This is a genomic window from Opitutus sp. sgz309028, from assembly GCF_059821195.1.
On sequence record NZ_JCAMRR010000002.1, the window covers coordinates 574,375 to 632,045 of the forward strand.

The following is a 57,671-nucleotide window of genomic DNA, read 5'->3' on the forward strand; positions in this document are numbered from 1 at the left end:
ACGGCGCTCGCGGAATTGAGCGGGCTTTATCACGCCAACGGGTTTCTCGCGGAGGCGCTGCAGTGTTATGCGATGCTGCGCGAGATCGAACCGCGCGAAGCCCGTTGGGCGCATCTGGCCGGATCCTTGCTCGCGTCCGCCGGTCGTCTCGACGAGGCGGAGCCGATGTATCGGCGCGCGACCGAACTCGCGCCCGATTATCTGCCGGCGTGGCTGCGGCTCGGCGACGTGCTGTTGAAAGGCAATCGGACGACGGACGCGGCGCAGGTTTACACCGATGTGCTCGCGCGCTGGCCGGAGCAGCCGTATGCGCTGCTGGGTCTGGCGCGCGCCGCGATCGCCGGACAGAACTGGACGGAAGCGCGCGCGTGGTTGCGGCGCTCGATCGCCGCGGATCCGGAGTTTGTCGGCGGCCTGTCGCTGCTTGTGACCGTGGATGAACGTCTCGGAGAAAACGCCGAGGCGGCGGCTTTGCGCGAACGGATCAATCATCGCGAATTCGTCGATCTCGAGGATCCATGGGCGGAGGCGCTGCTCGATGACTGCTACGATCCGTATTATCTCAGTGTGGCGGCTGCGGTGGCGGTTTTCCGCGGTCAGGCCTCCGTCGCCGAACGCTGGTTGCAGCGCGCGATCGCGCTATCGGATTCGCCGGCGCCGTATCACCGGCAGCTCGGCAAACTTTACTTCACGGACAAAAGTTATCCCGCCGCCCGCCGGAGCTTCGAGGAGGCGACGCGCCTCGCGCCGACCGACAGCGACGCGTGGGCGATGCTCGTGAACCTGCTGCTCGCGATGAGTGAACGCGCCCAAGCTTACCAAACCGTCGCGCGAGCGCTCGCGCATTGTCCGGAATCGCGCGCGCTGCATTTCGCCTACGGGCGCATGCTCAACGAGGATGGACGTTTTGCGCAGGCAATCGGCGAGCTGCAGGAGGCGAAACGTCTTGGCCCCGGCGAGTCGAACGCTTACGTGGAACTTGCACAGGTGTATTTTCGGCGGGGCGAAATCGAAGCGGGCCTCACGGAAATGAAGGCAGCCCTGGGGGTGCAACCGGATCATCCGCTCGCGCTGGTCGTGCTCGCGCGCGATTCGGTTCGTCAGGGCGATCGCACCGCGGCGGAAAGCTGGATCCGGAAAATGCGCGGCGCGGCGCGTGTGCGGCCGGAAGATCTGACGCTCGTGCTGGCGGAGTTTCGCGATCGTTTCGGACGCGAGGCGCCGTGAGCCGTGGAGCGGCGCGCCGTCAGGGAGGCGTGGAAGCAGCGATGACGAGATTCTTCGCGTCTTCGGGGATGGCGTGCTCGGTCGCCGTTCCGTCCGGCCATCGGATGCGAAGTTGACGCGGCCGGTTGGTGTCTTCGTATCCGAAAAATAACTCCGCGCTCGACTGGCTGTAGTAGCCTGAACCCGCGCTCACTTGGGCGACCTGGCGGGCGCCATCGGCGAGGCTGAGCGTCAGCACTGCGCCGATTGCGGTCGGGTTGCCAGTGGGGCCGCGCAGTCGAACTCCAAACATCCGGCCGCCGGGAACGCCACGATTCCGAAACGTGAGCGTCGGTGCCTGGTTGCGGGTGACGAAAAGATCCGGTCGGCCGTCGCGATCGAGGTCGGAGACGACGAGGGCTTTGGCATCGCCGCGGACCACGATGCCGCTGTTCGCCGGCGGCACCGCATCGAAGCCGCCGCGCCCATCGCCGCGGAGCAGTTGCCCAAGTCCGCCGTCGAAGCGACCGATCACGGGTGCGGGCGCGTAGCTGTTCTGCACCGCGCACAGATCGGCGCGTCCATCGCCGTCGAAGTCCCCGGCCACGAGACCTTGCAGCGGCGCGATCTGCGCCACGCGCGGCAGCGGCGCGAAGCGAAAGCGGCCCGGTCCCTCGCTAAGGAATACGCCGCTCCGCAATTCGGTGATCGCGAAGCGATCCGCGGCCGCGAGTTTCTCGCGTCCGACAATCTCCTCCAGCGACGCGCGCGCATAGGCGTCGTTGCGCGGAAACTGTTTCAAGATCGCCGGGAGCGCGGAGCGCAGATCGCGCCGGCTGCGACGCGGAAAGAGTTTCTCGCCTTGGTAATAGCCTTCGATCAACGACGGCGCGCCGCCCTCGGCTGGCGTGAGCGCGAAGAGCAGCGCGGGATGCGTGGCGTCCGCGCGGTAGGGCGTGTTGAGTCCGAGATTGCCGACCGCGTAGTCGAGGTGGCCGTCGCCGTTGAAGTCTGCGCAGGCGAGAGAGGTCCACGCGCCGGTGCCGGCTTCGGCAAAACCGGCGCGGCTCGTCCAATCCTCGAAGCCGCGACCGCCGGCATTGCGGAGACAGGTCACCTGGCCCCACTCGAGCGTGAGCAGCAGGTCGGGCCAGCCGTCTTCATCGATGTCGGTCCACAGCGCACTCGTCACCAGACCGATCGAGCGCAGCCTGGGGGCGAGCGCGTCGGTCACATCTTCGAAACGGCCGCCACGATTAAGCCAGAGCGCACTGGCCGGCGGGAAGGGGTATTCGCCGGGTGAAACGCGTCCGCCGATGAAAACATCGAGTCGTCCATCGCGATCAACATCGGCGATGGCGACGGCACCGGCGCTTTCCCGAAATGACGGCAGCGCGTCGATCGCGGCGCGAAGCCCGCCGGCGCCGTCGCTAAGAAACAGCTGCGGCTGGTATTCCGGGGAGCCGGACGGGTAGGCACTGCCGCCTTTCGTGATCAACACGTCCGGCGCGCCGTCGGCATTCGCGTCGAACATCGCGACCGGTCCGTCGTTCACGGCATTCGGGTGCTCGCTCCCGAAATTGCCAACTGGCGCGAACGCATCGGAATCGCTGGCGATGAGCAAACGCGCGGGATCGCGGGGCGTGCCGCCGAGAAGAAGGTCGTCGCGATCGTCGCCATTCAGATCCGCCACGGCGAGCGCGGGTCCGCGACGATTCTGGCGAAACGGCAGCAGCGGTTGCATCGCGAGTTCGTCGATCGCGTCCTCGCGCGCCGTCAGCGAAAATCCGATCTGCTGGCTGATCTCCTCGAACAGCGTTTCGGCCGCAGCCGGCGCGGACGTTGATGCTGTCAACCCGGCGTTGGTCGGTTCGGTGACGACGTAGCGCGCGCCGGCGGCGAGATTCTCGAACGTTTGCACCGTCCCGTTAGGCCATGTGACGGTCAGGCGTTGCACGACGGTATCGTCGCCCAGACCGAAATGCGCGATCGGCTCGCTGCTGGACATGTAGCCGCGGGCAAGTCCGATGGTGCGCACCTGCGGACCGCGGGCGGTGTCGATCCGGATCGTCGCCCCGACGCCGAAACGATTCGAACGCGTGCCGCGCAGCGCGACGACGAGCCGCTGGCCCGTGGCGCTGTCGTTGCGCAGCACGGTCGCGCCCTGCAGAAAATTGGAGAACACGAGGTCGAGATCGCCGTCGCCGTCGAGATCGCCGAACGCCGAACCGAAGCTGACGCCCTTTTGATTCAGGCCCCAGGCGGCGCTCACGTTTTCGAACTGCAGGTCGCCGAGATTGCGGAAAGCGAGATTCGGCTCCGCGAGAATCGGGCTGTTGCGCGCGATGCGCACGCGATCCAGCGCGCTTTCGGTGCCCATGAGCCGCTGCAGGAGATCGGTGTTGTGGATCTCGCGGTGCATGCCGTTGGTGACGTGGAGGTCGATCCGACCGTCGTTGTCGAGGTCTTCGAACCGCGGGCTCCAGGTCCAGTCCGTCGCCTCGAGTCCGGCCAGGCGCGCGGCTTCCTGGCAGACGCCGAGACCGGTGTTGAGATAGAGGGCGCTCCAGAGGTAGTTGGGCGCCGCCGAGGAGGCGTCGCCCGGCTCGCGGGCGCGGCTGCGACTGTCGGCCATCGTGCGCTGGTCCTTTTCGTGCGAGCTCGCCGCCATGTCGGCGACGAGCAGATCGAGCCGGCCGTCGTTGTTCACGTCGCCGAGATCGGATCCCATCGCGGAGAAAGGCAGGTGCGGCACGGCGGCGTCGATCACGTTCGTAAACGTGCCGTCGCCATTGTTCCGATACAGGAAATCGGGCACCGCGAAATCGTTGGCGACGTAGAGATCGGGCCAGCCGTCGCCGTTATAGTCCCACCAGGTCGCCGAGTTGCCCTGCGTCGGCGCGGTGCTCAGGCCGGCGGCGACGGTGACGTCGGAGAACGTGCCGTTTCCGTTGTTGTGGAAAAGATAGTCGCGCTGCCCGAGCGGGCTCTTCGCGTTGTCGAGCAGGTTGGTTTGAAGGAAAACATCCAGCCAGCCGTCGCGGTCGTAATCGCAGAACGCGGCCATCGTCGACGCATCGGCGACGGCGAGACCGGCGGCGGCCGCTGCCTCGCGGAACGTGCCGTCGCCCTGGTTGAGATAGAGGAGGTTGGGCGCGGCGAAGCGGCAGACGTAAAGATCGAGCCGGCCGTCGTTGTTGACGTCGGCAAACGTGGCGCCCTGTTTCCAGATTCGGGCGGCATCGCCGCGATCCTCGACGCCGGCGCGCGCGGTCACGTCCTCGAATTTCCAGTCGCCGAGATTGCGAAACAGGCGGCAACTCTCGGTCTTGCTGACCACGAAGAGATCCGGCCGTCCATCGTCGTCGTAATCGCCGATCGCGACGCCGGTGCCGATCGGGCCGACTTCAAATTCATGATACAAGTCGCCCCACATCCGCGGATCGGCGTAGCGATTTTCGGTGACGATGCCGGTTTGCTCCGGCGACAACTCGGCAAAAAGCGTGGCGCCGCGCGGAGCGCTCGGGGAAGCGAACGGCTGGCGCACCAGAAGTGGGGCACCGGTTTCCGCCACGGCGTGAGGCTGGAGAAGCGCGATCGCGAACCCCCAAAGGGGAAGACACCGCAAACCGGGGCTTGGCCTGCGGGCGGGGGAAGGGGCGGCCATCGGCAGCGATTGGAGGACCGCGTGCGACCGAGTCAAGGGCACTGCCGCGCTCAGCGCGTTGGAGCCGCGTGGGACTGCAACGCGAGCAGCAGATCGCCGGCGAAACCTTCGGCGGCCGCCCGATATTCGGCAGCCGCGGCTCGCGCGAGCAGGTTGCTCGTGTCGCCGGTGGCGCGATCGAGTGGCGAACTCGAAGCCAAAGCGAGCAGCGCCAGTGCTTCGGCCCGAGGGGATTCGCCGGCCCGCGGCGCGGTGGCATAGACGCGGCCCCACAGGTCGGGACCGGCCTCGGCAGGGACTGCGTAATAGCGGCCGGTTTCGCGATTCAGATAGGCGGCGTTGCCGCGGAGCAGGAGCTTGGTGGCGAGTTCTTCGGCGGTGCGATCGTTCATCGCGGTGGCGTAGGTCACGAGGCCAAGGGCAACGCCGGCGTAGTCCGCGGCACTGGCGCCAAAGCTGCGACCCGCCAGGCGAAGCAGCGCGCCATCCTTATCGAGCAGCCGCTCGCGCAGAAATTGGAACTCGGCTTTCGCGGCGGCGGCGAGCCGGTGGTCGCGCATTTCGGCGCCGGCGCGCGCGAGTGCCGCGAGGAATAAACCGTGGACGCCGCTCGGCGCGGCGTCGTCGAGCAGGGCGGGTGCGCGGCGGTCGCGTTCCTGGACAAGTTTCGCGCGCGCGCCGGCGAGGGCGGCTTCGGCTTTGGCGTCGACGACGGCCCGATAGAGAAGGTTTTTGCCGGCGACCGTGAAACCGGGGAAGGCGTCCGCGTCGATGTTCCCGTTCGCCGTCACGCCGTAAAGCCGCGAAAGCGTCTCCGCGTCATCGGGGGCGAGGCGCTTGATATCGTCGGCGGTCCAGAGCTGCGCCTCGATTTGCTTCTCGTTCGTGAGATCGAGCGCGGCGGCGAGATCGCCGTCGGGGAGTCGCAGGCGGTCGAGCGCAAACGTGAGCGCGTCGCGCGCGGCGTCGGCGAAGGTCGCGTCGCCGGTGAGTTGCGCGGCGTCGAGGCAGGCGAGCGCGAGCCGCGCCTGATCGACGAGCGTTTTCTGGAAATACGGCTGGCGCCAGGCGGCGTCGACGGCGTAGCGGAAAAAGCCGCCGTCGAGCGGATCGCGGACCGCGCTGTTGACGATCGCGCGCAACGTCGTGACGGCCATTTCTCGACCGTTCGGTTCGCGCAAAAGGAAACGCAACAGCTCCGGCTCGGGATGTTTGGGCGGCTCGGAGAATCCGCCGTTCGCGGAATCGAACGTTGCGCTCAGCGATTGAATTGCTTCGTCGATCAGTTCCTTGATTTTCGGATCGTTCGGCGGCGGTGGCAGCGCGGCGGTTTCGCTCTTAATCGTGGCGACGACCTCGGCGGCTTTCGCGCGCTGGGCGGCGGGATCCGTAACCCAGCTCGCGGCGGCGCGACGCGCGACGGTGCTGAAACCTTCCTTGCCCCATTCGTCGGTGGGGGGGAGGTAGTTGGCCCCGTCGAACGGCTGCAGCTCCGGCGTGAGCCAGAGGTTGAGGGGGAGGCCTTTGAGCTGACGCGTCTGCGTGTAACTCTGATAAAGCTCGGCGAGGTCCGGCCGCTCCTTGGCGTCGACGAGCACGCACACGAACGTCTCGTTGAGAAACGCAGCGGTGTCGGCGTTCGCGAACGTCTGCCGGAGGGTGGCGCGGCTCAGCTCGCTCGTTTGCAGGCCGATCGCGAGGAAGATCGGTTTGGCCTCCGCTTGCGCGCGGGAAAACGTGGCGGCGTCCCAGTTCATCCACCGGACTGGAGTCGCGGCGCCGGCGCGCAGGAAGGGGGAGGGCGCGGGCGCGAGATCGGCGGCGGACGCGGCCGCGACGACGGGCAACACGGCGGCGAGGGCGAGAATGCGACGCAGAGGGGCGGTCAGCTTACGCATGTGGTCAGGCTGCCGAACTTCGGCGCACGATAAATAAAAAACTGGCGGCGATGCGGATCAGCGCGGCTGCGACGTGAAAAGCAGCAGCGGGCCTTCGCAACGCGCGACGACGAGCGCGTCGGCCTGCGAGCCGGCGAGGGGCAGCGCGAGCGCGGCGCGCGCTTCGCCGGTGACCACGATGCCGGAATCCGCCGGAGAAACGGCGCGAAAACGGCCGCGCCCGTCGCCCTTCAGCAGCAGGCCGAGGCCGCCGTCGAAACGCCCGGTGTTGGGCTCGGCGCTGAAGTCGTTTTCGGCGCAGAACAAATCGAGGTGGCCGTCACGGTCGAAATCGCGGGCGACGATGGCGTTGATGGGGGCGATCTGCGCGGCGCGTTCGAATGGCCGAAACGCAAACGTGCCGTCCGGCTGCTGGAAGAAGATACCGCTGGCAAGTTCGGTCGCGACGAGCTTCTGCGCGCCGGCGAGACGCTCGGCGTCGAAGATGTCCTCGATCGTCGCCTGGGAGAAGGCCTTGAACGTGCGGAATTTTTTCGTGAGCCAGGGGAACGAATACGCGAGTTTGCTGCGGCCGCGCACGGGATAAAGTTTTCCGTTTTCGTGGTGTGCTTCCACGATCTGCGACTTGCCGCTGCCGTCGAGATCGCCGGCGAAGAGCACCGCGGGTTCTGACGGGGAGGCGCGATATTTCGTATTCAGGCCAACATTACCGGCGACGAGGTCGGTGCGGCCGTCGCCGTCGACGTCGAGCGCCGCGACGGTGCGCCACCAACCGGTGTGCGCGGCGAGCCCGAGCCGGGCCGTGATGTTCTCTAGGCCCGACCCGGTGTTGCGGAAAACCGTGATCGCGCCCCAGTCGAGTGCGAGGACGAGATCGGGCCGGCCATCGCCGTCGAGATCGGACCACGTGGCGCCGGTGACCATGCCGACGTCGCGCAAGCCCGGCGCGAGCTGCTCGGTGGCGTCGATGAAGCGGCCGCCTTCGTTGCGGTAGAGGAAGCTGCGCGGGGTTTCCGGATAGCGGCCCGGAACGAGGCGGCCGCCGACGAAAAGATCGATTTTTCCGTCGCCGTCGAAATCGGCCGCGGCGCTGGCGCAGGTGCTTTCGGCGTCGGCCGGCAGGATGTCGGCCCCGGCGAGCGTGAACGCGCCGCGTCCGTCGTTGAGGTAAAGCCGGTTTTGGAGACGCGCATCGCCGCGCTCGGCCTCGACGCCGCCGGCGGAGATGAAGAGGTCGGGATGGCCGTCGTTGTTGGCGTCGAAAAAGAGCGCGCCGGTGTCGTCGCATTCCGCGGCCGACGCCCAGGGTTGCGAAGGTGCGGGGGCGAACGCGCCATCGGTTTGTGCCAGCCAGAGCTGGCCGGGTTGTCCGGAAGAACCGGATACAAAAAGATCGGCACGGCCGTCGCCGTTGACGTCGGCTGAGGCGAGGGCGGGGGCGAGCCCGTTGAAGCGGCGCGGGAGCAGGCGTTGACGGCCGAACTCGTCGAAACGGCGCAGGGTGGCGGTGCGATTCAATCCGTGCTTGGCGGCGGCTTCGGTGAAGAGAGCGTCGGCGCGCGCGGGCGCGGCGAGCTGTGCGGGCGGCGGTTTCGGCGCGTCGGCGGCGGGATCGGGTTCGCGGATGGTGAGGAGGCGATCGGCGGGAAGCTGTTCGAGCACCTGCGTTTGCCCGGAGGGCCAGCGGACGGTGAGCCGGTCGATGCGTTGGTCGGAGCCGAGTCCGAAATGGATGAGCGAGGGTTCGCTGGAGGTGATGCCGCGCTGAGGATAGAGCTGGCGGATCTGTCGGCCGGACGCGGATTCGATCGCGATCTCCGCGCCTATGCCTTCGGGATTCGCGCCGCGGCCGGCGAGGCGGATCATCACGCGATGGCCGTCCGTGGTGTTGTTGCGAACGATGGTGGGCGGCTCGTTGTAGTTGGAGAACACGAGATCGAGATCGCCGTCGTTATCGAGGTCGACGAGCGCGCAGCCGAAGCTGGCGCGCGGTTGCGTGAAACCCCACTCGGCGGAGACGTCGGCGAACGCGAGCTGGCCGAGGTTGCGATAGGCAAGCGGCGTTTCCACGCGCGGCGGCGCGTTTTTCCAGACGGCGGCGCGCGCGGCGAGCGTGGGGGCGACGTTCTGGCGATCGACGAGGTCGGCGTCGATGAAGTTGCGGATCATGCCGGTGGTGAAAAACGCGTCGACACGGCCGTCGTTGTCGAGGTCGCCCAGTCGCGTGCTGAACGTCCAGCCGGTCGCCTCCATGCCGGTGAGATGCGCGATCTCGGAGTAGCGATCCGTGCCGGTGTTCAGGTAGAGCGCGTTCCACATGTATTGCGGGATGAGCTCGGAGACGCGCTCCATTTCCCAGAGCCCGCGGCCGATCTCTTCCATGCCGGTCATGAACTCGGCGTGATTGCGATCGCGCATGTCGGTGATGAGAAAGTCGACGAGGCCGTCGTTGTTCACGTCGCTCGCGTCGGCGCCCATGGAGAAATACGTGACGTGCGGCAGGCGCGCATCGACGACGTCGACGAAGGTGCCGTCGCCCTTGTTCAGGTAGAAGCGGTCGGGCGTTTCGAAGTCGTTGGCGACGTAGAGATCGGGCCAGCCATCCTGATTGGCGTCGAACCACATTGCGGTGTGGCCTTGCGTGAGGCCCCAGATGCCGGCGGCGGCGGTGACGTCGACGAAGCGGCCGTGTCCGTCGTTGCGAAAGAGGTAATCGCGTCGGCCCTGCGGAGATTTCGAGAAATCGAGGATGTTGGTGACGAGGTAACAATCCAGGAAGCCGTCGCGATCGTAGTCGGCGAACACGGCGTGGACGGACGCGTCGCGGATATCGAGGCCCCAGGCGTGCGCGGATTCGGTGAATGTGCCGTCGCCGTTGTTGATGAAGAGGAGATTCGGCGCGTCGTAGCGGCAGACGTAGAGGTCGGGCAGGCCGTCGCCGTTGATGTCGGCCGCGGTGGCGCCGGTCTTGTTCCCCGGTTCCGCGCAGGCGACGCCGGCGGGGACGGCGACATCGAGGAACTTGAATGGCGCGACTTGGCGGTAGAGCGCGCACGGGCCGTTTTTCGAAACGGCGAAGATGTCCGGTTGTCCGTCGAGATCGAAGTCCGCGGCGACGATGCCGGTCTCGACGGCGCCGAGCGTGAGCTCGCGGAAACGGTCGCCCCACATGCGCGGGTCGTCGAAGACGTTGGGCACGGTAACGTTCGTTTCCTCGGGTGTGAGGCAGGTGAACGCCTTCGCGCCTTCGGGCGCGGTGCGCGGCCGCAGCGGCAGGGCCGTGTAGCCAGCCGAGGCGGCGAAGAGGGCGGGACCGAACAGGGCGAACGTGACGGGGGCGAGGGACTTCAACATGAGGGGGAAGGGCGAAAATCAGGCGACCGCCGGCGGCGCCAAGTGCGGGGCGAGGGTAGCGCGACGTCGACGGAAGAGGAGAACGGCGAGCGCGAGCGGAGCGGCGTAACTGCCGGCGCGTTCAACGACCTCCCAGATCGGGGCGCCGGCGGCGAGGAAAAGCGATTCGCTGGCAAGCTTCCAAAGCGCGATACCCACGAGCAAGGCGGGTCGTGGGAAAACCACGACCGCGGCGGCGAGCGCGAACTCGAAAGCGCCGACGAAGGCGACGGTGCCGGCGGGGCTGTCGGCCCATAGCGCCCGATAGTGTTCGGTGAGGCCCGGCTTGCTCGTGAAAAGCCCAAGCCCCGCGTGACCGACGAGCAGCGTGGCGGTCGTCAGCCGGAGCGTCCACGCGAGTCGCGTGAGCGTTGCGGGGTCGAGCGTTTCGGCGAGACGTGAAAACGAAATCCGCTCGCGGCCCAACATCATCAGGAACGCCAGCGGCACGCCGTAGTTGCCGGCGCGTTCGAGCGTTTCCCAGAATGGCTCGCCGGCAAGCGGACGGCAGAGGGCAGTCCACGTGGCCCACAACACCGCCCAGGCGAGCAGCGGGCGGCTCGGCCGAATCAGCGCGATGACGCCGATGGCGATGTCCATCGCGCCGATCCACGGCATCAGCGCCCACGCGAGCGGTTCGCCGATCCCGCCGACGGCGAAATACGGCAGCCAGGCGGATTTGGTGATCACGCCGAATGCGCCGTGGCCGATGAAACAACCGGCGACGCCGACGCGCAGGATCCACGCCGCGAGCGACACACGCTCTCGCGCCATCGCCGGAGCGGCCGAAGGGATCTCACGCGAGCTCATCGCGAAGCGGGCAACGGACGGCGACCGCGCTCAGCGCGGCAGCAAGGCGTGGGCGAAGATCCAGTCGGCGACCTTCAGGCCGGCTTTCTGACCTTCGAGATTGTCGGACATCACGTGGATGCCGCCCCAGACGCGACTCATGCCGACTTCTCGGCGGACATCGGAAAGCTTGCTGAATTTGCGCACGGCACCGGGCAAACCGTCGGACGTCACCGTGAGCTCCATGTCGTCGGTGCCGAAATACAGCTCGAGGATCCGCGACATCGCGGCCGTGTAGGTGCTGTGGCCGGAGGTGTAGGACGGAAACGCGGGCGAGGCCATGTTGGGGATGAATTCGGGGTTGGCCTTCGCGTGCGGATTGATGTTGGCGGCGACTTCGCGGATCGCAGTTTCCGGGCGCCAGGTGCTGTAGAAAAACTTCGTTTCCCAGCACGCGATGCCGGAGTCGGCGCCGGCGATGTTGAGCAACGCGAACAAGCGCGCGGTCTCGAGCGTGGAAAGCGGGCGACTGCGAACGATGTCGGTGGCGATGACGTTCCAGTGGCCGGGCGGCGTGGCGGAGCCGAGGTCGTCGGACCAGAACGGCGTGGCGAGCGTCTGGTATTCGGTGCGCTCGGCATTGTCGCGCGGACCGACGCGGTTCACGTAGGCGATCTCCTCGGCGTATTCCGCGGAGTCGACCGGGTGCGGCGGCGGAGCGCGAAACTGTGACGACGACTCGAGGACAAACGGTTTCACTTCGCCGAGGCGAGGCGTGACCGCCGGCCGGAAACCGGGAGGCGTTTCGCGCCACTTGCCGGGCTCGGTGCTGTTGTAGTTGCGATCGCCGGCCGGCAGGGCGGCCTTGGCGCGCTCGGCGAGGACGAGCTGCGCGACGTGTTTGCCCCAGGCGAGACCGGCCTCCTTGGCGGCGCCGTCCGGAATCGCAGCTAGCGCTTTCTGGTAGGCGGTTTGAATATTGTAGGGGTTGGCGCCCTTGCCCCAGAGCTCGTCGAGGACCGTGTAAGCCGCACCGGCGATCGCCGCATTCTCGTCGGCGCCGGCGGGCGCGCGTTCGTTGACGCTCCAGCCGCGATAGGTCTGCGAGAAGCCGTTGAGCGCGTCGAAAATCGCGACGTGAAACGTGGCGAAATGGAGCGCGGCGATCGGCGGGGGATTGCGCGACAATCGGGTGGTGTTGATGACCTGCTCGTTCCAGTAGAGGACCGGATTATCCGTGGCGCGCAGGGCGCAGGCGACGAGGGCGGCCAGGAGGATGCTGACAATGAAGCGTGGGAGGCGCATGGGAGGAAAGGGGCGCGGCAGGGGTGGGGCCGCGTGGGGGAAAAGCCGGCGAAGATTGGGCATTCGCGCGGCGGAGCGAAATCGTTTTGGGGTGAAGCGCCCGCAGAGCGGGGCCAATTGCCGTCGTCGCGCGGGCTCTGACACTCAGGAGCCGCTCGCGATGAACTTTTCCAGCTGGCCCCGTTGGCCGCGGCTCAGCGGCAGGCGGGTGCCATTGCGGAGCACGACCGTGTAGTCGCCGTGAGCGGTGGGCTGCAGTTCTTTCACCTGTTCGAGGCGGACGATCGCCGAGCGATTCACGCGGGCAAACTCGGGGCCGAGGCGTTCCTCCAGAGACGTCATCGTGTCGCGTAGCATCAATCGCGAGCCCTCGGCCAGATGAAGCAGGACGTAGTTGTCGGCGGCTTCGGCCCAGACAATTTCGTCCGGACGGAGGAAAACGACGCGTCCGTCTGATTTGAAGGCGAGACGGGTCGGCTTCCGGGTGGCGGGAGTGGCGTCGGCGAGGAGGGTTTCCAGCTTGCGGTTGAGGTCGCCGGCGCGGCGGGCGCGCAAGTATTCCGCGGCGCGGTCGAGGGCGGCTTTGAAACGCTCGGTGTCGAAAGGCTTGAGGAGGTAATCGATGGCGTTGACGCCGAACGCATCGACGGCGAAGCGATCGTGCGCGGTGACAAAGATGATCGCCGGTCGGTCCTCGGCGGGCAGCTCGCGGGCGACTTTCAAGCCGTCGGCGCCGGGCATCTGCATGTCGAGGAGCACGACGTCCGGTCGCTGCTCGGCGATGGAGGCGAGGGCGTCGGTGCCGTTGGTGCATTCGCCGACGATCTCGACGTCGGGATATTGGCGCAGCAGCGCACGGATCCGTTCGCGGGCGAGGGGTTCGTCGTCGACGATCAGGAGGCGCAGCTTGTTCATGCTACGTGGCAAAGGGAAAAGAGAGCCGGACACAAAGTCCACCCTCGGATCGGTTGCTCAGCTCGAAACGTTGCCGGGGGCCGTAAAGTTCGCGCAAGCGAGCGCGACTGTTGGCGAGCCCGATGCCCTCGCGGGAAAAACCGCCGGCGGGCAGGCCGTGGCCGTTGTCGCAGACGCTGAGCACGAGATCGTCGTTTTCGCGCGCGGCGCGGACGACGATTTCGCCTGGTCGCGTGAGCGGCTCGATGCCGTGGCGGATGGCGTTTTCTACCAGCGGTTGCAGGATGAGGCTCGGCACCTGCGCTTCGCGCGTGGCGGGATCGATCTCCATCCGCACGGTGAGACGATCGCGGAAGCGGATTTGTTCGATGCTGAGATAGGCGTCGAGAAAGCCGAGCTCGGTGCGCAACGGCGTGAGCGGCGCGCCGGACTGCGCCATGGTGAGGCGCAGCAATTCCGACAAACGCACCAGCATCCGGTCGGCGGCGGCGACGTCGGAATACATGAGCGATGAAATGCCATTCAGCGCATTAAAGAGAAAGTGAGGCTTGAGCTGGCGCAGCAGCGATTGCAGCCGCGCCTCGGTGAGATGCTTCTCGAGCTCGAGCGTCTGGACGGTGCGCGCGTGATATTTCCGATAGTAATCGATCGCGTGGCTGACGGAAACGATCACGCCGTAGATGAGGAGATTGAACGGAAACGTCTTGATGAAGAGCGGCCGGAACACCTCGAGGAACGTCACGTCCTCCTCGATGACCCAGCTATGGACGAGCCCGACGAGCGCGCGCAGGACGACGTAAGTAAACGCGAACCCGATTGCGGCCGCGAGGTGCACGCCGGCTGTGCGCCACGGCACGTCGGTCTCCGGCGGAAAACGCCGGGCGAGGTGCGCGATCGGGATCGAGAGCAGGGCCCACACATACCAGTCGGCGAGCGAGTAGCTGATGGCTTGGGACCAGCTGATGCCGCGTCCCAACATACTGCTCGAAAGATAAAACTGACCCGCGAAAGCGAAGCCGATCAACGACCACAAGAGCAGGAAACCGAGGACTCCGAGCAGGCGGCGGACGGAGGGAGAGCGGGGCATCGAGAGAAGGTTTTACACGGAGCGCGACGGGCTGGTTCAATCGCTTCGTGGTGAAGTCCGCAATGTCTTCCAGATGAGCGCCGCGCCGTCCAGCCGAGTTGAAGCGAATCGCGTCACCGCTGCGGGCGGGACCGAATCGCCGCAGCGTCGCGGACGATCGGAGCGCGGTGGCGATCATGGTCCGAGCATCCCACCGCTGCTGCCGATTCTGCTGCCGATCGTGGTGGCGGCGATCGCGAGCGGCGTGTTGTTCGCGTGGTGGTTTCCGCCGCCGCCGGCGGGAACCACGCCGCCGGCGGTGCGTTTCACGGACGTGACGGCGGAGGCGGGATTGGCGGAGTGGGAACCGCCGGTGACGGAGCTGTCGCCGACAACGCTCGGCGGCGGCGTGGTGTGTTTCGATTACGACCAGGACGGGCTGACGGATTTGTTTTTCGTCGGCGGCGGACCGTGGCCGTGGGAGGAGCCGCTGGCGAAACGCATCAGCCGCGGGAGCATGGCGCTGTTCCACAACCTCGGCAACGGGCGGTTCGCGGACATCACCCTGGCGGCGGGATTGAACGTCGAGTTGCAGGGCATGGGCGCGGCGGCGGGCGATTTCGACGGCGACGGCTGGCCGGATCTTTACGTGACCTGCGTCGGCCAGGACCGGCTCTTCCGCAATCTGGGCCGCGGACGCTTCGAGGACGTGACGGAGCGCGCCGGGCTGAGCGACGCGGAAAACACCTGGAGCACGGGCGCGCTGTGGCTGGACTACGACAACGACGGAAAACTCGATCTGATCGTGACGCATTACGCGCGCTGGCCGCGCGAGGTGGAGCTCGCGACGGCGTTCATGGTGGCGCGGGTCGGCCGTTCCTACGGCGCGCCGGCGGGCTTTCTCGGCGCGTTTCCGACGGTGTATCGGAATCTTGGCGACGGGAAGTTCGAGGCGCTGCCGGGCGGCGCCGGCTTGCGCGACGTGGATCCGCAAACGGGGTTTCCGCAGGCGAAGGCCCTGGCGGTGGTGCCGGTGGATCCGAACGGCGACGGGCGGATCGACCTGATGTTTTCCTACCACACGGCGGAGACGACGTTGTATTTGAACAACGGTGACGGCGTCTTCCGGCGCTGGACCGGTTCGCTCGATCGGCGGCGGGAAGGGGCGTCGGCGAATTACGCGCTGGCGTCGTCGCTTCCGCTCGTCGCCGCGGACGACGGCGAGCGTTATCCCGTGTGGCAGGGCCTGGCGCGACGGCTGGGCGGCGGGCGCGACGTGTTCCTGGCGTCGAAGCTCGGCGCGGCGCTACTCGACGTGGATCAGGACGGACGACTCGATGCGGTGGCGGGCGGCGATGCGATCGAGGCGGACACGAACCAGGTTTCGGATGCGGCGCCGATGGGCGGCGTGGCGCAGTGGTGGTGGAATGGCGGCGAGCGTTGGGAGTCGCTGACGCTGGGCGGTCGCGAGGAAACGCTGCCGCCGGTGATGGCGCGCGGCGTGGCGACCTTGGATTTCGACGGCGATGGCGATCGCGACGTCGTGGTGGCGCAGCATCGCGGTTCGCCGCGGTTGTGGCGCAACGATCGGCGCGCGGGTTTGCCCTGGCTGCGAATCGAGCTGGTGGCGAAACACGGACCTCGCGACGGCACGGGCGCGCGCGTGGAGGTGCATACGCCGCGAAAGATTCTCGTGCAAACGATGATGCCGCAAACGAGCTACCTGGCGCAGTCGGAGTCGTTCCTGGATTTCGGGTTGAGCGAGGATGCGCGCGTGCAGCGCATCGTGGTGCATTGGCCGGGCGGCGGCCGGCAGGAAGTGCGGCCGCAGACGTTGAACCGGCGGATTCGGATCGAGGAACGGTGAACGCACGGCGAGCGTCGCGCGCGTTTTGTTTTACTCCGTCGGCCGGTCGGCTTGTCTGCGCGGATGAAATCGATCGCGCGTCGGTGGAGTCATCTCGTGGGGCTTGGGCTGTTGCTGGTGAGCGCGTGGATCGCATCGGTGGCCGCGGCGCCGGTGGAGTTTCGTTTCACGCTCGAGGCGGGCGCGGGCCCGGAGCCGTTCGCGCGGGAGATCTCGGCGAAAGTCGCGACGCCCTCGGGCGAGACGCTCGTGCTGGCGGCGTTTTATGCGGGCGACGGCATTTTCGCGGTGCGGGCGCGCGCGTCGGGGGCGGGTGAATATCGCGTCGTGAAGGTTTCGGACGAGGGGGCGGACGGAGCGGCGGAGTTGCGGGTGAAATTTGTCGGTGATCCGGTGCAGCGCGTGAAAGTGGCGAGCGCGCGACCGGCGGTGAGACGCTCGCCGGCGCGGCCGGACGAATTTGAATTGGTGAATGGACAGCCCTATGTGCCGCTCGGCGCGAATCTCGCGTGGCCGCCGGCGGGGGACGCGCACTGGTATGGAAAGGCGTTCCGGCAGTTTGAAGAGGCGGGGCTGAACTGGACGCGCGTGTGGATGGCGCACTGGTCGGGACTGAATCTGGAGTGGCGCTCGAAAGAGCGGTGGCGTTCGCCCAGGATCGGCGAGTTCGACGCACGCACGGCGCGCGACTGGGATTTTATTTTAGCGGAGGCGGAGCGGAGCGGCGTTTATGTGCAGCTGGTGTTGCAGCACCACGGCCAGTGGAGCTCGACGGTGAATTCGAACTGGGCGGAAAACCCGTGGAATGCGGCCAATCCCGGCGGGTTTCTCGCGCGACCGGGCGAGTTTTTCACGTCGGATCGCGCGATCCGGCTGACCCGGAGGAAATACCGTTACATTGTCGCCCGATGGGCCTTTTCGCCGGCGGTGCTCGCATGGGAGTTGTTCAATGAAGTGCACTGGACGGATGCGATGCGCGGCGATCGGAACGAAGCTGCGGTCGCGAAGTGGCACGATGACATGGCGGCGTATTTGCGATCGATCGACCCGTATCGGCACCTGGTGACGACCAGCACGGACGACGTTCGCAGCCCGGTGTATTCATCGATGGACTACCTGCAGCCGCATCTGTATGCGATCAACATGTTCGCGGCGATCCGGCGCTTCGACCTGAACCCGGCGACGCTCGGCCGGCCGATCTTTTTTGGCGAAGTGGGCGACGACCACATGCGGCTGACGGCGGAGGAGAAACGTTCCGGCATCGAGCTGGGGCCGATCGCATGGGCTGGGGTGATGGGCGAGGGCCGTTTGCCGGCGCAGCTTTGGGAAGGCGCGGAATTGCTGGAGAAGAAGCGGCTGCCGGAGCTGCGTGCGCTCGCGAGGTTTTTGGCGGAGACGAATTGGGCGACGCGGCGCGACCTGCAGCCGTTTTCGCCGAAAGTGGAGAGCGCGGCGAAAGTGCCGGGTGTCACCTTGCCGGCGGAATACTGGCATCGACGCGGTCCGCAAGCGGTGCGCGTGCCACTGGACGGAACGGAGCCGCTGGAGTGGGGCACGTTGCCCTCGATTCTTGTGGGGTCGCCGGAGAGTTTGGCGGATGGCTATGCGGATCGGTTGACGCTGCGGGTGGAGATGCCACAGGCGGCGGAAGTGACCGTGCGGGTCGCGGAGGCGGGAGTCAAAGGCGCGGCGGCGCAGGCGAGTGTCGATGGCCGAGCGGTAGCGGAGCACACGTGGGCGGCGGGCGAGGGTTCCGTGTCGGCAACGCTCGGGTTTGCATTGGCGGCGGGTCAGCACGAAGTCGTCGTGGCGAACACCGGGGGCGCAGACTGGCTTCGGCTTGAACGGATCGATTGGGGCGTCGAGGTGCCGGCGCTGGCGGCGATCGGGAAACGCAGCGCTGATTTGATCGGAGTCTGGCTGTGGCAGCGGAACGGCGTGCTGGCAGCGGAGACGGTGGCGCCGTTGCAAGGCGAACTGCTGATCGAGGAGGTGCCGGCGGGCGCGTGGAAGGTGACGTGGTGCGATCCGACAAAGGATCAGATGCTCGAGACTGGTGTGATGCAGCACAGTGGCGGAACGCTGCGATTGAGGACGTCTGCGATCACGCGGCACGCAGCGGTGTGGTTGCGGCGCGCGAATCCGACGGAGACGCGATGAGCTCGGGCGATTTGAGATGTTGACAGGTGCCGGTTTCTCCGGCGAATTCTGCTCCCTTTCATCCGAATCCGGGCGGTCGAATCCGCCGCTCACAGCATCCCTTTCAACCAACTCGTCCCATGGCCTACAGCGAAATCCTCCTCGTCCAACCCGTTGAAAACCTCGGCGGCGAAGGCGACCAAGTCAAAGTCCGCGCGGGCTACGCGCGCAACTACCTCCTCCCGCGCGGCATCGCGATGCCGTTGACCGGAGCCAACCGCAAGCAGGTCGAGTCGCTGAAGAAGCGTCGCGCGGAGCGCGAGGCAAAGGAGCTGAACGGCGCACAGGAAATCGCGAAGAAGCTCGAGAAGAAGAGCCTCGCGTTCGCCGTGAAGACGGGCGAGGGCGGCAAGATGTTCGGCGCGATCACGGCCAGCGACATCCACGACAAGCTCGTGGCGGACGGCCTCGAGATCGAGAAGCGCCGCATCCACCTGCACACGCCGGTCAAGACGCTGGGTCAGCACTCGGTGAAGATCAAGCTGCACGCGGACGTGTCGGTCGACCTGAACTTCGACGTCGTGTCGGAGAATCCGATCGAGCCGGTCGTGGCCGACGAGAAGGCGGAGAAGAAAGACGAGAAGAGGAAGTAAGCCGCCACCGATATTTTGCATCGAGGCCGCGTCTCAGGGCGCGGCCTTTTTGTTCTCGTGAAGCGATTGTTGACAACCTCGTGTTGCGGGGCGCGCGGCGGGGCCTCTCACTGGCCTGCTCTCCATGTCTGAAGAAGCGACCATTCCTTTTCGCCGGGGTGACGGCTCGACGCCGATGGCGTCCGGAGGCCGGGCTCTGCCGCACAGCATCGAAGCGGAAGAGTATCTGTTGTCCTGCTGCCTGCTCGACGGAGCCGACGTCGTCTCGCGCTGTCTCGAGGCCCGGATCAAGCCGGAGTCGTTTTATCTCCCGGCGCACGGAATCATCTACGAGCGATTGCTCGATCTCTACAACCGCCAGACGCCGATCGACGTGTCGGTGGTCGCGGAGGAGTTGAAGACGGCGAAGCTGCTGGATCAGGTCGGCGGATACGCGTTCCTGATGCAGGTGAGCAGCCGGATCCCGACGACGGCGCAGGCGGGCTATTTCATCGAGAAGGTCCGCGAGCTGGCGCTGTTGCGCGAGATCATCCGTGCGGGCACGAGCGCGGTGGAGGATTGTTATAATTTTTCCGGCGGGATCGACGAATTCGTCGACCAGGTGGAGGTGAAGCTGTTCTCGGTCACGCAGAATCGCGTGAGCGAGAGCGCGAAGCAGATGCGCGAGCCGACGCGCGAGGCGATGAACGTCATCACGAAGATGATGATGAAGCGCGGCGAGATGACGGGTGTGACGTCGGGCTTCAAGGACCTCGATGCGCTGCTGTGGGGCTTTCAGCGTCAGGAAATGATCATCCTCGCGGCGCGTCCTTCGATGGGAAAGACCTCGCTGGCGCTGAACTTCGCGGAGGCCGCGGCGATGCCGAAGCGCGGGGACCCGGCGGCCGTGTTGATCTTCTCGCTCGAAATGAGCGCGTCGCAGCTCGCGCTGCGCATGCTTTGCTCGCGGGCGCGGGTGAATATGAAGCTGCTGCGCGACGGCTTGCTGTCGAAGAACGGCGAGGAGCAGAACCGCCTGGTCGCGGCGGCGGACGAGTTTTCGAAGGCGCCCATCTTCATCGACGACTCCAGCGCGATCTCGATCATGCAGCTGCGTGCGAAGGCGCGCCGCATTCATGCCCGCACGCCGCTCGGCTTCGTAATGGTCGATTACCTGCAATTGATGAGCCCGACGGATGCGAAGATCCCCCGCGAACAGCAGGTCGCGGAAGCGTCGCGCGGATTAAAGGCCCTCGCGAAGGAACTGAACGTGCCGGTGCTTGTATTATCCCAGCTCAACCGCTCCTCCGAAAAGGAAAACCGTACTCCGAAACTTGCCGACCTGCGTGAATCCGGATCCATCGAGCAAGACGCTGACGTGGTTCTGATGCTGGCCCGACCGAAAGATGCCGACGAGAAGTTCCAAGTCGCCGCGGACTCAGCCGAGTTAATCGTTGCCAAGCAACGAAACGGCCCGGTAGGAGATTTGAAGCTTACGTTTCTTCGAGACATTACCCGCTTTGAAAACTTCACACAGTAACCCGCTTAGCCGGGTCGCAGGCCTCCTTTTTGTTCTTTTTTCGTTGCTGGTCGTAAGCGGGGTCTCAGTGCGGGCTCAGGCTGGCTCGCGGGGGCAGGATCCGGGTTACCGGGTCGGCACGATCACGGTGAAATTCGTCGGCACGGCGATCGTCAACGAACAGGTCGTTCGCGCGAACATGCAGGTGCGCGAGGGCGGCGAGCTCGATGATGCGATGCTCGATCGCGACATCCGCTCGCTGTATCGCACGGGTCTCTTCGAGTTCATCGAGATCAAGCGCGAGCAGGTGAGCGACCGGGTGTTCAACCTCGTGGTCGAAGTGACGCCGAAATACCGGGTGCTCTCGATCCGGTTCGAGGGCAATCAGAAGGTGAAGTCGCGCCGGCTGGAAAAAGAGGTGAAGACCCGGCCCAACATCGCGCTCGACGAGCGCCAGGTGAAGGAGGACGCGGAAAAGATTCGCGAGTATTACCAGAAGGCCGGCTACAACCAGGTTGCCGTCAGCTATTCGATCGAACGCGATCGCGCGACGAGCTTCGGCACGGTCATTTTCAAGATCAAGGAAGGCGAGCGGGTGAAGATCGCCGAAGTGCGTTTCACGGGCAACGACCACGTCAAACCGCGCCGGCTCCGCAAGGAGATGGAAACGAAGAAATGGTGGATGTTTTCCTGGCTGCTCGGCAGCGGTCGCCTGAAGGACGACGAGTTCGAGGACGATCTCGAAAAGCTGCGGGAATATTATCGCGAACAGGGTTACCTGGACGTCGAGATTCCACCGGAGCGCGTCGTATTCGATTATCCGAAACCGAACCGCCTCGTCATCACCATCGGCATTCAGGAAGGCCGTCGCTACAAGATCGGCGAGATCACGTTCACCGGGAACAAGCTCCATCCGACCTCGATTCTCCGCCGCGTCATCCTCCAGCGCACGGGCATGGTCTTCACGCCCTCGAAGCTGGACAAGGATATCGAGCGCCTCGAGGACTTCTACGGTCACGACGGCTATCTCGACACGCGCGTGCGGCTGATCCGCAAACCGAACATCGCCACCGGCGACATCGACATCGAATACAATGTCGAGGAGAGCGAGAAGTTCCACGTCGAGTCGCTCGTGATCGAGGGCAACACCAAGACCAAGAGCACCGTCATCGTGCGCGAACTTGTGATGGGCCCGGGCGATGTCTTCGACACGGTCCGGATGAAGATCAGCAAGCTGCGCCTCGAGAATACACGCTTCTTCGAGGATGTGAGCGTGACCCCGCAGGAGACGAACATTCCCGGCCGTCGCAATCTGCGCATCGCCGTCCAGGAAGGCCGCACGGGCAATCTATCGTTCGGCGCGGGTTTCAGTTCGCTCGAGCGCGCGACGGTGTTCGCGGAGATTTCGCAGGGCAATTTCGACCTGTTCAACCGCCGCTCGTTGTTCCAAGGCGACGGCCAGAAGTTCCGCCTCAAACTTTCGCTCGGCTCCCTCTCGAGCGAAGTCTCGATGTCCTTTGAAGAGCCCTGGCTCTTCGAACAGCAGCTCGCGCTGGGCTTCAACCTGTTCCGCACCAGTTCCGAATACAACAGCACGTTCTATACGGAAATCGACACCGGCGGTGAGGTGTACCTCCGCAAGCGCCTCTTCGGTTTGTTTGAAGGCCGCCTGTCTTACAGCTACACGGTGATCTCGATCGAAAACGTGTCGCCGAGTGCCTCGCCCATCCTGCGCGGACTCGAGGGCGACAATCCTGTTTCCCAAGTCGGGTTTTCGCTCCTGCGCGACACCCGCGACAAGATCATCAACACCACCCGCGGCAACCGTATCGAGCTGAACACCGCGGTGGCCGGCGGTCCGCTCGGCGGCCAGGATAGTTTCTACCTGTGGGAAGTCCGCGGCGCGCAGTATTTTCCGGTGTTCGAGACCCAGGCGCAGGTGCTGAGCCTGCTCGGTCGCGTGGGCGTCATCGACAACTACGGCGACAGCAAAACGGTGGCGCCCTACAAGCGCTTTTATCTCGGCGGCCCCACCACGTTGCGCGGCTACGAATACCGCGAGGTGGCGCCGCGCGACCAGTTTGGCGAGGTGATCGGCGGCAAGAGCTACGCGTTCTTCAGCGCCGAATACTCGCTGGATATCGTCAGCCCGATTCGTTTCGCGATCTTCTACGACGCCGGCTTCGTGAACACGGGCGCCTACGATTTCGCGCCGACGCAGTTCACCGACAACTTCGGCTTCGGCCTGCGCCTCTTCGTGGCCGGCTCGCCGTTGAGCCTCGATTTCGGCATTCCGCTCACCAGCGACAAGGCCGCGCGCCAGGGAAATCAATTCAACTTTTCCTTTGGCACGCGCTACTGATTCCTTTTTCCTGACCGTTCTTCCCCAATCAACCTATCCATGAAAAAAACCATCCACTCCTTGATCGCCCTGGCGGCCTTCAGCGCAACGGCACTGTTCGCGCAAGCCCAGCCGGCGCCCAAGATCTTTGTTGTCGATATGGCCAAGCTCTTCGACAACCACTACAAGACCGAAGAGCAGCAGGCCAAATTGCGCACGGACGAGCAGAAGGCGCAGGAAGAGCTCGATAAGCTCAACAAGGAGGGCAACAGCCTCGTCGAAAAATACAAGGAGCTCGCCGATCAGTCGAACAACCCCGCGGCGACCGCTGAGGCCAAGTCGAAGGCGCAGACCGAAGCGCAGCGGATGCTCGAGCAGATCCAGCACAAGCAGCAGGAAGTGCAAAGCTTCCAAGTCAACACCCGCAACTCCCTCCAGCAGCGCATGCAGACCTTCCGCAGCCTGATGATCGAGGAGATCAGCAAAATCGCGGTCGACCTCGCCAAGCGCAAGGGCGCCACCATCCTGATCGACAAGTCCGGCCCGTCGCTCATCGGCGTTTCCAATTTCCTCTACACCGACCCCGCCTACGACATCACCGACGACGTCGCCAAGGAGATCAACAAGGACCGCCCGGCGGCCTCCTCCTCGTCGTCTTCGTCCGCTCCCGCGGCGGCGCCGAAAGCGAACGAGAGCTCGGACTCGCCGAAGATTACCGTTCCGGGCGTTACCCCGAAGAAATAAGCGGTCCCGCTTTTCCCATTTCGAAAGCCCTGCCTCTCCGGCAGGGCTTTTTTTGTCTTCCCCGATCGAACCCGGCGCGCCCGTTCTGCTGCATTGCGCCGGCCATCGAAATTCCCACGCTTCGCGCCATGCAGCTTTCCCTCACGGCGACGGAACTGGAGGCGATTGTCCAACCTCGGCAGAAGCGAGGTGACACCGCCGTGGCGATCCGCGGCATCGCCGCGTTGAGCGCGGCCGGCCCCGGCGATCTCTCGTTCTTGGGCAATGCCAAATACAAGAGCGAAGTCGCGACGACGCACGCGTCGGTTGTTCTCCTTCCGCTCGATTACGAGGGCGAACCGCAAGCGGGCCAGCTGTTCCTGCTCGTCGAGAATCCCTCGGTCGCGCTTGCCCGCTTGTGCAGCCGGATTGAGCAGATGCTCTGGCCGCGCCCGACTCCGGGCATCCATCCGACCGCGGTCATCGCTCCCGGCGTGCGGATTCCGGATACGGCGACGGTCGGTCCGCTCTGTGTGATCGAAGCAGGAGTGGAGATCGGCGAACGCTGCCACTTGCAGGCGCATGTATTCGTCGGTCACGACGTGCGCATCGGCGCGGACTGCTGGCTCATGCCCGGTGTGGTGGTGCAGTCCTACTGTGTGCTCGGTGAGCGCGTCCGGTTGCATCCGGGGGTGGTGATCGGGGCCGACGGTTTCGGCTACGAATTCGTTGCCGGTCGGCACGAGAAGGTGCCGCAGGTGGGGCTTGTCGTCCTTGGCGACGACGTCGAAGTGGGCGCGAACTCGGCCATCGATCGCGCCCGTTTCAGCCGCACCATGATCGGCGAGGGCACGAAAATCGACAATCTCGTCCAGGTTGGCCACAACGTGATCGTCGGCCGGCACTGCCTCCTCTGTGCGCAGGTCGGTATTTCCGGCAGCACGACGGTGGAGGACTATGTCGTCCTCGGCGGGCAGGTCGGAGTTGCCGGCCACATCACGATCGGCAAGGGCGTCAAGGCCGGCGGGCAGGCGGGCCTGTCCTCGAATATCGCGCCTGGCCTGACGGTAAACGGCACGCCCGCGGTGCCCTATTCGTTGGAACGCCGGCTGGCCGTGCTGCACCAGCGCCTGCCAGACCTTTTCAAAAGGGTGGACGCGCTGGAGACTCAGCTAAAAAAGTCTTCCTCCTGAAGCGGCGGCCGGCAAGATGGCCGGCCCATGAGCGAATCGCGGCTGAAAATCTTCTCTGGCAACTCGAACCGCGCTCTGGCGGAAGAAATTTGCCGCACCATCGGCATGCCGCTGGGCGAGGCGACGGTCACGAGCTTCCCGGACGGCGAATCGTTCGTGAAGATCAACGAGAACATCCGCGGCCACGACGTCTTCATCATCCAGTCGACCTGCCCGCCGACGAACCATCACCTGATGGAGCTGCTGATCATGATCGATGCGGCGCGCCGCGCATCGGCCGCGCGGATCACGGCGGTGTTACCATTTTATGGATACGCCAGGCAGGATCGCAAGGACCAGCCCCGCGTGCCGATCACCGCCAAGCTCGTGGCCAACCTGCTGGTCGCCGCGGGCGCGACGCGGATCCTCACGATGGACCTGCACAGCCAGCAGATCCAGGGCTTCTTCGACATTCCGGTCGATCATCTCTACGCCTCGCCGGTGTTTTTCGAGCACTTCGCGAAGCGCAAGGCCGAGCGCACCCTCGTCGTTTGCTCGCCCGATGTCGGTGGCATGAAAATGGCGGCCGCGTATGCGGATGTGTTGGGAGCGGCGCTGGGGCTGGTCGCCAAGAAACGAAAGAGCGCGACTACGGTCGAAGCAATGAGCGTGGTGGGCGAGGTGGCCGGCTGTGACGTGCTGCTCGTCGACGACATCACGGAGACGGCGGGAACCCTGACGGCCGCCGCCAGGATCCTCCGCGATCACGGAGCGGTGAACATCACCGCCGCGGTGAGTCACTGCATCTTGAACGAGGTGGCGATCGAGCGGCTGAAATCCGGCTTGATTGACGAACTGATCACTACGAATTCGACGCCGATCGAGCCCCGCGGATTGCCGATCACCGTGCTCAGCATCGCCAAGCTGCTGGGCCAGGCGATCATCCGTATAAACAGCAACGAGAGCGTGACGGGGCTATTTCGGATCAAGGGCTTCTAGGTCGGCAATACGGCGATCGTTTCTCTCCGTTTGGGCTGAGCCGGCGCGGCGTTTGCGCCGGGGAACTTTCGCGTTTATGGCTCTGTCCGCGCACACTTATGAAGATCCACGCTTTTTCCTGCGTCCTTGCTTTCCTCGTCGGCAGCGTGGCGGTTGACGCCGCGACCCGCACAAAAGCCCCGCCGCCGGAGGCGAAGCGGCCCGTGCTGCAGGTGGATACGACGCGGGTGACCGACGGGAAAACGCCGGCGGTCGCGAGTTACGCCGATGTCATCGAAGGCGCGCAGAAAGCGGTCGTCTCGGTTTATTCCAAGAAGATCGTGCGCGAGCGCATCGCGCTCGATCCGTTTCTGCGGCAGTTTTTCGGGAATATTCCGGACCGCGAGCGCCGCGAGGAGCAGGAAGGCCTCGGGTCCGGCGTGATCGTTTCGCCGGATGGCTACATCCTGACCAATAATCATGTCGTCGAAGGCGCCGACGAGTTGAAGGTTTCGTTGACCGACGATCGGGAACTGGTGGCGAAGGTGATCGGGGCGGATCCGAAAACGGACATCGCCGTGATCAAGATTGAAGCGGACAAACTTCCCGTCCTCACGCTGGCGGACAGTGACACGATCCGCGTCGGCGACGTGGTCTTTGCCGTGGGCAATCCCCTCGGCGTCGGACAAACCGTCACGATGGGCATCGTCTCCGCGAAAGGACGCAGCGTCGGCATTCTCGAGGACGTGTCCGGGTATGAGTCGTTCATCCAGACCGACGCGGCGATCAACATGGGCAACTCCGGCGGCGCCCTCATCGACGCTCAAGGCCGGCTGATCGGAATCAACAGCGCGATTCTGTCTCCCTCGCGAGGCAACATCGGCATCGGCTTTGCCGTGCCCGTCAACTTGGCGGCCGCGGTGATGCACAGCCTGATCGAGACGGGCTCGGTGGCGCGGGGTTATCTGGGGGTCCAATCGCAGACATTGACGCCGGATGACGCCGAAGCACTCGGCCTGCCCCGGGAAACGAAGGGCGTTACGGTCACCGACGTCACGCCGGACACGCCGGCCGACAAGGCGGGCTTGCAGCTGGGCGATGTGATTTTGCGAGTCAACGACAAGGCCGTGGGCGGCTTGCAGGACCTCCGCGTCTACATCGCGCAGATGGCGCCAGGGTCGAAGGTGACGCTGGCGATTTCACGGGACGGCAAGGAGCGCGTGCTGGACGTGACGCTCGGCAAACTGGACGAGCGTCCGAACGAGTTGCTGGACGGCGTCGATGCGGCGCCGTTGTCGCCCGAATCGCGCCGGCGGCTCGGCATCCCGGCGCGTTATGATGGCTTGATAATCACGAAGGTGGACGACCGTTCGCCCTACGCGGGCCGGCTGGTTCCGGATCTGTTGATTCTGCAGATCGATCGCGAGGATGTGAAGACCGTCGCCGAAGCGCGCCAGTTGCTCACGCGCGGCCGTCACATGCTCTTTGTCTATTACCGTGGCGTGGGACGTATCGTGACCGTGAACGTTCAGTAGTGCGCGGCCAAAAAAAAGGCGCGCCGGTAAGGCGCGCCTCAAAATTCAGCTCCCTGGCTTTTGCACAGGGATCCTGGCCAGCGCTTCCGGCACGGCGTCCGCGGGGTAGGTGGGAAAGCTGAGTTCGAGCAGTGAGATCGCCGGCACATCGAAGCGAGCCGACCCGGCGCTGCGATCGACGAGCATCGCGACGCCCACGGGCACGCCGCCGGCTTTGCGGACGATTTCGATGCATTCCACGACGCGGCCGCCCCGCGTGACCACGTCCTCCGCGATGAGCACGCGTTCGCCCGGAGCGAGCACGAAGCCGCGGCGCATCACGAGGACGTTATTTTCCTTCTCGGCGAAGATGAAGCGAGCCCGCGCCTGGCGGGCGAGTTCCTGACCGATCACCAGACCGCCCATCGCCGGCGCGAGCACGGTGGTGAAGTTAAGCGACTTCAGCTTGGGCAGCAGCAGCTCGGTCAGCCGCTCCACGGCATCGAGGTGCTGGCAAACCTGGGCGCATTGGAAGTAGTGCCCGCTGTGCAATCCGGAGCGGAGCACAAAGTGTCCTTCCTGCAAGGCACGGGTGCGGGTGAAGATTTCGAGAACTTCCTTCTGGACGGAATCCATGCGTGGGACGCTGGGGGAGCGGGGCGAAAAAACAAAAACATTTTGCCTGAGCCCGGCGGTCGCTCTACGCTCCGCGGACCGTGTCCGAACCGGTTCCACTTGAAGACGAACTCGGCGATGTGCTGGAGAAAGCCATGCGTCGCGCGGGCCTTAGCGAAGAGGCGCTGGCGGCGCGTGCCGGTGTATCGACAAACCGGATTCTCGATGCGATCAATTACCGGCCGGACTTCTCCGGGTTGGAACTGTGTCGTTTGGCGGCGGCGCTTGGACTCAACGAAATCGGGTTGTCCGCTCTCGGGTGCGGACGTTATCCGCTGCCTTCCCTGAAGGCGCTGCCGTTCGTGGTTTATCCGTTGCGGATGCGACACGGGATCGGTGTGGCCAACGCGTATCTGGTGGCGGCAGCGGGGGCGTCGCGCGGGGTCCTGTTTGACACCGGCCCGGGCATTTGCGCGCTGGAGGCCGTGTGGCCGCTGTCGATCCGCTCCGTCGATGCTGTTTTCCTGACGCATGTCGAAACGGAGCACGCGGGCGGATTGTGCGACGTGGTGGAACGTTTTGGCGTGCGCGCCGCGTATTGCCCGGCGGGCGCGGAGGCTCCCTGCAGTGCGCCCATCGGCGAGGGGGAACGGAAAGACTTTCCGGCGTTTTCCGTGACCGCTTTCAGTACGCCCGGACATGCGTCCGCGCATAATTGTTATTTGGTCGAGGTCGCGAAAAGGACGGGAGGGCCGGCGCTCTTGATTTCCGGGGATTTGTTTTTTGCCGGGTCCGTCGGCTGCGCTCACTACTGTCCGAGACAGCTGGTGACGAATTTGCGGCGTATGCTGGAGGCGGTTCCGCGCAACACGGTGATCGCTCCTGGCCATGGTCCAATGACGACGGCGGAAAACGAGCTGAGGTATAATCCGTTCGTCGTTTGATCCCCGCCGGGATCGTTTCAAGGTGGTCGGATCCGTTCGTCGTTTGATCCCCGCCGGGATCGTTTCAAGGTGGTCGGGGCGGTGAGATTCGAACTCACGACCTCTACGTCCCGAACGTAGCGCTCTACCAGGCTAAGCTACGCCCCGATACCTCTGCTTCGCGCACAAAGACGCGAAGGAAGGCGGAGGAAAAGCCAGCGCAGGGGCGTGAGCAAACAAAATCTCTCCTCATTTCGTGTCCATCTTGGCTCAGCCTCTCGTGAGGCGCGGGTGTCGGCGCGCACGTGCACGCCGCGAGCGCTTGACGAATTCGGTCGGTGCAGCGGTTCGGAAACCGGGTGGCGGGACGGAGCGGTCGAACGCGCTGACCGGAACGGAATAAAAAAGCCCGAGGCAATGGCCTCGGGCTTGGTCAAATGAAGTCTCGGAGAGAAATCAGGAACGGGGAGCGGGGACCGCGGGAGCGCGCGTCATGGAACTGTCCGCGGCCTTCTTGGCGATCATGTCGGTCATCCGCTGAATCTCGAGTTCGGCATTCCGCTTTTCGATCCGGGCCTGCTCGACCTGCTTCGCAAAGTCAAAGGCTTCACGATTGAGTTTCTCCTTCTCAGCGCGAAGGGCGTTGAGATCGATGTCCAATTGCGAGATGCGCTTCGAGAGCTTGTCGGCATCGCTGTTGTACTCGTCGGTCGCTTCCTGAATCTTGCGACTTTCCGACTCCCACTTGGCGATCCGGTCGGCTTCCTTTTTGGCCTCTGCGGCGGCGCGTTCAGCCGCCCGGCGCTCGGCGTCTTCGCGGGCTTTGGCTTCGATCGCCGCTTTGCGTTCGTCCTCAGCCTTGCGCTCGCGGGCCACTTGTTCGGCGCGCTGCTTCTCCTTCACCTCGGTTTCTTCAAGAAACGCGAAGTAGAAGAACATGAACACTGCCAGCATGCTGCCGACAGAAATCAAATACATCCATTTTTTCATGCTGGGTAGGTCTTAGGAGTTCTTGGACTTGGCAGCGGCGGCTTCGGCAGCGGCCCGGGCGGCATCGGCGGCGACGATCTTCTGCAGCACATCCTGCAGGCTTTTCGTATTGGCCTGGGCTTGGCGCACGTAAGTTTTGAGGAACTCTTCTTCTTCCGCGGCCCGTTTCCGCTCCTCCTGCAACTTGGCGATCGCATCCTTCTCCGTCTTGACGTCTTTCTCCAAGCGCTCGAGCTGCTGGGCAAGTTTCTGCTTCTCGCGATAGGCACGTTCACGCGCTTCGACGGCGAGCTGACGAGCTTCCTGATCGGCTTTGTCTTTCGCTTCCTTGGCGGCTCTTTCGGCCTTGCGGCGCTCTTGCGCGGCGAGGGCGTCCTTGATGGCCTGCTCGCGATCCTTGGCTTCCTTGGCGAGTTTCTCCTCCTTGGCCTTGCGGACGGCAGCCTTCGCAGCCGCTTCCTTTTCCGCGAACTGGGCGCTGAAATTCCAATACACGGCGCCGAAGGCGATCAACCCGAGTACGGGGACAAGGAAGTAAATGTAGGTCTTCTTCATGGGTGAGTGAAAGGGGTCAGAGGCTGGCGGTGGCTCCATTCACCGCGTGCTCGCGCTCGCGGAGTTTTTCCTCGATCGCTTGTTTGAGCGTCGGCAACTGGGTGTCGTTTTTCGCATCGGGACTGGCGAGGGCCTTGTTGATGGCGTCGAGGGCTTCTTCGAGCTTACCGAGTTCCCACGCGACGTAGGCCTTGAAGCCATTAACCGAACCGGGCTTGTCGAGGTGGCCTTTCTGGGTCGCACGCTCGAGCGCCTTGTAAGATTCCTCCGGTTTGTTGAGCGAGTAGTAGATTTGGGCGGCCTGATAATCGAGCTGGCCTGACTCGGGGAACTTCGCCGAGCCTTCTTTCAAAGCATCGATGGCTTGGAAGGGCCGGTCGACTTGCTGATAGGAGTAGGCGAGGAGTTCCCAGTTCTTGATGTCGTTCTCGATCGATCCGTCGCGCAGGCCGGCGTGAAGGATTTCGGTCGCACGACCGAATTGGCCGACATTGAAGTAAATGCCCACGAGGGTGTAATTCTCCTTCGGGGTCTTCATGTAGCCGAGCGCCTGGGCGCGCTCGATCGCAATGATGGCGCGGATATTATACTCACGAGCCTTACGTTCGTCTTTTTCCTGACCAGCCAGGGTCAGGTAAACGCCGCCGAGCTGGGACCAGTAATCCTTCTTGGCGGGAGTCTGTTCGACAAGCAGCTCCAGCAGTTCCGCAAGGCGCACGTAATCGTTCTGCTGCTGGGCGATGGCGAGAAGGATGAGATACAGGGTGTCGCGAGGCTTCGGCGCCATCCGGAGACCTTTCTCCGCTTCGGTCTCGGCCCGTTTCAGGAGGTCCTGATTGACGTGATCCGGATCGAGAACCGCGAGATTGTAGAGGACGTTGGCGTAGAAGAGCTGCGCTTCCTGACGCGACTGATCGCGGTCGGGCTTGTCGGTGTTCTTCATCCAGCGGTCGAGGTAGCCGATCGCCTTGTCGAACGCCTGCCGCTGGGCGGCCTTGTCCTTGGTGGTGGTCGCTTCCTGATAATAAATCTGTGAGAGGAAGTAGACGATCTCCTGGGTGGTGTTCTTGTTGAAATAATTGCGCGCGTCGCTGAGACGCAGGGCGGCTTCCCAAGGTCCAATGGCCTTTGCGTAATCGCTTTTCTGCAGATAAATCTTCGCCTCGATATCGGTCAGGATGGCCATGTCGTAGCTATCGGCTCCGACCTTGGCCTTGAGTCCTTGAATGAGGGCGAGTGCGCCGTCCCAATTTTTGGCGTCCGTCAGCGGCGTGAGTTTCTGCAGTTCCGTGGAGGTCCGTTCCTCGAGTTCGTGCTGACGTTCTTCGGCAGCGCGGCCCGCGAGGGGAAATGCCAAGGCGCAGGCCAGAGCCAGGCGCGCTACGAGCGCGCGGCTGAGGCGGGGGAAGGAGGGGAGGGAGGACAAAGTCACGTTGGGAATTAATCTTCAGCCAGGCTGAACGAGATGGGCTGCTGCATGCGGGTGTTGACCGCGCGGCCGCCTTTACGACCGGGGCGGAACTTCCACTTGCTCACGGCTTGGATGGCCGCGGCTTCGAATTCACGCTGGGAAGAGCGCACCGCGAAGGCGTTTCGCACATCGCCGTTGGCGTCCACGATGAACTCGACCAAGACCTCGCCGGTGATGCCGGCGCGGCGCATTTCGAAAGGATATTGGGGAGGGACGCGGGCCCGAACCTGCGGCTGTTGATCCAGCTTGGACGGGTCAAAAATCTCGATGCCCTTGCCCAAACCGCCGGTGCGCGAGCCTTGGGGGATGCTGATCAAGCCGACGTTCGGCTTCAGGCCTTCCGGCGGCGGCGGCTGCACGGGCTGCACGAAGGAGTCGAGCTGAACCACCTGGGGGACGTCCGTCTGCATCGGAGGAGCAAAGTCCACGGCCGGTGCGGGCTCATCCGAAGACTCCACCACCTCGGGCTCTTCCGGCTCGAGTTTGGGCATCTCCATCAATTGAATGGTCGGCTCGGGCTCCTCGACGACGTGTTGTTTGGGACCGGACTTGCCGAGCTCTCCCAGCCACACGGCACCGCCGTGTAGAGCAATGGAGACGAGAATGCCGATGATAAGATCGCGACGCATGTTTTGTAAAAGCGTGAGGGGTTAGCGGCCGGTGGCGCGCACCCGAGTTTCCACGGAGACCTGGTCGATACCGGCCTTCCGCACTTCGTCCAAGGCCTGCACCGTGATGCCGAACTTGGCCTTGTCGTCGCCGGCGATCAGCACGCGAGGATTGGGGACTTGCGTCTTGTACTGCTGCAGACGCGGCGCAATCTCACTCAGGTTGATCAGTTCCTTGTTCCAGTAACAAGTGCCCTGGTCGGAAACCTGCAATGTCACCGTCTCATCGAGGTCCGCCTTGGAAGCGGGTTGGTTCGATGCGACCGGCAGATTGACGGGAACGGACTCGATCTTGTTGAGCGAGAGAGTGAACAAAACGAACGTCGCCAGAAGGAAGAAGATAACGTCGATCAGCGGGATGATCTCGATACGTGCCTTCTTTTTGACTTCGTCAGTGATTTTGGGAACGGCGCCGGCCATTTTGATTCGAGAAACTAAAGGATGGGTGAGGACGTGAAAGGCCTGGGATCGGCTCAGCTCGAGCCGGGGGCCTTCAGTCGCGTTTCAATCAGCACCTTTTGGAAGCCGGCTTTGCGCACTTCGTCGAAGACGTAGATCGCCTGGCTGAACAGAGCGTCGCTGTCGCCATTGATCAGAATCCGGCCTTCCGGATTGCTGTTATAGTAGGTCCGGAGACGCGCGAGAAAATCGTCGAGCGTCACCGGTTCCTTGTTCCAGCCGATCGCGCCTTCCTGCGTCACGCTGATCGTGACGGAGTTGCTCGGATCCCGCGTCTCGCCGGTGTCGGACTGCGGCAGGGTGACGCCGGCCAGGCCCTCCGACTTGTTCAGCGAGAGCGTGAACAAGACGAAGGTCGCGAGCAGAAAGAAGATAACATCGATCAGTGGAATGATTTCGATGCGCGCCTTTTTGGCGCCGCCTGGGCCTGTGCCACCAGATGATCCGGCCATGTGATAAAGGGGCTCTGTTCTTTAAACGAAGCAGCCAGCGTTTTCTTAGCTGGTGAAGCTTTCCGACTTCTTGACGAGGATCTCGAGCGCATTCGACGCGTCGGCGACCTCGTGCTTGGCCTCTTCGGTGCGAGCGTTGAGATAGTTGTAGGGGAGGAGGGCGCAGATGGCGATCGCGAGACCGCAGGCGGTCGCGATGAGCGCCTCGGCGACACCGCCCGTGATCTGGCCGGCCGCCGTGCTGATGTCGCCGGTCATGTTACCGAACGTGCGCATCATGCCCGTGACGGTGCCGAGCAGACCGAGGAGAGGAGCGGCCGTGATGACCGTATCCAGCGTAGCCATACCTTGCTGGAAGCGGGCGAGCTCCTGACTCGAGGCGCGGATGAACGCGTTGTGCATCGAGTATTCCTTGTTCGTGAGACTGTAGACCAGGATGCGGGCCACGAAGTCCTTGCTCTGGCGGCCGATCGCAAGCGCGCCTTCGATGTCGCGCTTCTCGACGCTCTCGAGCATCTTCTCGACCACTTCCGGCTCGCGGTGGCTGTTCTCGCGCAGGATGAACAGCATGCGCTCGACGACGACGGTGACGCCGAGGAACGACACCAGGAGAATCGGCCACATGATGGGACCGCCGGCATGGAAGAGTTCCAACAAGGTCATGTCACCGAGCAGGAACGCGAGGGGGAGGCTTTGCATGATCATAGGATGGGAGAGTTGATAAGGATAAAATTACAGAGGTAACTTTCGGGACTCCGGCTAGGCCGGGTCATACATAGACGAGCTGCGGCCGAAAACATTCAATTTCGTGCGCCGAAAGTAGCAAAATGCCTGCCGAATTTTTGTCGGGTTCGGAACAGCCGCAGTGCGGGAGGGGTGAGGGAAAAATCAGCATGATCGCTGAACGAAAAACTCCGGGATAAAGGGTCGGGGACGCGAACTAGGCGTCAACGAATATGGGGTGTCAACTTCCTTCGTGGCGAAATTATTTCATGCGCAAGAAACGCCAAAATATGGGCACCAGAACATGATCGCTAGCGTTGTGCAGAACGCGGGTCGCGTGATGGGGGCTCTCTCCTCGCTCCTCCTCTAGTGCGATCTGCGGGGCATCGGTTCCGCCGGGAAGGAATCTCCGCAATCTTGGCTGTCTCGTTTGGCTGCCCGGCTAGGACTCGAACCTAGACAAGCAGAGTCAGAATCTGCTGTGCTACCATTACACCACCAGGCAGTGGAAAACGACGAGCGCTGTTGCTAATCAACCCAAAGGTGGAGCCGGCGATGGGATTCGAACCCGCAACCGCCTGTTTACAAAACAGGTGCTCTACCGTTGAGCTACGCCGGCGCGAAAAATTTCGCAGCGCTTGCCAAGATTGACTGAGAAACAACCGCCGCGGCCGGCCCTTCACCTCCGCGAAGAAGGGAAAAGCTGGTGGCTCCCCGGGGACTCGAACCCCGAACCTACTGATTAAGAGTCAGCTGCTCTACCATTGAGCTAGGAAGCCGAAAGGGGCGAAAAAACTCACACAGCGGACCCCGTTGTCAACTGCGATCTGGGCAAAATTACGTGATCGATCGCTCCTCCTTTCGTTCGTCAAAAATTCAGGTCAACACCGCGCGCGACGCGATCCCTTCAACGACACAATTTTATACCTGAAAAGGTGCGACCTCAAGGCCAGCGACGCACGTCGCCCACGCCCCGCGCGCTTCTGACCCGTTCGCGCAGCTCGTCCCAGCGAGGGGTGCGGAAAACCGGCTGCGCCAGCACTTCGGCCAGCGGCACTAGCACAAAGGCCCGCTCGAACATGCGCGGGTGCGGCAAACAGAGCGTTGCATCGGAGCGCGTCACGCCCTCGAAGGCGAGCAGGTCCAAGTCGAGCGTGCGCGGACCCCAGCGTTGAAACCGTTCGCGACCAAACTCCCGCTCGAGCTGTTGCAGGACCGTCAGCAACGCGTCGGGCTCGAGCGAGGTCTCGAGGCCCGCCACCAAATTCAAGAACGGCGGCTGCTCCGTGAAACCGATTGGCGCGGTCTCGTAAAACGACGAACAGACCACGCGCCGCACGCCGGACGTTTTTTCCAAGCGGGCGATCGTCTCGCGCAGCGTCGCTTCACGGTCGCCCAGGTTGGCACCGGCGCCGACGAACGCCTGTCGCATCGCTTCCATTTCTATTCGGAGAAGCCTAGCAGTCGGTCGGTCGGCGTTCGCGGCGGATCCGCACGGCCACGCCGGCGAATTGAAAGTCAACCGGCGGACGCGGTTTCAGGATTTCCACCGTCACGGCGACCAGCAGCGGGAAGCGTCGCAACAGTTCGTCCGCGACAGTTTCGGCCAGGGTCTCGATCAGTTTCCGGTGCGAGCCTTCAATAATGGAACGGACCACTTCCTGCACCGCGCAATAATCGATCGTCTGGTCCAGCCGGTCCGACTGGCCTGCCGGCGCCAGCGGGAGCTCCAGTTCCAGCGTCGTGGAGAAGTGCTGGCTCGTTTCCCGCTCGACCGGCAGAATGCCGTGGCGGGCCACAAAGTGCAGTTCGCGAAGGATGAGTTTGTCCATGAATCACGCGGAGGGAAAATCCAGCCCCGCTTTAATCGCGTCCGCCATGCGCGCAAAGCGAGCCATTTCCCGGACATCGTGAACGCGCACCATGTGGCAGCCTTGCTGGATGGCCCACACGACGGTCGCACCACCGCCTTCGAGCCGATCGCCGACCGTGGTGCCGAGCACTGTGCCAAGCGTGGATTTTCGCGAAGTGCCGACGAGCACCGGCCGGCCCAGCGCCACCAAGCGGTGGAGATCGCGGAGCACGGCGAGGTTTTGCGAAGCGTTTTTCGCAAAGCCGAAGCCCGGATCCAGCCAGAGTTGGGCCGATGCGATGCCGGCCGCCTGCGCGACCGCAAGGCTCAGCTTCAAATCGTCCAGCACGTCGGCCATGAAGTCGCCGTAGTTCCGGTTCGGTCGATTGTGCATCAGGATCACCGGGCATTTCGCCGTCGCGGCCACCTCAGCCATGCGGGTCGGCCTCGCGCCAGCCGCCCGCCACGCTGCGCGTTGCTCGCTGCTCACACCGTGCAGCAGGCCCCAAATGTCATTGACGATATCGGCGCCGGCGCGGATGGCGGCCTGAGCCACCTCCGCCTTGTAGGTGTCGATTGAAATGGGAATCTCTGGAAACGCATCCCGCAGCGCAGCCAACGCCGGTAGCACGCGCGCCAATTCCTGCACCACGCCGACCGGTTGTGCGCCCGGGCGGGTGGATTCTCCACCGAGGTCGAGGATATCGGCGCCGTCGGCGATCATCCGGCCGGCGCGCTCCACCACCGCAGAGGGCTCGGCGAGGGCGCCGCCATCGGAAAACGAGTCCGGTGTCACATTCAGCACGCCCATGATCAAGGTGCGCCGCCCGATCGGGGGCAGGGCGCGGCCGTGCGGACTTTGCCAGTAATCCATAATGCCGAACTCAGCGCGAACCGCGTCGGCTTTCCATCCGAAACCGTGCGATGTCACGGAATCGTCGTGACGCCGGGCGGGGCGCGGGAAAGGTTCGCCGGATGGCGTCGATCGGCTTCGAACACTGGCAGGCTTGGCAGCGCGAGGGCTGCACGCTGTTGCCGTTCGCGCTTACACTCCCGAACGAATCGCTGCCGGAAAATTTGCCATCGAACGAGGCGGCGCCGTTCGTCCTCTTGGAAAGTGCACAGGCGGGACGCTTTTCTTATCTGTGCGATCGCCCCCATCGGCTGATTGTGGGCGACGCCGAAGGCGCGGAGATCCGCTCGGGCGACGGCGTCGAGTGGCGCGAGCGGCGCCGCGGCGCGCCGCTCGAAATCCTGCAAACGCTGCTCTCCGCGTGCCGCGTGCCGGCGACGCCGCAGTTGCCCACAATGGCGGGCGGCTTGATCGGGGCGTTCGGCTACGACCTGGTTCGCACCTGGGAGCGGCTGCCGGAAATGGCGCGGCGCGATTCGTCCGTGCCGCTTTATGCACTGATCGAAGCGCGGGAGTTGTTCGTTTTCGATCACCGTGACCGTGTGCTGCACGTCGTGGTGTGGCGTGACGTCGTGACCGCGCACCGGCTGGCGGACGAGTTTGCGCGGGCCGAGGCACACGCGCGGCACGCACTCGCGCGCTGGACGACGGCGCGTGCGATGAACCCCGCTTCTTCCCGATCTCCGCAACCACCGGCTGCGGCCGAAAACCGCGCGAGTTTGCCACCCTCGATGACGGCGGCGGAATTCGAGTCCGCCGCGCGGCGGGTGCACGACTACATCGCCGCGGGGCACACGTATCAGGTCAATCTCTCGCGACGGACGAGCCGCGCGGTGGCACTGCCGCCGTTGCGGATCTATGAAGCGCTGCGTCGCGTGAATCCGTCGCCCTACATGGGATTGCTGCAGCTGCCGGAGTTTTCGCTCGTCTGTGGCTCGCCCGAGTTGTTGGTGAAATTGGAAAACGGCATCGTGAGCTCGCGCCCGATCGCAGGCACGCGTCCACGCGGTCATGCCGCCGGCGCGAGCGACGCGCATTTCTCCGCCGAACTCCTCGCGAGCGAGAAGGAACGCGCGGAGCATCTGATGCTCGTTGATCTCATCCGCAACGATATCGGGCGGGTCGCGGAATACGGCAGCGTGCACGTGCCGGAGTTCATGGTGCTCGAGCATTACTCGCATGTCATGCACATCGTCTCGCAAGTCGAAGGGCGACTGGCGGCGGGGCGCACGTGGCGCGATGTGTTTCAAGCGATGTTTCCCGGCGGCACGATCACGGGCTGCCCGAAGATCCGCACGATGGAAATCATCGAGGAGCTCGAACCGGTGGGGCGGGGCTTCTACACCGGTTCGCTCGGCTGGATCAGCTATGCCGGCGAGATGGAACTCAACATTGTGATTCGCTCGATGCTCGTGCAGGCGGGCGTGGCACACGTGCAGGCTGGCGCGGGCGTGGTGGCCGATTCGCAACCAGCCCGCGAACTCGACGAATCCGAGCGAAAAGCACAGGCTCTCTGGGTCGCACTCGCCGCGGCGGAAGCCGCCTACCGTACCTGAAACATGTCGACTTCCGCCCGAACGTCCCGACCGGTTTATCTGAACGGCCGCATCGTGCCCGCCGCCGAGGCGGCGCTGCCGGTCGACGATCCGGCGACGCTGCACGGATTTGGCTTTTTCGAAACGTTCCGGACCAGCGGTGGAAAACCGCATCATTGGGATTTCAATAGCGCGCGACTGGCGCGGAGTTGCGAAATCGCTCAGATCGCCTTGCCGCTGCACTTTCTCGCGCACGATCCGTCGCGGCTGCGCGAGGTGGTGAGCCAGCTGCTGGCGCTGCACGGCGCGACGGACGGTGTGTTTCGTTACACGGTTACGGGCGCGCCAGCGGAGCTGCTGTCGTTTCGCCCGCTGCCGCCGCCTGCGCCGAGCGACGGGATCGCGTTGCGCGTGCTGAACCTGCCGCGCGACAGCGGCGAGTGGATTCCCCGGCCGAAAAGCTGCAGCTATTTCAACGCGCTGCTCGGCGCGCGCGAATTGCAGAAGCGCGCGGTGGATCCGAGCGACGAAGGTTTGTTTTTGTCGCGCGAACCTTGGTCATTCGCGGATACCCAGCCGACGCGATTCGTGGTCGAGACGCCCCGTCAGAACGTGGCGTGGATCGAAGACGGACAACTTCGTTTCCCCGAATTCGCGCTCGGCGCGCTCGACGGCACCTGCCTCGCCTGGGTGCGCCAGCTCGGGATTCCGGCGGCGTCGGCGCGGGCCACCTTCGAGCAGTTGATCAAGGCAGAGGCCGTGTTGGTGTTGAATTCCGTTCGCGGCATCACGCCGGTGCGGACGATCTGGGACACCGCCGATCGGCTGGCCGCGGGCCCGCTGGCGTCCTCATTGCATCCGCTGGTGGTTTCGCTGCGGCGGCAATGGATCGAAGCGCTCGCCGCCACGACCCGAAGCTGATTGGTTTCGCGTCATGTCGAGCTCCGCCGTGTCGCCCTCTTATGCCGCCGCCCGCGAGTATCTGCTCGGGTTGAAAAAGCGCGGCGTGACGCTGGGCCTTGGCCGGATGCAGCGGTTCGCAGAAGCGCTGGGCGATCCGCAGACGCAGGTGCCGTGTATCCATATTGCGGGCACGAATGGCAAGGGCTCGGTTGCGGCGATGCTCGAGTCTATCCTCCGGCACGCTGGCTGGAAGACCGGCCTCTATACCTCGCCGCATCTCGTGCGTCTCGGCGAGCGCATCCAGGTCAACCGCCATCCGCTCAGCGATGCCGAGATCGCCGGCTACGTCGGGGAAATGCGCGCGGTGGCGGACGTGCGCGAGCAGGCGCTCGGGGCGGACGAGCACCCGAGCTATTTCGAGTTCATGACCGCGATGGCCTTCCTGCACTTTGCGCGACAGCGATGCGACATCGCGGTGCTCGAGGTCGGACTCGGCGGACGGCTTGACGCCACGAACATTGTGACCCCGGAGGTGAGCGTGATCACCTCGATCGGCTACGATCACTGCGACATCCTCGGGGCGACCCTGACGGACATCGCGACCGAGAAGGCGGGGATCATCAAGGCGGGCCGGCCGGTGGCGATCGGCCGCCTGCCTGCGGAGGCCGAGGCGCAGGTTCGCGAAATCGCCGGGTCGCGGGACGCGCCGATCCTGTCCGTTTGCCAGGAATTCGGGACGGAACTTTCGCCCTATCCCGAAACGAATCTCGCCGGCGATTATCAGCGCTGGAATGCGGCGACGGCCACGATCGCCGCGCGGGCGCTGTCGTCGCGCTGGCGATTGAATGCAGACGGAATCGCGCAGGCGTTGCGCCAGGTCGACTGGCCGGCGCGCTGGCAGGAGTTCGTCGTCGGCCGGCGTCGCGTCATTTTGGATACGTCTCACAACTCCGAAGGCGCCGAGGTGCTCGATGCCAATCTCGCCCGGTTGCGGGCGGCGGGTCGCGCGCCGATCGTGGTCGGCGGAATTCTCGGGCTCTCTCGCGCGAAGGCGCTGGTGCCCGTGTTTTGCCGTCACGCGCGGGAAATTCATTTCGTGGTGCCCGCGCAAAGCCGGGCGTGCCGGTTCGAGGAATTGCAGGCGCTGGTCGAACCGTCGTTTGGCGGACGCGTCTGCCGGAGTTCGGTGGATCAGCTGTTTCCTGCGCCGGATGTTTGCAATCTCGGCTCGCCGGGCGACACCGTCGTGGTGGCGGGCTCGGTCTATCTCGCCGGCGAGGTGCTGGCGCGGATCGAGCCGACGCGTGGACCCAACGAGGCGCGTTTGCAGGATTTTTGAGCGCGGGCAGAAGGGTGGGGAGGACAGCGTGCCGAGGCTTATCGGGCCCACTGTGTGGTTATAAGCGGCTGAGCGCTTTTGACCTTGTTGGCGACTTCCTCGTTAACTCCGCGCCTATGCAGCAAAAGACTCCCCGCAGTCCCTACGAGAAGCTGGGCGGCCTGGTTTTTCTCGGCCGCACCATCGACAAGATTCGGTTGAAGCGCTCAGGCGAGCTTCGCCCCGATTTCCACGAGATGATGGGCAAGGGCTTCGACGCCCGGCTGATGGATTTCCTCGGGCTGGATTATGCGAAGTTCGTCGAAGTTGTGCGCGCCGGTGCGAGCGACGACGAGTGCGTGGCTTATTGCATCGCGAATGGACGTCCCCTGACCGACAATGTGCTCGTGATCTGGAACGATTTCGCCTGCAAACGCGGCCAGAACGACTCGGCGACGCCGGTGTTGGAAAAGTTCAAGGCCGGTTCGGGTCTGTCCGATCGTGCCGATATCACGACGATCTTCGAATACATGGAAGTGGACGAAGGCCGGAAGCCGTAAGGTGGAGAGGAACGGCGCGCCGCGGTGAAGTTTACCCTTTACACCAGCGGGGCCGTTCTCTGTTTTCGACCGCTCTCTCCATGCAAAAGACCAAGAAGTCCATCGCCAAGCGCTTCAAGCTGACCGCCAAGGGCAAGCTTGTGCGCCGCACGCCCGGCTTCCGTCACTTGCTGGCCACGAAGAGCTCGAAGCAAAAGCGTCGAGCCTCGCGTGACAAGCTGGTGGCTGAAGGCCACGCCGCGCCGCTCAAGCGTGCGCTGCCGTTCGGCCTCTAAAGCCCGGGCATCCCAACTGTAATTTCGCCTGGCGGGTGATCCTTAAGCCGACCCGCCGGCGACTAACCTATAAAAGGAATAAACCAACATGGCTCGTGCAACGAACTCCCCCGCGTCGCGTAAGCGTCGCAAGAAAGTGCTGAAATACGCCAAGGGCTATTTCGGCAACAAATCGAAGCTGTTCCGCTACGCGAAAGACGCGGTCCAGCACGCCTGGCAATATGCCTACCGCGATCGCCGCAAGAAGAAGGGCGATTTCCGCGGTCTCTGGATCGTGCGTCTCAACGCCGCCTGCCGCAATGCCGGCATCAGCTACAGCCGCTTCATCGAAGGTCTGAAGGCCGCCAACATCGGCCTCGACCGCAAGGTCCTCAGCGACCTCGCGATCCGCGATGAGGTCGCCTTTAACGCCCTGGTGAAACAAGCCCAGGACGCGTTGAAGACCAAGGCCGCTTCCGCGAAGAAGGCCTAAACTCATCCCAACGCGAGCCCGGCAAAGGCTCGCCTCCCTGTCTCTCCCGGAGGACGGGCCTCACCCGAGGCGCCGTCCTTCGTTTTTTTGTCCCCGGAGAACTCGCCTCCCGGAAACTCCAGTTCGTCATCGCCTCGGTTTTTCCGTGTCTTCCCGGCGTCCGGTCCGCCAAACTCGTTCCTCTCCATGCAAGACCAACTTTCCGCCCTCGTCGCCAAGGCGCAGCCCGAACTCGCCGCGCTGAAAACGCGACCCGAGTTCGAAGCCGCCAAGGCCCGCTACGTCGGCCCCAACGGCGAACTCACCGCGCTCATGAAGCAAATGGGCGCCGTGCCGAAGGAACAACGCCCCGCGCTCGGCAAGCTCATCAACGAGACCAAGGGTCGCGTCCAGGCGCTGCTCGATGATGCCCTCCGCAGCATCGAGGCGCTCGAACTTCAGGCGCAGCTCGGCCCCGCGATCGATCCCACGCTGCCGTCGCCCGACGCCGGCCCCGGCACGTATCATCCGCTCACGCTCGTGCGCGAGGAGATGTGCCGCATCCTGCGGAAAGTCGGTTTCACCGTCGCCGACGGCCCCGAAGTCGAAACGGAATATTACTGTTTCGACGCGCTCAACACCCCCGCGGATCATCCCGCGCGCGACGCCCAGGACACGTTCTATTTCCCGGCCGGCGCCCGCTTCGGCAACGTCTCCAAGAAGAACCCCGACGAAAAGTATCTCCTCCGCACGCACACCTCGTCCGTGCAGATCCGCACGATGCTGAAAGGCGAGCCGCCGATCCGCATCGTTTCGCCGGGACGCGTTTATCGTCGCGACACCACCGACGCCACGCACTCGGCGAACTTCCACCAACTCGAGTGCCTCTACGTCGACAAGAACGTCACCGTTCGCGACCTGAAGGCGCTGCTCGACTACATCTTCGCCTCGCTGCTCGGCAAGGACACGAAGACGCGTTTTCGTCCGCACTATTTCGGCTACACCGAGCCGAGCTTCGAAGTGGACCTGAGTGCAAAACACCTCCCGAAGGTGAAGAAGGAATGGATCGAGATCGGCGGTTGCGGGATGGTCGATCCGACCGTGTTCGAAGCCGTCGGCTATGACCCCGAAGTCTGGACCGGCTACGCGTTCGGCATGGGCCTCGAGCGCCTCGCGATGCTGCTCTACGGCATCGATGACATCCGTTATTTCTACCAGAACGACCTCCGCTTCCTGAAACAATTCGCCTGATGCCAGTAGTGAGTAGCGGGTAGTGAGTAGCGAGCATTGCTCACCGCCCGGACCTACTCGCTACCCGCTACTCACTACTCGCTACTTCGAGCATGAAAATTTCCCTCAACTGGCTCCGCGACTATGTCGAGCTCACCGCTTCGACGGACGAGATCTGCCGCGCGATCACGTTTCTCGGCTTCGAAGTCGAGAACGTCCTCTCCACCGGCGCGCCGCAGCTCGAACACGTGGTCGTCGGCGAGATCCTCACGCGCGACCGGCACCCGAATGCCGACAAGCTTTCCGTCTGCACCGTCGACGTCGGTCCTGCGGGCGGCGTGAAGACCATCGTCTGCGGCGCGCCGAACTGCGACGCCGGCCGCCGCGTGCCCGTTGCGCTGCCGGGCGCCGTGCTTCCGGGCAACTTCGTCATCAAGCAATCGAAGATCCGCGGCCAGTCGTCCGACGGCATGATGTGCGCCGCCGACGAACTCGGTCTCGGGAGCGACCACGCGGGCCTGTTGCTCCTCGACGGCCAGCCGGCGATCGGTGCGCCGATCAACGACGTGCTGCCGCCCGGAGACACCGTGTTTGACATCGAGATCACGCCGAACCGGCCCGATTGCCTTTCGCACCTCGGCATCGCGCGCGAGCTCGCCGCGTGGTTCAAACTCCCGCTGCTGTATCCGCACGAGAAATTCCAGGGTAGCCTCAACGGCGCGCCGGTCCGCAGCGATCTGCTGCTCAACGTCTCCGTCCTCGCGCCGGAAATCTGCCCGCTCTACACCGCGCACGTCATTTCCGGCGTGAAGATCGGCCCCAGTCCCGACTGGATGCAGCGTCGCCTCGCCGCCGTCGGCGTGCGGCCGATCAACAACGTCGTCGACGTTGGCAACTACGTGATGCTCGAGACGGGACAACCGCTGCACGCGTTCGACGCGAAAAAGCTCGGCGGCCGCGAGATTGTCGTCCGGCCCGCGACCGACGGCGAAAAGATCGTCACGCTCGACGGCAAGGAGCGCACGCTCACGCATCGCATGCTCGTGATCGCCGACGCACAAAAACCGGTGGTCATCGCCGGCATCATGGGCGGCGAGGATTCCGGCGTCAGTGAAGACACCACGGATCTCGTGCTCGAGTGCGCGATCTTCAAACGCCAGTCGGTGCGCGCGACGTCGCGCAAGCTCGGCCTGTCGTCCGATTCTTCTTACCGCTACGAACGCGGTGTCGACCCGCATCTGGCTCTGGAAGCCGCCTGGCGGGCGATCGATCTCATTCTCGAAACCGCTGGCGGCCAGGTCGTCGGCCCGATGTTCAAGATCGGCGGCGATGTGCCGTGGCAGCGCGAGATCGTCGTCACTCACGATTTCATCACGGAACGGCTCGGCTTCGACATTCCTGCCGCCGATATGCGTGCCGCGTTCGAGTCGCTCGAACTCACGGTTACGCGCGAGGAACCCACCGAGCGCCGCGGTCCGGCGTGGACCGTCAGCGTGCCGAGCTGGCGCGACGACCTCGACCGGCCGATCGACCTCGTCGAGGAGGTGCTGCGTCTCTACGGCACCGAAAAAATCCCCGCCGCCGTGGTGAGCTCGCCCGGTCTCATGCGCGACGATGATGCGATCGTGGTGTTCAACCGTCGCGTCACCGACTACCTCGTCGGCCACGATTTCCACGAGTGCGTGAACTACACGCTGCGCCCCGCGAAAGAGATCGCGACGTGGGTGACGCAGACCGCCGCCGCCGAGCTCGCGCTCGCGAATCCGTTCGTCGAGGACCAGTCGCATCTGCGCCCGACGCTGATCACCGGCCTGCTCGAGACGTTGAAACTCAACCAGGCTCGCGGCGTGCCGGTTTCGCGCCTGTGTGAGACCGGTCGGATTTTTGTCGAGCGCAACGGTCAGAATTTCGAATGCGCCGCGGTTGCGTTCGTGCTCGCGGAGGACACGGAGCGTCGCTGGAAGCAGCGCGAGCCGGCCGATTTCTATTCGGTCAAACATCACGTCGAGGCGCTCGCCGCGCACGCGGGCATCGATCTTTCCCGTCAACCGCTGACGCCCACCATCGCGCCGTATCACGGCTGGCAGGAGGGCCACTCCGCGTCGGCCGGCGACATGGCGAACGGCTGGACCGCGCGATTCGGCCTGATGAACCTTGCGATGGTGAAGAACCTCGGCATCGAGGGCAAAGTTTACGCCGGCATCCTCGCGGTGCTGCCGGAACAGCTCTCGGCCGAAACCGCGCGCCGGCGCTACAGCGACTTCAGCCTGTTCCCCGCGGCGCTCCGCGATCTCGCGGTCGTGGTCGAGACTGCGACGCCGTCCGACGAAGTCCGCAAGCAACTCACGAAGCTCGCGCGTGCCGCGGTCGGTAATGCGTTCGCCGTGGAGAGCGTGGCCGTGTTCGACGTCTACCAGGGTGCCGGACTGCCGGAAGGAAAGAAGAGCCTCGCGTTTGCGCTCACGTTCCGCGCCGCGGATCGCACGTTGACCGACGACGAGGTGAATGCGGCGTTCAACAAGATCCAGGACGAGCTCGTGAAAACGACCTCGTATCAGATTCGGAAATAACCTTCGCCGATCCGCACCTCATGTCCGCTCCTACCGATCTCAACATCGACCATGTCGCGCAGCTCGCGCGTCTCGCGCTGACGCCGGAAGAAAAGGCCACGTTCGCCCATCAACTCGGCGACGTGCTCCACCACATCGAGCAGCTCTCGAAGGTGGCCGTCGCCGGCGTCGAACCGACGGCGCATGCGTTTGCGGTGCACAACGTCTGGCAGGAGGACGTCGCGCGGCCGGGGCTCCCGGTCGAGAAGGCGCTGCAAAACGCGCCGGCGCGACGCGGCCACATGGTCGTCGTCCCGAAGGTCGTCGAGTAAGGCGCGCTCGTTCGCGTCCGCACCTAATCCGTCATGGCTTCCGAGCTTTTCTACCAAACCGTTTCCGAACTTTCCGCCCAACTTGACGCGAAGACGCTGTCGTCGGTCGAACTCACGCGCGCCGTCATCGAGCGCACGAAGGCGGTCGATGCGCGGGTGCGGGCGTTCAACTCGTTCGACGAAGCCGACGCGCTCGCGCAGGCCGCGGCCGCCGATGCGCGTCGTGCCAAGGGCGAATCGCGCGGACCGCTCGATGGCATTCCGATCGCGTTGAAAGACGTGATCGCGGTCGAGAACCAGCCGCTCACCGCGTCGAGCAAGATGCTCGCGAACTTCGTTTCGCCCTACGATGCGACCGTCACGCAAAAGTTGAAAAATGCCGGCGTGGTGCTGTGGGGACGGCTCAACCTCGACGAATTCGCGATGGGTTCGTCGACGGAAAATTCCGCGTTTGGTCCGACGAGCAATCCCTGGGATCTCACGCGCGTGCCGGGCGGTTCGTCCGGCGGCAGCGCGGCCGCGCTCGCGGCGGGCGAGGCGATCGCGACGCTCGGCTCCGATACCGGCGGTTCGATCCGCCAGCCGGCGGCGTTGTGCGGCGTGGTCGGAATGAAGCCGACCTACGGTCTCGTTTCGCGTTACGGACTGATCGCGTTTGCGTCGTCGCTCGACCAGATCGGGCCGTTCACGCGCACGGTCGAGGACGCGGCGCTGGTGCTCGGCGCGATCGCAGGGCACGACGAGCGCGACTCGACTTCGTTCAAGACCGACATTCCGAACTACCGCGCCGAACTCGCAGCGCGCAAAGGGCCGTGGAAACTCGGCATCCCGAAAGAATATTTCGCCGACGGACTCGATCCCGAAGTCGGCGCGGCGGTAGAGCAAGCGATCGCGTTTTACCGCTCGCAGGGTTGCGAAATCAAAGAAGTCTCGCTGCCGCACACGCGCTACTGTCTCGACACCTACTACATCATCGCGACCGCGGAAGCGTCGTCGAATCTCGCGCGTTACGATGGCATTCGTTACGGCCACCGTTCGAAGGACGCGACCGACATCGTCGATTTGTATTTCAAGTCTCGCGCCGAAGGATTTGGCGCCGAAGTGAAGCGCCGCATCATCCTGGGCACGTATGTGCTCTCGAGCGGTTACTACGACGCCTATTACCTGCGAGCGCAGAAAGTCCGCACGTTGATCCGCCAGGATTTCCTGAACGCGTATCAGGAAGTCGACGCGCTGATCACGCCGACCTCGCCGGTGCCGGCGTTCAAGATCGGGGAGAAGAGCGATCCGCTCGCGATGTATTTGTGCGACATCTACACGATCGGCGTGAATCTGGCGGGACTGCCGGGCATCAGCGTGCCGTGTGGCTTTACGAAGAGCGGATTGCCGATCGGCATGCAGCTGATCGGGCAGCCCTTCCAGGAAGCCGGCCTCCTCGCCATCGCCCACGCCTACGACCGCGCGCATGAGTGGCGCGCCACCACACCGAACCTCTGAGGAGTGACACAGAGGGCACGAGAGGTGGCACAGAGAACACGGAGATGAATTCGGAGACAAACCAGCTCACCGAGCAGATCATTGGCGCGGCGATCGAGGTGCATCGCGAGTTGGGGCCGGGATTGCTGGAGTCCGCCTATCAGAAGGCGTTGGCGCACGAGCTCGCGTTGCGTAACCTCGTGTTTGAGGAACAGAAGCTTTGCCCCGTCCGCTACAAGCAGCTCCTGATTGAGGACGCTTATCGCGTCGATTTTTTGGTGAACGGGCTCGTCGTGGTTGAGCTGAAAACGGTCGATGCCCTCACTGATGTGCACGAGGCCCAAGTGCTCACCTACTTGAAGTTCACGGGCTGCCATCTCGGTCTGCTTCTCAATTTTAGCTCAACCACTTTGGTCAAAGGTCTTCGCCGCCTAGCTCTGTGATCTCTGTGCCTCCTCTCGTGCCCTCTGTGTAATTTCTCATGTCCTACGAAGCAGTCATCGGCCTTGAAGTCCACGTGCAGGTCAAAACGGCCTCGAAGATTTTCACCCGCGTCGGCGCTGGCTACGGCTACGAGCCGAATACGTTGACCGACCCCGTCGTGCTCGCGCTCCCCGGCACGCTGCCGGTGATGAACAAGGCCGCGCTCGACGCCATCATCAAGGCGGGCCTGCTGCTCGGCTGCAAAATCGCGCCCGTCTGCAAGTGGGATCGGAAAAACTATTTCTATCCCGACTCGCCCAAGAATTACCAGATCTCGCAATACGACCAACCGATCTGCCTCGGCGGCGAGGTCGAGATCGAGCTGCCCGGCCCGGCGCGCAATGTCATGGGCGAGCACATGCGGATCCCGCTCACGCGCATCCACCTCGAGGAGGACGTCGGCAAGCTGAACCACGGTTCGGCCGATTCGCTCGTCGACTACAACCGCGCCGGCACGCCGTTGATGGAGATCGTATCGGAGCCTGCACTACACTCGGCCGAGGAGGCCTTCGCGTATCTCACCTCGCTGCGCGCGACCATGATCTACGGCGGCATTTCCGACTGCGACATGGAGAAGGGGCAGCTGCGCTGTGATGCCAACATTTCGATCCGCCCGGTCGGCGAGACGAAGCTCGGCACGAAGGTCGAGCTCAAGAATCTCAACTCCATCTCGTTCGTCCGCGACGGCATCGCGCACGAGATCAAACGCCAGATCGCGGTGCTCGAACGTGGCGGCACGATCGTTCAGGAAACGCGCGACTACGACGGCCAGACCGGCACCTCGCAATCGCTCCGCTCGAAGGAGATGGCGCACGACTACCGCTATTTCCCGGACCCGGACCTGATGCCGGTCGTCGTCGACGATGCCTGGAAGAACCGGATCGCCGCGGAGTGCCCCGAGCTCCCGTTCGCCAAGCAGCGCCGGTTCTTCGACGCGTATCAGCTTCCTTACACGCTCACCTCGGTGCTCGTCTGGGACAAAGACCTCGCGGACTACTTTGAGGAAGCGGCCAAACTCAGCGGCAAACCGCAGGCGGTGGGAAACTGGATCGTCAACGATCTGCTCCGCGAAACGGGCAACGCGAAGGTCTCGCTCGCCGACGCCAAGGTGCGTCCGGCGCATATCGCGGAGCTGGTGAAGCTCGTCGATGCCGGCACGGTGCTGACCAACGCGGCGAAGGAAATCTTTGTCGAGATGTTTGCCACCGGCGAAACGCCCAGTGCGATCGCGGATCGCCGCGGACTGAAGGCGGCGCCGACCGACGCCGGCGAACTCGAGCAGTGGTGTCGTGACTCGATCGCGGCTAACCCCAAGGCCCTCGCGGAGTTCAAGGCCGGCAAGGACAGCGCGATCAACGCGTTCAAGGGCCCGATCATGAAGGCCGCCAAAGGCAAGGCGAATCCCAAGCTGGTGGACGAGACGCTGCGGAAAATTCTGGCTGCGATGTAGCTGCAACGAACGCCGCCGATCCGTTTCGCGCTTGGCGGATCGATGGCAGTTTCAAGTTGTGATCGTCGCGGATTCTTCGGCGTGAGAGTGCATTTTTTTTATCTCACCGGCGGATCGACTTGCGCAGTGCGCGCCGACGGCTTCCAGCCGTCGCGATGTCCCAGAAACATGGATGCAGGAAGCGGATTCGCCGACGAGCGCCGTCGCGACGGATTTCGAATCTCTCGCGTAAGTCGATGCCGCCAGCAGTGCACCTACGCGGCGCTCTCATTTGTCGCTTCTGTCCTTGGTAAAATGTGCCGTAAGCAGCATCCGGTAATCGCCCCATCCCGTGAACCGTTCGCTGCTGCTCCTGGTGCAAATCGGCCGCTTTTGTTTGGCGGTGGCCGGCGCGAGCTCGGTGGCCGTGCTCGCGCAGCAGCCCGCCCTGCCGGTTTCACCGGCGAACGGCGAAGGCCCCGGGGACCAACCTGCTCCGATCGTGCTGACCCCGTTCGTGGTGCGGGAGAAAAGCGGGCGTGGCCTGATGGCGGACCGGCTGGACGACTATCGGCCGATGGAGTTTGCCGGTGCGCTGGATCTGGCGCGCTCACCCGATGACGCGCTGCCGTTTGCGGTTTATGGGCGCGAACAGATGGCGCGGAGCGGAGCGGTGACGCTCGAAGACTTTCTGCGTCGTGAACTTTTGGATGCGACCGGCCGCACCGGCGCAGATCAGGCGGGCGGCGGCTTCGCGGCGCTCACGTCCGGCTCCGGGTTGCAACTGCGCGGTTATGCGGCGGACGAAACCGTCGTGTTGATCAACGGGCGCCGCTTGCCGGAATCGTTGACGAGCGGTCCGAACGCCCAGCCGCAATCGCCGGATGTGAACTTCATCCCGCTCAGTCTCGTGGAGCGCGTGGAGGTCCTGCCGATCTCCGCCTCCGCGCTCTACAGCGGTAATCCCGTCGGCGGCGTGATCAACATCGTGCTGCGGCCTGATGCGGACATCACCGAAGTCAGCGCGAATTATTCCAATACGCTCGGCGGCTTCGACGCCTCGCAACGGACGGCGTCGCTGTTGCACAGCCGGTCGCTGTTGGACGGCAAGCTGCGCCTGCGGCTCAACGCCACGATTACGACGATCGACCCGCCCACCGAAGCGGAACTGGGCTATATTCGTGCGCGGCTGCGTGGGGCGCCGATCGCTGTCGCGCGAGTTTACGGCGCCACGCCCAACGTCCGCAGTGCGAGCGGCGCGCCGCTTTTCGGTGCGGGTTCGGAGAGCTTCACGTCGGTCGCACCGGGTTGGAACGGGACGCAGACCGCCGCGGAGTATGCGACGCGCGCGGGCGTGGCGAATCGCGACCTGCTGAGCGCGCCGCGCGGTTTGGCGAACACGCCGGCGAGCGAGAACTTTCCCTATGGCCAGCGCCAACGCGGCGAGAGTTTTTTTGCCTCAGCGAACTACGATCTCTGCTCGTTCCTTCAATTGGCGGTCGACGGCATGATGTCGCGCATGAATGTGACGCGCGGCTACGATGTGCTCGCGGCGGAACTGCAACTCGCGGCCGATTCGCCGTTGAATCCGTTCGGCCAGGCGGTGCGAGTGAACGTGAACGACCTCGCGCCTCTGCTCGGCGAGGATTACAGCCGCGCGCAGCGGGAGTTTTCGTCGCTCGTGGCGAGCGCCGTCATCAAGCTGCCCGCGGACTGGCGCGTCACGTTCGACACGCAACGCGGGCGTCAGCTGACGAAGTATCGCGGACTCGCCGGCGCGAGCCCGGCACGCTGGCAACAGCTGGTCGATCGCGGCATTTATCAGCCGCTGCGGGACACCCAGGTGTTTGCGCCGCCGCCGGAGTTTTACGACCGCGTGCTCATTTACGCGGGCGGACGCGACCAGACCGTGACCGTGGGCGATTACGAAACGTGGGACTCGGCGCTGCGGATCAAGAACACGTCGCTGCGGCTGCCGACGGGCACCGCGGCGGTGAATGGCGGCGGCGATTTCCGGCTGACGCAGCTGAAGTCCTACACCGATGAGCAACGTTTCGGGGACGGTTCGCTCGCGGCCGTGCCGGTGCACTGGACCGGTCGCACGTTGCAGCGGTTGAGCGTGTTCGGCGAGGTGCAGGCGCCGCTGGTTCCCATGTCGTGGCTGCCGTTCTGGCTGCGCAGCGTCGAGGCGGACGTGGCGGCGCGTTATACAATTGCGGATACGACGCAGGAGGCGAACGTCGCGCCGACGGGCGGTCTTAAGCTTGGGCTGCCAGGCGGATTTGCGCTGCGCGGATCGGTGGCGACGTCGAACCGCTTGCCGACGCCGATCATGAATCAGAAGCGTTCGCTCGCGCCGCCAGTGCGGGCGTTGAGCGCGGGCGGCGTGAATTATGTTTCCATCTTCGATCCGGTGCGCGGCGAAACCTACGGCGTGCGCGCGGGCGATGCGCTTAATCCCGATCTGCGGCCGGAGTCGGCGGTGACAAAAAGCGTGGGCGTGCTCTGGGAACGCGGCGGCACGCACCGCTGGCGGGTGGCGATCGATTTTGTGGATACGCAGAAATCCGGGGAGTTGATTTACCTCGATCCGCAAACGGCGGTGAATCTGGAGAATCTGTTTGCCAATCGCGTCGCGCGAGCGCCGCTGGCACCGGGCGACTCGGCGGCGGCGGGTTATGTGACCTCGGTGCTGACGGGAAATTTTAACCTCGCGTGGCGGCATTCGCAGAATGTGAACACGACCGTCGATTACGCGTGGACGGAGTGTTTTGGCGGCGTCCTCGACGTCTATGCGCGCTGGATCGAGTTTCAGCGCTACGAGCGGCAACTGCTGCCGTCGTCGCCGATGGTGGATCAGTTGCGCGCGCCGGATGGGACGAGCGGCGGACTCTTGCGCCATCGGGCGAATGTCGGCGCAGGCTGGACGGGGCGCGGTTACGGGCTGCGGCTCGATGCGCAGTTTTACGATGCACGGAAATTGCCGATGATCGAGTGGGCGAGTCAGGGCGCGTCGGAGATCGATCCGTATCTGCAGTTCGACGCGACCGTGCAGAAGAATCTCAGCAGCTGGCTCGGCTGGCGCGGGCGACGGGATCGGCTCGTTGGCCAGCTGCGCGTCGACAATCTTTTCAATGCCGCGCCGTCGTTCTATGCGAACGCGCCTTCGGGCGCGGGCGTGCAGGTTTACGGAGACTGGCGGCGGCAAACCTATTCGTTGTCGTTGCGCGCAACGTTTTGAGGAGAACTCCGATCGCGTATCCGGAAACTACATATCGCCAATCCGCGGGGCGCGTTTTCCTTTCAGGACGGCGCCGCGGACGCTGATGTAGGGCAGCTCGACGCCTTCGCGCGCCGCGCGCAGCAGGAGACCGCCGCGACTCATGTCGCCGCGACCGACGAAATCGGCGGGAAACATCAGACGTTCGCCGAAGACCTCCAGCAGGACGTCGCGGTATTTCGCGGTCGCGATGCTGCCGAGGAGAATGACGTGGCCATCCGCAGCCAGCAGGCGGGCGAGCGCTTTGGCGTCGCGGCGGAGCGGTTGGTGGTAGCGCGGATCGTCCTCGTGGATATCGACGTCGCCAAACGCGCGCAGCGCGGCAGGAGTGACATGCGTCAGCGGATCGAGCAGCCCGGCATTCGTGGTGATCACGCGGATGCGTTCGCCGCGATCCTCCCGCGCGAAGCGCCGAGCGTAGGTGATCTTGCCGCGGAAATAGAGCCCGCTCGCGAACGTGAAGATCTCGGCGAGCGACAGACCTTCGCGGTGAAACTGACGCGCGAGCGCAAACGGCGCGTTGGGGTTGAGCAGGAGGCCGGCGCGCACGCCGCCGACCTTTGCGGGCGAAAGAAGGAAAACGCGCTGCACGCCAGCCAATGACCGCGCGGCTCAGGCGCGGTTCGGCTCGGCGCGCACGGGAATCGCGGGCGAAGCGGTCACACCGTGCACAACGCGATGGCGTTGCGCAGCGAGGTGAGCGGGTCGCGCGTCGGAATGAATTCCTGGCCGACGAAGCCTTTGTAACCGGTATCCCGGATCGCCTGCATGATCGCGGGGTAGTTCAGCTCCTGGCGATCCTGCGACTCGAACTCGTGCCGGCCGGGATTTCCGCCGGTGTGGTAGTGGCCGATGTAGGCATGGTTTTCCTGGATCGTGCGGATCACGTCACCTTCCATGATCTGCATGTGGTAGATGTCGTAGAGGAGCTTGAAGCGTTCGGAGCCGACACGCTTCACGAGCTCGACGCCCCAAGCGGTGCGGTCGCACATGTAGTCCTTGTGGTTCACCTTGGAGTTGAGGAGCTCCATGCAAACGGTGACGCCGCGCTTCTCGGCTTCGCCGACGATCTGCTTCAGGCCGACGGCGCAGTTTTCGAGACCCTGTTCGTCGGGCATGCCATCGCGATTCCCGGAGAACACGATCACACTCGGGAGGCCGGCGTTGGCGACTTCGCGGATGCGCTCGATCATCGACGACACGTATTTGGCGTGATGTTCGAGGCGATTGAACCCCTTCGGGATGTTCGTCGTGCCGTTGGCCATCGCGCAGGTGAGGCCGTGGCGCTGGACGACGGGCCAGTCGGCGGGATCGAGCAACTCGATCGATTGCAGGCCCAGCTCCTTGCCGGCGCGCGCCATCGTTTCCAGCGGGATGTCCTTGTAGCACCATTTGCACGCGGAATGGTTGATCGAGCCGGTGGCCGCGGCGGGCCGGGCGCTCGCCACGGGTGTATCGGCGGCGCGGAGACGGGGAAGGGCCGCGACGGCGGCGACGGTGGCGAGCGACGTGATCGCTTCGCGGCGGGTGAAGGTTGGTTTCATGGGGGAGTAAAACGGGTGACGTGGATCGCGCCGGGGCTACGCGGAAGAGCAAAACGCTTTTACGCTTCTGGCAAGGACCCACTTGCAAGTTTCGGCCGCTGCGGTAGCCTCGCGCATGGCGACCTCAAAACTGACTGCTGGAATATCCCGTCGGGATGCATTGAAAACGCTCGGTGCCGGTGCGGCGCTGCTGGGCTTGGGTGGACTGCCGTTCCGCGGCGTGGCGGCGGAATCTTCGGGTGGAACGGCGATGGGCCGGGCGGCCGCAGGGAAAACGTCGCAGCCGTTTCAGCTGCCGAAACTCGGTTACAGCTACGATGCGCTGGAGCCGCACATCGATGCACGCACGATGGAAATCCACTACACGAAGCATCATCAGGCCTACATCGACAACGCGAACAAGGCCTTGAAGGATCATCCCAAGCTGCAGTCGCTCTCGGCCGAGGACATCTTGGGAGATCTCAACGCGGTGCCGGAATCGATCCGCACGACCTTGCGCAACAATGTCGGCGGCCACGTGAACCACACGTTTTTTTGGAAAGTGATCGGGCCGAATGGCGGCGGCGCGCCGGATGCCGCGGTGGCGGGCGCGATCGGGAAGGCGTTTGGTTCGGTCGACGATTTCAAGAAGCAGTTCGCCGACGCGGCGATGAAGCGATTTGGCAGCGGCTGGGCCTGGTTGAGCGTGAAGAATGGCGCGCTGCAGGTGCACTCGACCGCGAACCAGGATTCGCCCTTGAGCGAAGGAGCCATTCCGCTGCTCGGCCTCGACGTGTGGGAGCACGCGTATTATCTGCATTACCAGAATCGACGCGGCGATTACGTGTCGGCGTTCTGGAATGTCGTGAACTGGGAACAGGTCGCCGAAAACTATCGCGCGGCCCTCGCGTAAGCGGCGACGCCATGAACCTGGCGCGCCGGCTGCGCGCTGAGGAATTTGGCAACGGGTCCGTTCCTCTTGGGGACGGACCTTTTTGTTTTGCAGGCGTAGCGGTGCGCCGACGGCGGGGATTCTTTTTTGGTTTTGAACCACGGAAGGCACGGAAAGCACGGAATGCTGACTTTCGTCTGCCGACCTGAGTCCGCGGCCGCTCCGGGCGTTTTGTGCGCTCCGTGGTCTAGATCAGGAGGTAGCGGCGATCGTCCCGATCGCCGTGGTGAGGTGGCAACGGTGTCCGACGTATCCTGAGTTGGGCGGGCGCCCAACGTGAAAACTGGTCAACAGCCCGGCGGGGACGCCGGGCTCCACCTGTTAGGAGAGGGACGATGTGGCGTCGGCTGACTGTGACCCGATGGGATTCGATTGCGCCACGGCAGAGTTGCGCGCGAGCAGGCGGGTTCCATGCTCGGCGCGATGACTACCCCACGACTGCTGTCGGTTTGGTGTTCGATTCTCTGCCTGGCGACGGGCGTCGGTGCGCAGGCGAAGGAAGCGTTGACATTGACGCGTCCGAGCGTGGCGCAATGGGAGTTTCTGAGTCCGGAAAAGGTCGCGCTGGAGTCCGTCGCGACGTTTGACCCGGACAGCGTGGTGAAGCTCGCGGGCAAACCGATGGGCTATGTGGTTTCGCGCGAGACCTTCGAAAATTGTGCGTTGCACGTCGAGTGGCGTTGGACGGCGAAACCCGGCAATTCCGGAATTCTGGTGAACATCGATTCCGGTCCGATCGACGACCATCTCTGGCCGCGCTGCCTGCAGGTTCAGATGAAACATGCGCGCGCGGGCGATCTCCTGCCGATGGCGGGCGCGATGTTTCGCGAGCCGCTCACTTCTCCACCGGGCGTGAAGCCGCCGCTGCGCGCGCGACTGGGCGATGACAGCGAGAAACCGGCGGGCGAGTGGAACGTGGCCGATATCGTGTGTCGCAATGGCGTGATCGAGGTGACGATCAACGGCGTGAAACAAAACCGCGTGACCGACTGCCGGCCGTCGAGCGGACGCGTGGGCTTTCAGTTCGAAGGCGCGCCTTACGAAGTGCGCCACGTATCCGTCGAACGGCTACCGTAGCGCGGCCGCGTCATCGTCCGTTGCGACGATTGCGCGTGAGGAGCGTCGCGGCGGTCAGGCCGGCGGCGGCGAGCAAGGTGCCGGTGAGCACGGGGTGCATCGTCGCGCGCGTGTAGTAGCTCGAGCGCATTACGTGTCCGGGAGCGTTGCCGCGCACCTGCCCGCCTTCGCCCGGGCGATGGAGCGCGCCCTCGCGATCGCGCCGGGCCGGACCGCGGCTTTGCGCGGGGATCATGAACTTCTCGCTCACGCGATCCATCAGGCGCGGCATCGCGCGGTTGGCGACGCTCATCGTCTTCGACGCGCTGCCGATGTAGAGGTCGCGTTTGGGATGCGCGGCGGCGAAGAGAATCGCGCGGGCGACTTCCTCCGGCTGATAAACGGGCGGCGGCAGACTCGGCTCCTCGTCGAGGTAGTTTTTAGCGTGTTGTGGATACGGCGTGTTGATCGCTGCGGGTTTGACGAGGGTGACGGAGACCGGGGCCGACTCGGCTTCGAGCTCCATGCGGAGCGCGTCCGTGAAACCCTTCACCGCGTGCTTGCTGGCTGAATACATGCCCTGGATCGGGATCGCCTGGTCGGAGAGCACGCTGCCGAGATTGATCAGAGCGCCGCCGCGCTGCTTGAGGTGGCGGAGGGCAACGAGCGAGCCGTGCACGACGCCCCAGAAGTTGGTTTCGAAAAGCCGCCGGTGATCCTCCTCGCTCGCTTCCTCGAGCCGCCCGTAGAGCGAGACGCCGGCGTTGTTGATCCACGTGTCGAAACCGCCGAAGCGGGCGACGGCGGCGTCGGCCGCGCGTTCGAGATCCTCGCGGCGGGCAACGTCGCCGGTGACGTGAATGGCTTGGCCCTCGCGGGCGTTGATCTCGTCGACGATCGTTTTGAGGGCGTCCTCGTTGCGGGAGAAAAGCACGAGGCGCGCGCCCTCGCGGGCGGCGGCGCGCGCGGTGGCGAGACCGATGCCGCTGGAGGCGCCGGTGATGACGATGACCTGTTCGCGGAGAGGTTTGAGTTTCATGGTAGGGAATGGGTTGCGATCGAAGACCGGGCGGGGCCGCGGGCTTGGATCATTTTGCGGACCATAACGGCGGGCGCGCAGGGCTGCCATGGGGTGGATTCGGAAACGGAGATCGGACGCAGGGCCGAAGCAGCCCGATAAGGGCGGCTCACGGAGGTTGAAAGATTGTCAGCTGCTTTGCAGTTGGCGCCGCTGCGGACTCGTGCGCGGGCGGTCGCGGGCCTAGCTTCGGCGCATGTCGCAGGACCCCAATGCCTCGTTTGACCGGACGGTGTTGGAGCGGATCGAGCAAAGTCCGACCGGCGTGGTACCGCGCACTCCGGCGCATGACGATGCGATCAAGCGCCTGCTCACGGCGCAGCAGATCTATGCGAACGCCGATCACCACGACGGCTATGTGAGCGTGCGAGCGCTGGCGCGGTTGCCGGCGTTTCACGCGGCGAACTGGGAGGAATTTGTCGGGAGCCGGATCGGTGGCGAACTGCTCGAACCGAACGCGAGCGTTTTCAATCGCTACGTGGCCTCGCTGGCGGCG

Annotated in this window: 48 protein-coding genes and 4 tRNA genes (2 of these 52 only partly in view); 27 read left to right on the forward strand and 25 right to left on the reverse strand. The window is 64.3% G+C overall.

What is annotated here, in order from left to right; translation table 11 throughout:
• Positions 1–1,227: the 3' portion of a tetratricopeptide repeat protein gene (locus tag AC6RV7_RS08135; RefSeq protein WP_500093473.1), read on the forward strand. It extends 201 nt beyond the left edge of the window; only the last 1,227 of its 1,428 coding nucleotides appear in the window; the start codon falls outside the window, past its left edge; the stop codon is at positions 1,225–1,227.
• A 19-nt stretch (positions 1,228–1,246) separates the two neighbouring features.
• Here the strand turns inward: AC6RV7_RS08135 and AC6RV7_RS08140 are convergent, their stop codons facing one another.
• From AC6RV7_RS08140 to AC6RV7_RS08170, 7 genes are all read right to left on the reverse strand, one after another.
• Positions 1,247–4,873 (reverse strand): CRTAC1 family protein, encoded by a 3,627-nt coding sequence (locus AC6RV7_RS08140; RefSeq protein ID WP_500093474.1) that lies wholly within the window; start codon positions 4,871–4,873, stop codon positions 1,247–1,249.
• 50 nt (positions 4,874–4,923) lie between these two features.
• Positions 4,924–6,771, reverse strand: a complete 1,848-nt coding sequence (locus AC6RV7_RS08145) for a thioredoxin domain-containing protein (RefSeq protein WP_500093475.1) — start codon at positions 6,769–6,771, stop codon at positions 4,924–4,926.
• Positions 6,772–6,828: 57 nt separating this feature from the next.
• Complete coding sequence (locus AC6RV7_RS08150) at positions 6,829–10,125, reverse strand: VCBS repeat-containing protein (protein ID WP_500093476.1); 3,297 nt, start codon at positions 10,123–10,125, stop codon at positions 6,829–6,831.
• A gap of 18 nt (positions 10,126–10,143) precedes the next feature.
• Positions 10,144–10,974, reverse strand: a complete 831-nt coding sequence (locus tag AC6RV7_RS08155) for a hypothetical protein (protein ID WP_500093477.1) — start codon at positions 10,972–10,974, stop codon at positions 10,144–10,146.
• A gap of 30 nt (positions 10,975–11,004) precedes the next feature.
• Positions 11,005–12,258, reverse strand: coding sequence for a vanadium-dependent haloperoxidase (locus AC6RV7_RS08160; RefSeq protein WP_500093478.1), 1,254 nt, complete (start codon positions 12,256–12,258; stop codon positions 11,005–11,007).
• A 144-nt stretch (positions 12,259–12,402) separates the two neighbouring features.
• Positions 12,403–13,173, reverse strand: a complete 771-nt coding sequence (locus AC6RV7_RS08165) for a LytR/AlgR family response regulator transcription factor (RefSeq protein WP_500093479.1) — start codon at positions 13,171–13,173, stop codon at positions 12,403–12,405.
• 1 nt (position 13,174) lies between these two features.
• Positions 13,175–14,260, reverse strand: coding sequence for a sensor histidine kinase (locus AC6RV7_RS08170; RefSeq protein ID WP_500093480.1), 1,086 nt, complete (start codon positions 14,258–14,260; stop codon positions 13,175–13,177).
• Between the two features lie 73 nt (positions 14,261–14,333).
• Between AC6RV7_RS08170 and AC6RV7_RS08175 the strand changes: the two genes are divergently transcribed.
• The 9 genes from AC6RV7_RS08175 (at position 14,334) to AC6RV7_RS08215 (ending at position 27,145) form a co-directional block, all read left to right on the forward strand.
• Positions 14,334–16,106, forward strand: coding sequence for a CRTAC1 family protein (locus tag AC6RV7_RS08175; protein WP_500093481.1), 1,773 nt, complete (start codon positions 14,334–14,336; stop codon positions 16,104–16,106).
• A 63-nt stretch (positions 16,107–16,169) separates the two neighbouring features.
• Positions 16,170–18,266: a glycoside hydrolase 5 family protein gene (locus tag AC6RV7_RS08180; RefSeq protein ID WP_500093482.1), complete on the forward strand. Its 2,097-nt coding sequence runs from the start codon at positions 16,170–16,172 to the stop codon at positions 18,264–18,266.
• A 119-nt stretch (positions 18,267–18,385) separates the two neighbouring features.
• Positions 18,386–18,898, forward strand: coding sequence for a 50S ribosomal protein L9 (gene rplI / locus AC6RV7_RS08185; protein WP_500093483.1), 513 nt, complete (start codon positions 18,386–18,388; stop codon positions 18,896–18,898).
• A 124-nt stretch (positions 18,899–19,022) separates the two neighbouring features.
• Positions 19,023–20,417: a replicative DNA helicase gene (dnaB, locus tag AC6RV7_RS08190; protein ID WP_500093484.1), complete on the forward strand. Its 1,395-nt coding sequence runs from the start codon at positions 19,023–19,025 to the stop codon at positions 20,415–20,417.
• A gap of 67 nt (positions 20,418–20,484) precedes the next feature.
• On the forward strand, positions 20,485–22,758 hold the full coding sequence (gene bamA / locus AC6RV7_RS08195) for an outer membrane protein assembly factor BamA (RefSeq protein ID WP_500093485.1): 2,274 nt from the start codon (positions 20,485–20,487) through the stop codon (positions 22,756–22,758).
• 60 nt (positions 22,759–22,818) lie between these two features.
• The gene (locus AC6RV7_RS08200; RefSeq protein ID WP_500093486.1) at positions 22,819–23,481 is read left to right on the forward strand and encodes an OmpH/Skp family outer membrane protein; all 663 of its coding nucleotides are present in this window, start codon (positions 22,819–22,821) and stop codon (positions 23,479–23,481) included.
• A 128-nt stretch (positions 23,482–23,609) separates the two neighbouring features.
• On the forward strand, positions 23,610–24,653 hold the full coding sequence (gene lpxD, locus AC6RV7_RS08205; RefSeq protein ID WP_500093487.1) for a UDP-3-O-(3-hydroxymyristoyl)glucosamine N-acyltransferase: 1,044 nt from the start codon (positions 23,610–23,612) through the stop codon (positions 24,651–24,653).
• A 27-nt stretch (positions 24,654–24,680) separates the two neighbouring features.
• The gene (locus AC6RV7_RS08210) at positions 24,681–25,631 is read left to right on the forward strand and encodes a ribose-phosphate diphosphokinase (RefSeq protein ID WP_500093488.1); all 951 of its coding nucleotides are present in this window, start codon (positions 24,681–24,683) and stop codon (positions 25,629–25,631) included.
• A gap of 98 nt (positions 25,632–25,729) precedes the next feature.
• On the forward strand, positions 25,730–27,145 hold the full coding sequence (locus AC6RV7_RS08215) for a Do family serine endopeptidase (protein WP_500093489.1): 1,416 nt from the start codon (positions 25,730–25,732) through the stop codon (positions 27,143–27,145).
• 45 nt (positions 27,146–27,190) lie between these two features.
• Here the strand turns inward: AC6RV7_RS08215 and pyrE are convergent, their stop codons facing one another.
• A complete protein-coding gene (gene pyrE / locus AC6RV7_RS08220; RefSeq protein ID WP_500093490.1) occupies positions 27,191–27,760 on the reverse strand; it encodes an orotate phosphoribosyltransferase in 570 nt (189 codons plus the stop codon).
• 80 nt (positions 27,761–27,840) lie between these two features.
• On the opposite strand from pyrE, the gene AC6RV7_RS08225 reads away from it, so the two are divergent.
• Positions 27,841–28,683 carry an MBL fold metallo-hydrolase gene (locus AC6RV7_RS08225; RefSeq protein ID WP_500093491.1) on the forward strand — a complete coding sequence of 281 codons (843 nt, stop codon included), beginning with the start codon at positions 27,841–27,843 and terminating at the stop codon, positions 28,681–28,683.
• A 70-nt stretch (positions 28,684–28,753) separates the two neighbouring features.
• Here the strand turns inward: AC6RV7_RS08225 and AC6RV7_RS08230 are convergent.
• From AC6RV7_RS08230 to folP, 14 genes are all read right to left on the reverse strand, one after another.
• Positions 28,754–28,830, reverse strand: a tRNA-Pro gene (locus AC6RV7_RS08230).
• 288 nt (positions 28,831–29,118) lie between these two features.
• Positions 29,119–29,652 (reverse strand): hypothetical protein, encoded by a 534-nt coding sequence (locus tag AC6RV7_RS08235; RefSeq protein ID WP_500093492.1) that lies wholly within the window; start codon positions 29,650–29,652, stop codon positions 29,119–29,121.
• Positions 29,653–29,664: 12 nt separating this feature from the next.
• Positions 29,665–30,207, reverse strand: a complete 543-nt coding sequence (locus tag AC6RV7_RS08240; protein WP_500093493.1) for a hypothetical protein — start codon at positions 30,205–30,207, stop codon at positions 29,665–29,667.
• 16 nt (positions 30,208–30,223) lie between these two features.
• The gene (locus AC6RV7_RS08245) at positions 30,224–31,564 is read right to left on the reverse strand and encodes a tetratricopeptide repeat protein (protein WP_500093494.1); all 1,341 of its coding nucleotides are present in this window, start codon (positions 31,562–31,564) and stop codon (positions 30,224–30,226) included.
• 83 nt (positions 31,565–31,647) lie between these two features.
• Positions 31,648–32,307 carry an energy transducer TonB gene (locus AC6RV7_RS08250; RefSeq protein WP_500093495.1) on the reverse strand — a complete coding sequence of 220 codons (660 nt, stop codon included), beginning with the start codon at positions 32,305–32,307 and terminating at the stop codon, positions 31,648–31,650.
• A gap of 21 nt (positions 32,308–32,328) precedes the next feature.
• Positions 32,329–32,766: an ExbD/TolR family protein gene (locus tag AC6RV7_RS08255; protein ID WP_500093496.1), complete on the reverse strand. Its 438-nt coding sequence runs from the start codon at positions 32,764–32,766 to the stop codon at positions 32,329–32,331.
• Between the two features lie 53 nt (positions 32,767–32,819).
• Positions 32,820–33,257, reverse strand: a complete 438-nt coding sequence (locus AC6RV7_RS08260; protein ID WP_500093497.1) for an ExbD/TolR family protein — start codon at positions 33,255–33,257, stop codon at positions 32,820–32,822.
• 45 nt (positions 33,258–33,302) lie between these two features.
• On the reverse strand, positions 33,303–33,956 hold the full coding sequence (locus AC6RV7_RS08265) for a MotA/TolQ/ExbB proton channel family protein (protein WP_500093498.1): 654 nt from the start codon (positions 33,954–33,956) through the stop codon (positions 33,303–33,305).
• 455 nt (positions 33,957–34,411) lie between these two features.
• Positions 34,412–34,485: transfer RNA gene (locus AC6RV7_RS08270), tRNA-Gln, on the reverse strand.
• A 39-nt stretch (positions 34,486–34,524) separates the two neighbouring features.
• A tRNA-Thr gene (locus tag AC6RV7_RS08275) sits at positions 34,525–34,599 on the reverse strand.
• Positions 34,600–34,684: 85 nt separating this feature from the next.
• A tRNA-Lys gene (locus AC6RV7_RS08280) sits at positions 34,685–34,759 on the reverse strand.
• Positions 34,760–34,923: 164 nt separating this feature from the next.
• On the reverse strand, positions 34,924–35,421 hold the full coding sequence (folK, locus tag AC6RV7_RS08285; protein WP_500093499.1) for a 2-amino-4-hydroxy-6-hydroxymethyldihydropteridine diphosphokinase: 498 nt from the start codon (positions 35,419–35,421) through the stop codon (positions 34,924–34,926).
• Between the two features lie 16 nt (positions 35,422–35,437).
• Positions 35,438–35,812, reverse strand: coding sequence for a dihydroneopterin aldolase (gene folB, locus AC6RV7_RS08290; protein ID WP_500093500.1), 375 nt, complete (start codon positions 35,810–35,812; stop codon positions 35,438–35,440).
• A 3-nt stretch (positions 35,813–35,815) separates the two neighbouring features.
• The gene (folP, locus tag AC6RV7_RS08295; RefSeq protein WP_500094194.1) at positions 35,816–36,643 is read right to left on the reverse strand and encodes a dihydropteroate synthase; all 828 of its coding nucleotides are present in this window, start codon (positions 36,641–36,643) and stop codon (positions 35,816–35,818) included.
• A gap of 164 nt (positions 36,644–36,807) precedes the next feature.
• On the opposite strand from folP, the gene AC6RV7_RS08300 reads away from it, so the two are divergent.
• The 13 genes from AC6RV7_RS08300 to AC6RV7_RS08360 all read left to right on the forward strand — a co-directional run bounded on the left by AC6RV7_RS08300 (position 36,808) and on the right by AC6RV7_RS08360 (position 52,527).
• Positions 36,808–38,301 carry an anthranilate synthase component I family protein gene (locus AC6RV7_RS08300; RefSeq protein ID WP_500093501.1) on the forward strand — a complete coding sequence of 498 codons (1,494 nt, stop codon included), beginning with the start codon at positions 36,808–36,810 and terminating at the stop codon, positions 38,299–38,301.
• Positions 38,302–38,304: 3 nt separating this feature from the next.
• On the forward strand, positions 38,305–39,201 hold the full coding sequence (locus AC6RV7_RS08305) for an aminotransferase class IV (RefSeq protein WP_500093502.1): 897 nt from the start codon (positions 38,305–38,307) through the stop codon (positions 39,199–39,201).
• 13 nt (positions 39,202–39,214) lie between these two features.
• Positions 39,215–40,522 carry a bifunctional folylpolyglutamate synthase/dihydrofolate synthase gene (locus tag AC6RV7_RS08310; protein WP_500093503.1) on the forward strand — a complete coding sequence of 436 codons (1,308 nt, stop codon included), beginning with the start codon at positions 39,215–39,217 and terminating at the stop codon, positions 40,520–40,522.
• A 116-nt stretch (positions 40,523–40,638) separates the two neighbouring features.
• Positions 40,639–41,061: a DUF5069 domain-containing protein gene (locus tag AC6RV7_RS08315; RefSeq protein WP_500093504.1), complete on the forward strand. Its 423-nt coding sequence runs from the start codon at positions 40,639–40,641 to the stop codon at positions 41,059–41,061.
• Between the two features lie 80 nt (positions 41,062–41,141).
• Positions 41,142–41,336 (forward strand): 50S ribosomal protein L35, encoded by a 195-nt coding sequence (gene rpmI / locus AC6RV7_RS08320; protein ID WP_500093505.1) that lies wholly within the window; start codon positions 41,142–41,144, stop codon positions 41,334–41,336.
• 88 nt (positions 41,337–41,424) lie between these two features.
• Complete coding sequence (rplT, locus tag AC6RV7_RS08325) at positions 41,425–41,808, forward strand: 50S ribosomal protein L20 (RefSeq protein ID WP_500093506.1); 384 nt, start codon at positions 41,425–41,427, stop codon at positions 41,806–41,808.
• 186 nt (positions 41,809–41,994) lie between these two features.
• Complete coding sequence (gene pheS, locus AC6RV7_RS08330; protein WP_500093507.1) at positions 41,995–43,038, forward strand: phenylalanine--tRNA ligase subunit alpha; 1,044 nt, start codon at positions 41,995–41,997, stop codon at positions 43,036–43,038.
• Between the two features lie 92 nt (positions 43,039–43,130).
• Complete coding sequence (gene pheT / locus AC6RV7_RS08335) at positions 43,131–45,587, forward strand: phenylalanine--tRNA ligase subunit beta (RefSeq protein WP_500093508.1); 2,457 nt, start codon at positions 43,131–43,133, stop codon at positions 45,585–45,587.
• Between the two features lie 20 nt (positions 45,588–45,607).
• Positions 45,608–45,898: an Asp-tRNA(Asn)/Glu-tRNA(Gln) amidotransferase subunit GatC gene (gatC, locus tag AC6RV7_RS08340; RefSeq protein ID WP_500093509.1), complete on the forward strand. Its 291-nt coding sequence runs from the start codon at positions 45,608–45,610 to the stop codon at positions 45,896–45,898.
• 33 nt (positions 45,899–45,931) lie between these two features.
• The gene (gene gatA, locus AC6RV7_RS08345; RefSeq protein WP_500093510.1) at positions 45,932–47,395 is read left to right on the forward strand and encodes an Asp-tRNA(Asn)/Glu-tRNA(Gln) amidotransferase subunit GatA; all 1,464 of its coding nucleotides are present in this window, start codon (positions 45,932–45,934) and stop codon (positions 47,393–47,395) included.
• Positions 47,396–47,439: 44 nt separating this feature from the next.
• Positions 47,440–47,817, forward strand: coding sequence for a GxxExxY protein (locus AC6RV7_RS08350; RefSeq protein WP_500093511.1), 378 nt, complete (start codon positions 47,440–47,442; stop codon positions 47,815–47,817).
• A 38-nt stretch (positions 47,818–47,855) separates the two neighbouring features.
• The gene (gene gatB, locus AC6RV7_RS08355) at positions 47,856–49,307 is read left to right on the forward strand and encodes an Asp-tRNA(Asn)/Glu-tRNA(Gln) amidotransferase subunit GatB (RefSeq protein ID WP_500093512.1); all 1,452 of its coding nucleotides are present in this window, start codon (positions 47,856–47,858) and stop codon (positions 49,305–49,307) included.
• Positions 49,308–49,638: 331 nt separating this feature from the next.
• Complete coding sequence (locus AC6RV7_RS08360) at positions 49,639–52,527, forward strand: TonB-dependent receptor plug domain-containing protein (protein ID WP_500093513.1); 2,889 nt, start codon at positions 49,639–49,641, stop codon at positions 52,525–52,527.
• Between the two features lie 27 nt (positions 52,528–52,554).
• On the opposite strand, the gene AC6RV7_RS08365 is transcribed toward AC6RV7_RS08360, so the two are convergent.
• Together AC6RV7_RS08365 and AC6RV7_RS08370 are read right to left on the reverse strand one after the other, a co-directional pair.
• The gene (locus AC6RV7_RS08365; RefSeq protein WP_500093514.1) at positions 52,555–53,157 is read right to left on the reverse strand and encodes a hypothetical protein; all 603 of its coding nucleotides are present in this window, start codon (positions 53,155–53,157) and stop codon (positions 52,555–52,557) included.
• Between the two features lie 68 nt (positions 53,158–53,225).
• Positions 53,226–54,110, reverse strand: a complete 885-nt coding sequence (locus AC6RV7_RS08370; protein WP_500093515.1) for a hydroxypyruvate isomerase family protein — start codon at positions 54,108–54,110, stop codon at positions 53,226–53,228.
• Between the two features lie 115 nt (positions 54,111–54,225).
• Between AC6RV7_RS08370 and AC6RV7_RS08375 the strand changes: the two genes are divergently transcribed.
• Both AC6RV7_RS08375 and AC6RV7_RS08380 read left to right on the forward strand, forming a co-directional pair.
• Positions 54,226–55,002, forward strand: coding sequence for a superoxide dismutase (locus AC6RV7_RS08375; RefSeq protein ID WP_500093516.1), 777 nt, complete (start codon positions 54,226–54,228; stop codon positions 55,000–55,002).
• A gap of 462 nt (positions 55,003–55,464) precedes the next feature.
• Positions 55,465–56,118 (forward strand): 3-keto-disaccharide hydrolase, encoded by a 654-nt coding sequence (locus AC6RV7_RS08380; protein WP_500093517.1) that lies wholly within the window; start codon positions 55,465–55,467, stop codon positions 56,116–56,118.
• A 10-nt stretch (positions 56,119–56,128) separates the two neighbouring features.
• On the opposite strand, the gene AC6RV7_RS08385 is transcribed toward AC6RV7_RS08380, so the two are convergent.
• Entirely contained in the window at positions 56,129–57,136 is a 1,008-nt protein-coding gene (locus tag AC6RV7_RS08385; protein ID WP_500093518.1) for an SDR family oxidoreductase, read from the reverse strand.
• 235 nt (positions 57,137–57,371) lie between these two features.
• Here AC6RV7_RS08385 and AC6RV7_RS08390 point away from each other — a divergent pair, with 235 nt between their 5' ends.
• Positions 57,372–57,671, forward strand: the beginning of a protein-coding gene (locus AC6RV7_RS08390) for a hypothetical protein (protein WP_500093519.1). It continues 354 nt past the right edge of the window; the window shows 300 of its 654 coding nt (coding positions 1–300); the start codon lies at positions 57,372–57,374; its stop codon lies off the right edge, out of view.

Coding starts and splice junctions, on each gene's coding strand:
- AC6RV7_RS08140 (WP_500093474.1), bottom strand. CDS start 4,873: ATGGCCGCCCCTTCCCCCGCCCGCAGGCCAAGCCCCGGTTTGCGGTGT.
- AC6RV7_RS08145 (WP_500093475.1), bottom strand. CDS start 6,771: ATGCGTAAGCTGACCGCCCCTCTGCGTCGCATTCTCGCCCTCGCCGCC.
- AC6RV7_RS08150 (WP_500093476.1), bottom strand. CDS start 10,125: ATGTTGAAGTCCCTCGCCCCCGTCACGTTCGCCCTGTTCGGTCCCGCC.
- AC6RV7_RS08155 (WP_500093477.1), bottom strand. CDS start 10,974: ATGAGCTCGCGTGAGATCCCTTCGGCCGCTCCGGCGATGGCGCGAGAG.
- AC6RV7_RS08160 (WP_500093478.1), bottom strand. CDS start 12,258: ATGCGCCTCCCACGCTTCATTGTCAGCATCCTCCTGGCCGCCCTCGTC.
- AC6RV7_RS08165 (WP_500093479.1), bottom strand. CDS start 13,173: ATGAACAAGCTGCGCCTCCTGATCGTCGACGACGAACCCCTCGCCCGC.
- AC6RV7_RS08170 (WP_500093480.1), bottom strand. CDS start 14,260: ATGCCCCGCTCTCCCTCCGTCCGCCGCCTGCTCGGAGTCCTCGGTTTC.
- AC6RV7_RS08175 (WP_500093481.1), top strand. CDS start 14,334: ATGAGCGCCGCGCCGTCCAGCCGAGTTGAAGCGAATCGCGTCACCGCT.
- AC6RV7_RS08180 (WP_500093482.1), top strand. CDS start 16,170: ATGAAATCGATCGCGCGTCGGTGGAGTCATCTCGTGGGGCTTGGGCTG.
- rplI (WP_500093483.1), top strand. CDS start 18,386: ATGGCCTACAGCGAAATCCTCCTCGTCCAACCCGTTGAAAACCTCGGC.
- dnaB (WP_500093484.1), top strand. CDS start 19,023: ATGTCTGAAGAAGCGACCATTCCTTTTCGCCGGGGTGACGGCTCGACG.
- lpxD (WP_500093487.1), top strand. CDS start 23,610: ATGCAGCTTTCCCTCACGGCGACGGAACTGGAGGCGATTGTCCAACCT.
- AC6RV7_RS08210 (WP_500093488.1), top strand. CDS start 24,681: ATGAGCGAATCGCGGCTGAAAATCTTCTCTGGCAACTCGAACCGCGCT.
- AC6RV7_RS08215 (WP_500093489.1), top strand. CDS start 25,730: ATGAAGATCCACGCTTTTTCCTGCGTCCTTGCTTTCCTCGTCGGCAGC.
- pyrE (WP_500093490.1), bottom strand. CDS start 27,760: ATGGATTCCGTCCAGAAGGAAGTTCTCGAAATCTTCACCCGCACCCGT.
- AC6RV7_RS08235 (WP_500093492.1), bottom strand. CDS start 29,652: ATGAAAAAATGGATGTATTTGATTTCTGTCGGCAGCATGCTGGCAGTG.
- AC6RV7_RS08240 (WP_500093493.1), bottom strand. CDS start 30,207: ATGAAGAAGACCTACATTTACTTCCTTGTCCCCGTACTCGGGTTGATC.
- AC6RV7_RS08250 (WP_500093495.1), bottom strand. CDS start 32,307: ATGCGTCGCGATCTTATCATCGGCATTCTCGTCTCCATTGCTCTACAC.
- AC6RV7_RS08255 (WP_500093496.1), bottom strand. CDS start 32,766: ATGGCCGGCGCCGTTCCCAAAATCACTGACGAAGTCAAAAAGAAGGCA.
- AC6RV7_RS08260 (WP_500093497.1), bottom strand. CDS start 33,257: ATGGCCGGATCATCTGGTGGCACAGGCCCAGGCGGCGCCAAAAAGGCG.
- AC6RV7_RS08265 (WP_500093498.1), bottom strand. CDS start 33,956: ATGCAAAGCCTCCCCCTCGCGTTCCTGCTCGGTGACATGACCTTGTTG.
- folK (WP_500093499.1), bottom strand. CDS start 35,421: ATGGAAGCGATGCGACAGGCGTTCGTCGGCGCCGGTGCCAACCTGGGC.
- folB (WP_500093500.1), bottom strand. CDS start 35,812: ATGGACAAACTCATCCTTCGCGAACTGCACTTTGTGGCCCGCCACGGC.
- folP (WP_500094194.1), bottom strand. CDS start 36,643: ATGGGCGTGCTGAATGTGACACCGGACTCGTTTTCCGATGGCGGCGCC.
- AC6RV7_RS08300 (WP_500093501.1), top strand. CDS start 36,808: ATGGCGTCGATCGGCTTCGAACACTGGCAGGCTTGGCAGCGCGAGGGC.
- AC6RV7_RS08305 (WP_500093502.1), top strand. CDS start 38,305: ATGTCGACTTCCGCCCGAACGTCCCGACCGGTTTATCTGAACGGCCGC.
- AC6RV7_RS08310 (WP_500093503.1), top strand. CDS start 39,215: ATGTCGAGCTCCGCCGTGTCGCCCTCTTATGCCGCCGCCCGCGAGTAT.
- AC6RV7_RS08315 (WP_500093504.1), top strand. CDS start 40,639: ATGCAGCAAAAGACTCCCCGCAGTCCCTACGAGAAGCTGGGCGGCCTG.
- rpmI (WP_500093505.1), top strand. CDS start 41,142: ATGCAAAAGACCAAGAAGTCCATCGCCAAGCGCTTCAAGCTGACCGCC.
- rplT (WP_500093506.1), top strand. CDS start 41,425: ATGGCTCGTGCAACGAACTCCCCCGCGTCGCGTAAGCGTCGCAAGAAA.
- pheS (WP_500093507.1), top strand. CDS start 41,995: ATGCAAGACCAACTTTCCGCCCTCGTCGCCAAGGCGCAGCCCGAACTC.
- pheT (WP_500093508.1), top strand. CDS start 43,131: ATGAAAATTTCCCTCAACTGGCTCCGCGACTATGTCGAGCTCACCGCT.
- gatC (WP_500093509.1), top strand. CDS start 45,608: ATGTCCGCTCCTACCGATCTCAACATCGACCATGTCGCGCAGCTCGCG.
- gatA (WP_500093510.1), top strand. CDS start 45,932: ATGGCTTCCGAGCTTTTCTACCAAACCGTTTCCGAACTTTCCGCCCAA.
- AC6RV7_RS08350 (WP_500093511.1), top strand. CDS start 47,440: ATGAATTCGGAGACAAACCAGCTCACCGAGCAGATCATTGGCGCGGCG.
- gatB (WP_500093512.1), top strand. CDS start 47,856: ATGTCCTACGAAGCAGTCATCGGCCTTGAAGTCCACGTGCAGGTCAAA.
- AC6RV7_RS08370 (WP_500093515.1), bottom strand. CDS start 54,110: ATGAAACCAACCTTCACCCGCCGCGAAGCGATCACGTCGCTCGCCACC.
- AC6RV7_RS08375 (WP_500093516.1), top strand. CDS start 54,226: ATGGCGACCTCAAAACTGACTGCTGGAATATCCCGTCGGGATGCATTG.
- AC6RV7_RS08380 (WP_500093517.1), top strand. CDS start 55,465: ATGACTACCCCACGACTGCTGTCGGTTTGGTGTTCGATTCTCTGCCTG.
- AC6RV7_RS08385 (WP_500093518.1), bottom strand. CDS start 57,136: ATGAAACTCAAACCTCTCCGCGAACAGGTCATCGTCATCACCGGCGCC.